38 protein-coding genes and 1 pseudogene are annotated in these 53,101 nt (G+C 70.0%); 13 read left to right on the forward strand and 26 right to left on the reverse strand.

Annotated elements, in window-relative coordinates:
- The 3 genes from NNI01S_RS30235 to NNI01S_RS30245 form a co-directional block, all read left to right on the forward strand.
- A partial coding sequence (locus NNI01S_RS30235; protein WP_157115101.1) for a non-ribosomal peptide synthase/polyketide synthase occupies positions 1 to 20,348 on the forward strand: 20,348 nt, incomplete at its 5' end.
- Positions 20,349 to 20,577: 229 nt separating this feature from the next.
- The gene (locus tag NNI01S_RS30240) at positions 20,578 to 20,781 is read left to right on the forward strand and encodes a PDDEXK family nuclease (protein ID WP_063024495.1); all 204 of its coding nucleotides are present in this window, start codon (positions 20,578 to 20,580) and stop codon (positions 20,779 to 20,781) included.
- 263 nt (positions 20,782 to 21,044) lie between these two features.
- Complete coding sequence (locus NNI01S_RS30245) at positions 21,045 to 22,661, forward strand: MFS transporter (protein ID WP_169813041.1); 1,617 nt, start codon at positions 21,045 to 21,047, stop codon at positions 22,659 to 22,661.
- Between the two features lie 109 nt (positions 22,662 to 22,770).
- Here NNI01S_RS30245 and NNI01S_RS30250 read toward each other — a convergent pair whose 3' ends face one another.
- Complete coding sequence (locus tag NNI01S_RS30250; protein ID WP_063024497.1) at positions 22,771 to 22,980, reverse strand: hypothetical protein; 210 nt, start codon at positions 22,978 to 22,980, stop codon at positions 22,771 to 22,773.
- Positions 22,977 to 23,534, reverse strand: coding sequence for a peroxiredoxin-like family protein (locus NNI01S_RS30255; protein ID WP_063024498.1), 558 nt, complete (start codon positions 23,532 to 23,534; stop codon positions 22,977 to 22,979). The genes NNI01S_RS30250 and NNI01S_RS30255 overlap by 4 nt, the downstream gene beginning before the upstream one ends.
- Before the next feature lie 71 nt (positions 23,535 to 23,605).
- Between NNI01S_RS30255 and NNI01S_RS30260 the strand changes: the two genes are divergently transcribed.
- Positions 23,606 to 24,217 carry a TetR/AcrR family transcriptional regulator C-terminal domain-containing protein gene (locus tag NNI01S_RS30260; RefSeq protein ID WP_063024500.1) on the forward strand — a complete coding sequence of 204 codons (612 nt, stop codon included), beginning with the start codon at positions 23,606 to 23,608 and terminating at the stop codon, positions 24,215 to 24,217.
- Positions 24,218 to 24,227: 10 nt separating this feature from the next.
- On the opposite strand, the gene NNI01S_RS30265 is transcribed toward NNI01S_RS30260, so the two are convergent.
- Complete coding sequence (locus tag NNI01S_RS30265; protein WP_063024502.1) at positions 24,228 to 25,364, reverse strand: GDSL-type esterase/lipase family protein; 1,137 nt, start codon at positions 25,362 to 25,364, stop codon at positions 24,228 to 24,230.
- A 111-nt stretch (positions 25,365 to 25,475) separates the two neighbouring features.
- On the opposite strand from NNI01S_RS30265, the gene NNI01S_RS30270 reads away from it, so the two are divergent.
- Positions 25,476 to 25,949 carry a MarR family winged helix-turn-helix transcriptional regulator gene (locus tag NNI01S_RS30270; protein ID WP_063024504.1) on the forward strand — a complete coding sequence of 158 codons (474 nt, stop codon included), beginning with the start codon at positions 25,476 to 25,478 and terminating at the stop codon, positions 25,947 to 25,949.
- 156 nt (positions 25,950 to 26,105) lie between these two features.
- Positions 26,106 to 26,711, forward strand: coding sequence for an NAD(P)-dependent alcohol dehydrogenase (locus tag NNI01S_RS30275; protein ID WP_084489411.1), 606 nt, complete (start codon positions 26,106 to 26,108; stop codon positions 26,709 to 26,711).
- On the opposite strand, the gene NNI01S_RS30280 is transcribed toward NNI01S_RS30275, so the two are convergent.
- Entirely contained in the window at positions 26,672 to 27,448 is a 777-nt protein-coding gene (locus tag NNI01S_RS30280) for an SDR family oxidoreductase (RefSeq protein WP_063024506.1), read from the reverse strand. The genes NNI01S_RS30275 and NNI01S_RS30280 overlap by 40 nt on opposite strands.
- A 96-nt stretch (positions 27,449 to 27,544) precedes the next feature.
- Complete coding sequence (locus NNI01S_RS30285; RefSeq protein WP_063024508.1) at positions 27,545 to 28,108, reverse strand: CGNR zinc finger domain-containing protein; 564 nt, start codon at positions 28,106 to 28,108, stop codon at positions 27,545 to 27,547.
- Positions 28,109 to 28,138: 30 nt separating this feature from the next.
- Between NNI01S_RS30285 and NNI01S_RS30290 the strand changes: the two genes are divergently transcribed.
- Positions 28,139 to 28,540 carry a RidA family protein gene (locus NNI01S_RS30290; RefSeq protein ID WP_063024511.1) on the forward strand — a complete coding sequence of 134 codons (402 nt, stop codon included), beginning with the start codon at positions 28,139 to 28,141 and terminating at the stop codon, positions 28,538 to 28,540.
- A gap of 119 nt (positions 28,541 to 28,659) precedes the next feature.
- On the opposite strand, the gene NNI01S_RS30295 is transcribed toward NNI01S_RS30290, so the two are convergent.
- From NNI01S_RS30295 to NNI01S_RS30310, 4 genes are all read right to left on the reverse strand, one after another.
- Positions 28,660 to 30,717 carry a 5-oxoprolinase/urea amidolyase family protein gene (locus tag NNI01S_RS30295; RefSeq protein WP_084489412.1) on the reverse strand — a complete coding sequence of 686 codons (2,058 nt, stop codon included), beginning with the start codon at positions 30,715 to 30,717 and terminating at the stop codon, positions 28,660 to 28,662.
- Positions 30,714 to 31,328, reverse strand: coding sequence for an urea amidolyase associated protein UAAP2 (locus NNI01S_RS30300; RefSeq protein ID WP_063024513.1), 615 nt, complete (start codon positions 31,326 to 31,328; stop codon positions 30,714 to 30,716). The genes NNI01S_RS30295 and NNI01S_RS30300 overlap by 4 nt, the downstream gene beginning before the upstream one ends.
- Positions 31,325 to 32,077: a DUF1989 domain-containing protein gene (locus NNI01S_RS30305; protein WP_063024515.1), complete on the reverse strand. Its 753-nt coding sequence runs from the start codon at positions 32,075 to 32,077 to the stop codon at positions 31,325 to 31,327. The genes NNI01S_RS30300 and NNI01S_RS30305 overlap by 4 nt, the downstream gene beginning before the upstream one ends.
- 70 nt (positions 32,078 to 32,147) lie before the next feature.
- Positions 32,148 to 33,683 (reverse strand): amino acid permease, encoded by a 1,536-nt coding sequence (locus tag NNI01S_RS30310; RefSeq protein ID WP_063024517.1) that lies wholly within the window; start codon positions 33,681 to 33,683, stop codon positions 32,148 to 32,150.
- A gap of 220 nt (positions 33,684 to 33,903) precedes the next feature.
- Between NNI01S_RS30310 and NNI01S_RS30315 the strand changes: the two genes are divergently transcribed.
- The gene (locus NNI01S_RS30315; RefSeq protein WP_063024519.1) at positions 33,904 to 34,578 is read left to right on the forward strand and encodes a TetR/AcrR family transcriptional regulator; all 675 of its coding nucleotides are present in this window, start codon (positions 33,904 to 33,906) and stop codon (positions 34,576 to 34,578) included.
- Positions 34,579 to 34,595: 17 nt separating this feature from the next.
- Here the strand turns inward: NNI01S_RS30315 and NNI01S_RS30320 are convergent, their stop codons facing one another.
- From NNI01S_RS30320 to NNI01S_RS34980, 4 genes are all read right to left on the reverse strand, one after another.
- Entirely contained in the window at positions 34,596 to 35,552 is a 957-nt protein-coding gene (locus NNI01S_RS30320) for a hypothetical protein (RefSeq protein WP_157115102.1), read from the reverse strand.
- Between the two features lie 50 nt (positions 35,553 to 35,602).
- Positions 35,603 to 36,124 carry a hypothetical protein gene (locus NNI01S_RS30325; RefSeq protein ID WP_157115103.1) on the reverse strand — a complete coding sequence of 174 codons (522 nt, stop codon included), beginning with the start codon at positions 36,122 to 36,124 and terminating at the stop codon, positions 35,603 to 35,605.
- A gap of 71 nt (positions 36,125 to 36,195) precedes the next feature.
- The gene (locus NNI01S_RS30330; protein ID WP_063024527.1) at positions 36,196 to 36,405 is read right to left on the reverse strand and encodes a hypothetical protein; all 210 of its coding nucleotides are present in this window, start codon (positions 36,403 to 36,405) and stop codon (positions 36,196 to 36,198) included.
- A gap of 483 nt (positions 36,406 to 36,888) precedes the next feature.
- On the reverse strand, positions 36,889 to 37,047 hold the full coding sequence (locus tag NNI01S_RS34980) for a hypothetical protein (protein WP_157115104.1): 159 nt from the start codon (positions 37,045 to 37,047) through the stop codon (positions 36,889 to 36,891).
- Between the two features lie 154 nt (positions 37,048 to 37,201).
- Between NNI01S_RS34980 and NNI01S_RS30335 the strand changes: the two genes are divergently transcribed.
- Together NNI01S_RS30335 and NNI01S_RS33975 are read left to right on the forward strand one after the other, a co-directional pair.
- A complete protein-coding gene (locus NNI01S_RS30335; protein ID WP_063024529.1) occupies positions 37,202 to 38,110 on the forward strand; it encodes a helix-turn-helix domain-containing protein in 909 nt (302 codons plus the stop codon).
- A 10-nt stretch (positions 38,111 to 38,120) separates the two neighbouring features.
- Positions 38,121 to 38,315, forward strand: coding sequence for a DUF397 domain-containing protein (locus NNI01S_RS33975; protein WP_084489416.1), 195 nt, complete (start codon positions 38,121 to 38,123; stop codon positions 38,313 to 38,315).
- A 257-nt stretch (positions 38,316 to 38,572) separates the two neighbouring features.
- Here the strand turns inward: NNI01S_RS33975 and NNI01S_RS30340 are convergent, their stop codons facing one another.
- From NNI01S_RS30340 to NNI01S_RS30365, 6 genes are all read right to left on the reverse strand, one after another.
- Entirely contained in the window at positions 38,573 to 39,103 is a 531-nt protein-coding gene (locus tag NNI01S_RS30340) for a hypothetical protein (RefSeq protein ID WP_063024530.1), read from the reverse strand.
- Between the two features lie 92 nt (positions 39,104 to 39,195).
- Positions 39,196 to 39,996 (reverse strand): family 1 encapsulin nanocompartment shell protein, encoded by an 801-nt coding sequence (locus tag NNI01S_RS30345; RefSeq protein WP_063024532.1) that lies wholly within the window; start codon positions 39,994 to 39,996, stop codon positions 39,196 to 39,198.
- Entirely contained in the window at positions 39,993 to 41,051 is a 1,059-nt protein-coding gene (locus NNI01S_RS30350; protein WP_063024534.1) for a Dyp-type peroxidase, read from the reverse strand. Before NNI01S_RS30350 ends, NNI01S_RS30345 begins: the two co-directional genes overlap by 4 nt.
- A gap of 57 nt (positions 41,052 to 41,108) precedes the next feature.
- Complete coding sequence (locus NNI01S_RS30355) at positions 41,109 to 41,435, reverse strand: cupin domain-containing protein (RefSeq protein ID WP_063024536.1); 327 nt, start codon at positions 41,433 to 41,435, stop codon at positions 41,109 to 41,111.
- A gap of 161 nt (positions 41,436 to 41,596) precedes the next feature.
- Positions 41,597 to 42,103, reverse strand: coding sequence for a dihydrofolate reductase (locus tag NNI01S_RS30360; RefSeq protein WP_063024538.1), 507 nt, complete (start codon positions 42,101 to 42,103; stop codon positions 41,597 to 41,599).
- On the reverse strand, positions 42,100 to 42,927 hold the full coding sequence (locus tag NNI01S_RS30365; RefSeq protein WP_063024540.1) for a thymidylate synthase: 828 nt from the start codon (positions 42,925 to 42,927) through the stop codon (positions 42,100 to 42,102). Before NNI01S_RS30365 ends, NNI01S_RS30360 begins: the two co-directional genes overlap by 4 nt.
- Positions 42,928 to 43,035: 108 nt before the next feature.
- On the opposite strand from NNI01S_RS30365, the gene cobF reads away from it, so the two are divergent.
- Both cobF and NNI01S_RS30375 read left to right on the forward strand, forming a co-directional pair.
- The gene (gene cobF, locus NNI01S_RS30370) at positions 43,036 to 43,779 is read left to right on the forward strand and encodes a precorrin-6A synthase (deacetylating) (protein ID WP_063024564.1); all 744 of its coding nucleotides are present in this window, start codon (positions 43,036 to 43,038) and stop codon (positions 43,777 to 43,779) included.
- A gap of 60 nt (positions 43,780 to 43,839) precedes the next feature.
- Positions 43,840 to 44,709 (forward strand): Fpg/Nei family DNA glycosylase, encoded by an 870-nt coding sequence (locus NNI01S_RS30375; RefSeq protein WP_063024542.1) that lies wholly within the window; start codon positions 43,840 to 43,842, stop codon positions 44,707 to 44,709.
- Between the two features lie 4 nt (positions 44,710 to 44,713).
- Here NNI01S_RS30375 and NNI01S_RS30380 read toward each other — a convergent pair whose 3' ends face one another.
- The 4 genes from NNI01S_RS30380 to pdxR all read right to left on the reverse strand — a co-directional run bounded on the left by NNI01S_RS30380 (position 44,714) and on the right by pdxR (position 49,454).
- A complete protein-coding gene (locus tag NNI01S_RS30380; RefSeq protein WP_063024544.1) occupies positions 44,714 to 46,222 on the reverse strand; it encodes a carboxylesterase/lipase family protein in 1,509 nt (502 codons plus the stop codon).
- Positions 46,223 to 46,235: 13 nt separating this feature from the next.
- Positions 46,236 to 47,672, reverse strand: coding sequence for a dihydrolipoyl dehydrogenase family protein (locus NNI01S_RS30385; RefSeq protein ID WP_063024546.1), 1,437 nt, complete (start codon positions 47,670 to 47,672; stop codon positions 46,236 to 46,238).
- 8 nt (positions 47,673 to 47,680) lie between these two features.
- Positions 47,681 to 47,926, reverse strand: a complete 246-nt coding sequence (locus NNI01S_RS30390; RefSeq protein ID WP_063024548.1) for a DUF2630 family protein — start codon at positions 47,924 to 47,926, stop codon at positions 47,681 to 47,683.
- A gap of 157 nt (positions 47,927 to 48,083) precedes the next feature.
- Positions 48,084 to 49,454, reverse strand: coding sequence for a MocR-like pyridoxine biosynthesis transcription factor PdxR (gene pdxR / locus NNI01S_RS30395; protein WP_063024550.1), 1,371 nt, complete (start codon positions 49,452 to 49,454; stop codon positions 48,084 to 48,086).
- An 80-nt stretch (positions 49,455 to 49,534) separates the two neighbouring features.
- On the opposite strand from pdxR, the gene NNI01S_RS30400 reads away from it, so the two are divergent.
- Entirely contained in the window at positions 49,535 to 50,209 is a 675-nt protein-coding gene (locus NNI01S_RS30400) for a pyridoxamine 5'-phosphate oxidase family protein (protein ID WP_063024552.1), read from the forward strand.
- Positions 50,210 to 50,453: 244 nt separating this feature from the next.
- On the opposite strand, the gene NNI01S_RS30405 is transcribed toward NNI01S_RS30400, so the two are convergent.
- The 3 genes and pseudogenes from NNI01S_RS30405 to NNI01S_RS35515 form a co-directional block, all read right to left on the reverse strand.
- On the reverse strand, positions 50,454 to 51,218 hold the full coding sequence (locus tag NNI01S_RS30405; protein ID WP_063024554.1) for an MspA family porin: 765 nt from the start codon (positions 51,216 to 51,218) through the stop codon (positions 50,454 to 50,456).
- Between the two features lie 425 nt (positions 51,219 to 51,643).
- Positions 51,644 to 52,885 carry a hypothetical protein gene (locus tag NNI01S_RS30410; RefSeq protein WP_063024556.1) on the reverse strand — a complete coding sequence of 414 codons (1,242 nt, stop codon included), beginning with the start codon at positions 52,883 to 52,885 and terminating at the stop codon, positions 51,644 to 51,646.
- Positions 52,886 to 52,890: 5 nt separating this feature from the next.
- Positions 52,891 to 53,101: pseudogene (locus NNI01S_RS35515) on the reverse strand (crotonase/enoyl-CoA hydratase family protein); the annotation flags it as partial.

Raw genomic sequence — 53,101 nt, forward strand, 5'->3', positions numbered from 1 at the left:
GTATCGAACTCGGAGAGATCGAGCAGGCGCTGACCGGCCTCGAGGAAGTCGCACAAGCGGTCGTGGTGGTGCGCTCGGACGCGCACGCGGGCGATCAGCTCGTCGCCTACGTCATCCCCGCACCGGACGCCGCGCTGGACACCGACCTGGTCCGCGAGGACCTGGGGCGGCAGCTGCCCGCCTACATGGTGCCGTCGGTCGTGCTGGTGCTCGACGAGTTCCCGCTCAACGCCTCCGGCAAGCTGGACCGCAAGGCGCTGCCCGCGCCGGTGTTCGAGGCCGCGGTGTTCCGGGCCCCGACCACGCCGGTGGAGGAGATCGTCGCCGCCACCTTCGCCGACGTGCTCGGTCTCGAGCGGGTCGGCCTGGACGACGACTTCTTCGCCCTCGGCGGTAACTCGCTGTCGGCCACCCAGGTCGCCGCGAGGCTGTCGGCCGCGCTGGACACCGACCTCGGCGTGCGCGAGCTGTTCGAGGCTTCCACCGTGGTCGCTTTGGCGGCGCGCGCGGAGACCAAGGCGGGCGCGGGCGGCCGCGCCCCGCTGGCGCCGCAGCAGCGGCCGGAGCTGGTGCCGCTGTCGCTGGCCCAGCAGCGCATGTGGTTCCTCAACCGCTTCGACCCCGACTCCGCGGTGGACAACATCCCGGCCGCGGTACGGCTGTCGGGCCTGCTGGACCGCCAAGCGTTGCAGATCGCCGTCGCCGACGTGCTGGCCCGCCACGAGTCGCTGCGCACCTTCTACCCCGAGGTGGACGGCGCCGCGCGGCAGCAGATCGTGGCCACCGCCAAGGTCATCCCGGACCTGACGCCGATCGACGTCACCGAAGCCGAACTGCCCGAACGGCTCTCGCAGCTGATCGGCACCGCCTTCGACGTCACCGCCGAGGTGCCCTTCCGCGCCCGGCTGTTCGAGATCAGCCCCACCGAGCACGTGCTGGCGCTGGTGGTGCACCACATCTCGGCCGACGGCTTCTCCATGGGCCCGCTGACCCGCGACGTGATGACCGCCTACGGCGCCCGGGTCGACGGCGGCGAGCCCGCCTGGCGTCCGCTGGAGGTCCAGTACGCCGACTTCGCGCTGTGGCAGCGCCAGGTGCTCGGCGCGGAGGACGATCCGGCCTCGGTGATCTCCGAGCAGATCTCGTTCTGGTCGGACACGCTGCGCGGGCTGCCCGAGCAGCTGGACCTGCCGTCGGATCGGCCGCGCCCCGCGGTCGCCTCCGGTCGCGGCGCGACCCACGTCTTCGAGATCGACGCCGAAACCCACGCCCAGCTCACCGAACTGGCCCGCACGCGGGGCGCGACGCTGTTCATGGTCGCGCACACCGCGCTGGCCGTGCTCCTGGCGCGGCTGTCGGGCGAGGACGACATCGCGATCGGCACCCCGGTCGCCGGCCGTGGCGAGCGCGCGCTCGATGATTTGATCGGCATGTTCGTCAACACCCTGGTGCTGCGGACCCCGATCGAGTCCGGCGCGACGTTCACCGAGCTGCTGCGCGCGGTGCGCGCCACCGACATCGCCGCGTTCGGGCGCGCCGACCTGCCGTTCGAGCGGCTGGTGGAGATCCTGAACCCGGCGCGTTCGCAGGCGCGGCATCCGTTGTTCCAGGTGATGCTGTCGTTCCAGAACACCGGCCACAACAGCCTGGAACTGCCCGGTCTGACGGTGAGCGGTGTCGAGCTGCCCATCGACGTCGCCAAGTTCGACCTGCAACTGGTGCTGTCCGAACGCGACGCCGACGGCGGCGCGAGCTCCCCCGCCGCGGGCATCGCCGCCGAGCTGATCTACGCCACCGACCTGTTCGACCCGGCCACCATGGCCGAGTTCGGCCGCCGCTTCGGCCGGTTGCTGAAGGCCGTCGCCGCCGAGCCGGACCGTCCGATCGGCGACCTCGCCTTGCTCGACGAGCAGGAGACCGCGCAGGCGCTGCGCGGCTGGAACGACACCGCCCGCGACCTCGGCCCGGCGAGCACGCTGGTCGAGGAGTTCGCCGCGCAGGCCGCGGCCACCCCGGACGCGGTCGCCGTGGTCGACCCGGCCACCGGAACCTCGATCACCTACGCCGAATTCGCCGCCCGCGTGCGGCGGTTGGCGCGCCGCCTCATCGAGGCGGGCGTGGGTCCGGAGACGCTGGTCGCCCTCGGCCTGCGCCGGTCGGTGGACCTGGTCGTGGCCGCCTACGCGGTGCAGGCGGCAGGCGGCGGTTATGTGCCGCTGGATCTGGACCAGCCCGCCGAACGCGTGCACTACGTGCTCGATTCGGCCGACCCGGTCTGTGTGCTGACCACCGCGCGCGACGCGTTCGACGGCGCGGGCCGTGCCACGCTGCGCATCGATGAGCTGGACCTGTCCGGTTACGCGGACGACCCGGTCACCGACGCCGAGCGCATCGCGCCGCTGCGCCCGCAGCATCCGGCGTACGTGATCTTCACCTCCGGTTCGACCGGACGCCCCAAGGGCGTCGCCGTGCCGCATGCGGCGGTGGTGAACCAGATCCGCTGGATCACCGGCGAATACGGCATCGGCTCGGGCGACGTGGTGCTGTTCAAGACCCCCGCCACCTTCGACGTGTCGGTGTGGGAGCTGTTCGGCCCGCTGAGCACCGGCGGCCGGATCGTGGTGGCGAGCCCGGATGGGCATCGCGACCCGCAGTACCTGGCCGAGGTGATCGCGGCCGAGCGGGTCACCATGACCTCGTTCGTGCCGTCCATGCTGACCGTCTTCGCGGGCGCCATCGACCCGGCCGGAGCAGACGCCCTCGCCTCCCTGCGCACGCTGTTCGTCGCCGGTGAGGCGTTCACCGCCGACGCGGTCGTGGCCATCCGCCGGGTGAGCGACGCGGCGCTGTACAACCTGTACGGTCCCACCGAGTTCACCGTGCACGCCACGCACGCACCCGTAGCCGAGCAGGTGGACGGGGCGGTGCCGATCGGTCTGCCGGTGTGGAACGCGCAGGCGTACGTTCTGGATTCGCGCCTGCACCCGGTGCAGGCGAACGTCGCGGGTGAGCTGTACCTCGCGGGTGATCAGCTGGCGCGCGGCTACTTCGGTCGCGCGGACCTGACCGCCGACCGGTTCGTGGCCAACCCGTACGGGGAGCCCGGCGCGCGGATGTACCGCACCGGTGACTTGGTGCGCCGCGACGCCACCGGCGCGATCGAGTACCTGGGCCGCACCGACTTCCAGGTGAAGCTGCGCGGTCTGCGCATCGAGCTCGGTGAGATCGAGACGGCGCTCACCGGCCACGAGTCGGTGGCGCAGTCGGTCGCGCTGGTGCGCTCCGGACCCGGGCGGGTGCAGGGTGGGATGGGACACAGCACCGGCGACCAGCTGGTGGGTTATGTGGTGCCCGCGAACGGTGCCACGGTGGACGTCGAGGCGTTGCGCGCGCACCTGTCCGCGCAGCTGCCGTCGTACATGGTGCCCGCCGCGATCGTGGTGCTCGACGCGATGCCGTTGAACCCGAACGGCAAGCTGGATCGGCGCGCGCTGCCCGAGCCCGTCTTCGAGGCGCGGGAGTTCCGCGCGCCCTCGACGCCGGTCGAGGAGATCGTCGCCGATGTCTTCGCCGAGGTGCTCGGCCTGGCGCAGGCCGAACGCGCGGTCGGCCTGGACGACGACTTCTTCGACCTGGGCGGCAACTCGCTGATCGCCACCCAGGTGGTGGCGCGGCTCGGAGCCGCGCTCGACACCCGGATCCCGGTCCGCACGCTGTTCGAAGCGCCGACCGTGGCCGCGCTGGCCGCGCGAGTCGAATCGCACCGGGGCACCGGTCGCCGCCGCGAGCTGGTGGCGGGCCCGCGTCCGCCCAAGATCCCGCTGTCGCTGGCGCAGCAGCGGATGTGGTTCCTGAACCGGTTCGACAACCAGACCGCGGTGAACAACATCCCGCTCGCGGTCCGGCTCACCGGCACCCTGGACACCGAGGCGCTGCGGCAAGCCGTGGCCGACGTGGTCGACCGGCACGAGGTGCTGCGCACCGTCTACCCGGAGACCGCCGACGGTCAGGGCGTCCAGGTGGTGCTGCCCGCCGGGCACAGCGCCATCGACCTCGCCCCGATCGAGGTGTCCGAGGCCGAGATCTCCGAGCGGGTCAGCGAACTGGTGCTGACCGGCTTCGACGTCACCGCCGAGGTCCCGGTGCGCGCCGCGCTGTTCCGCATCGCGGGCTCGATGGACGGCTCGCAGCCCGACACCCACGTGCTGGTGTTCGTGGTGCACCACATCTCCGGTGACGGCTGGTCGGTGCGTCCGCTGGCGCGCGACGTGATGGTGGCCTACTCGGCGCGTTCGCGCGGCGAGGCGCCCGCCTGGGCTCCGCTGCCGGTGCAGTACGCCGACTACGCGCTGTGGCAGCGCGAGACGCTGGGCGCCGAGGGCGACCCCGCCTCGTTGATCTCCCAGCAGGTCGCGTTCTGGTCCGACACCCTGGCCGGGCTTCCGGATCAGCTGGATCTGCCCTCGGACCGCTCGCGTCCGGCGGTGGCGTCCAACCGCGGCGGCGTGTACGAGTTCTCGCTCGACGCGCGGTTGCTGCGTGAGCTGAACGCGCTGGCCCGCGCGAACGGCGCCAGCCTGTTCATGGTGGTGCACGCGGCGTTCGCCGCGTTGCTGGCGCGGCTGTCCGGCAGTGACGACATCGCCGTCGGCACCGCGGTCGCGGGCCGTGGTGAGGCGGTGCTCGACGACGCGATCGGCATGTTCGTCAACACGCTGGTGCTGCGCAGCGCGGTCGATCCCGCGATGCCGTTCACCGATCTGCTTGCCCGCACCAAGGACACCGACCTCGCGGCGTTCGCGCACGCGGACCTGCCGTTCGAGCGGCTGGTGGAGATCCTGAACCCAGCGCGTTCGCAGGCGCGGCATCCGCTGTTCCAGGTGATGCTGTCGTTCCAGAACACCGGTGAGGCCACCTTCGAGCTGCCCGGCCTGGAAGTGGCCGGTGTGCCGCTGGACGTGGTGACCGCCAAGTTCGACCTGCACCTCAACCTGGCCGACCGGTTCGACGCCTCAGGTGCGGCCGACGGCATGACCGCCGAATTCGCCTACGCCACAGATATGTTCGATCCCGACACCATCGCGGGCGTCGCGTCCCGGCTGGTGCGGATGCTCAGCGCGATCGCCACGGACGCGTCCGTGGCCATCGGCGATGTCGAGCTGCTCGACAGCGTCGAGCGCACACAGGTGCTCGAGCGGTGGAACGACACCGCGCATCCGATGGCCCCGGCCGCCACCCTGGTGTCGATGTTCGCCGCGCAGCTCGCGCGGACCCCCGACGCGACCGCGGTGACGTTCGAGGGGACGAGTCTGTCCTACGCCGAGTTCGCTTCCCGGGTGAACCGCCTTGCCCGCCATCTGATCTCGCTGGGCGTCGGCCCCGATTCGATGGTGGCGCTGGGTATGCGCCGCTCGATCGACCTGGTGGTCGGCATGTACGCGGTGAGCGTCGCCGGTGGCGCGTACGTGCCGCTGGACCCGGACCACCCGGCCGACCGCACCCGCTACGTCCTCGACACCGCGCAGCCGGTGTGCGTGCTCACCACCTCGCGCGACGAGTTCGACGCGGGCGCGACTCAGGCGATCGAGATCGACGTGGTCTCGCTGGCGGGCTACTCCGACGAGCCGGTCACCGACGCCGAACGCCGAGTGCCGCTGCGTCCGTCGAACACGGCGTACGTGATCTTCACCTCCGGTTCTACCGGCCGCCCGAAGGGCGTGGCGGTCTCGCACGCCGCGATCGTCAACCGCCTGGTGTGGATGCAGGACGAGTACGGCCTCGACGACACCGACGTGGTGTTGCAGAAGACCCCGGCCACGTTCGACGTGTCGGTGTGGGAGTTCTTCTGGCCCTTGCAGGTCGGCGCGCGCCTGGTGGTGGCGAAGCCGGACGGTCATCGCGACCCGGCCTACCTCGTGCAGGTCATCACCGGCGAGCGGGTCACCACCGCGCACTTCGTGCCGTCGATGCTGTCGGTGTTCGTCGCCGAGGAACGTGCCGACGAATGCACCAGCCTCCGCAACGTCTTCGCCTCCGGTGAAGCGCTGCCCGCGCAGACGGCACAGAAGCTCGTCGAGCTGACCGGCGCCCGCCTGCACAACCTGTACGGCCCGACCGAGGCCGCCGTCGACGTCACCTATCACGAGGTGACCGAGGCCGACGCGGTATCGGTGCCGATCGGCGCCCCGGTGTTCAACACCCAGGTGTACGTGCTGGATTCGCGTCTGCACCCGGTGCCGGTGGGTGTCGCGGGTGAGCTGTACCTCGCGGGCGCGCAACTGGCCCGCGGTTACGTCGCGCGCCCGGATCTGACCTCCGACCGGTTCGTGGCCAACCCCTACGGCGCGCCGGGCGAGCGGATGTACCGCACCGGCGACCTGGTGACCTGGACCGACAAGGGCGAGCTGGAATACCTGGGCCGCACCGACTTCCAGGTGAAGCTGCGCGGTCTGCGCATCGAACTGGGCGAGATCGAGTCGGCGCTCACCGCGCTGGACTCGATCGCCCAGGCGGTGGTCGTGGTGCGCTCGGACGATCGGCTGGGCGACCAGCTGGTCGCGTACGTCATCGCGACCGCGGGACGTTCGGTGGACATCGAGAACGTGCGCGGTGAACTCGGCGGCGAGCTGCCCGCGTACATGGTGCCGTCGGCGTTCGTCGTGCTGGAGGCCTTCCCGCTGAACGCTTCCGGCAAGTTGGACCGCAAGGCGCTGCCCGCGCCGGTGTTCGAGGCCAAGGTGTTCCGCGCCCCGTCCACCCCGATCGAGGAGATCGTGGCGGGCACCTTCGCCGACGTGCTCGGCGTCGCCCGCGTCGGCCTGGACGACGACTTCTTCGAACTCGGCGGCAACTCGCTGCTGGCCACCCAGGTGACCGCGCGGCTGGGCGCTGCCCTCGACACCCGGCTCGCGGTGCGCGACCTGTTCGAGGCGTCCACCGTGGTGGCGCTGGCCGCCCGCGTGGAACACAACGCAGGCTCCGGTCGCGACCGGCCGCGTCTCGAGGCGGGGGAGCGCCCGGCGCGCATCCCGCTCTCGCCCGCGCAGCAGCGGTACTGGTTCCTCAACCAGTTCGACACGGCCACCTCCGCGGTGGACAACATCCCGCTGGCCGTCCGGCTGTCCGGCACGCTGGAAGTGGCCGCGCTGGAACAGGCCATCGGCGACGTGTTCGCCCGCCACGAAGTGCTGCGCACCACCTACCCGCGTTCGGCGGAGGGGCCGCACCAGGTGATCCGTCCCGCGGACCGGTCCGCGGCGGCGCTCACCCCGATCGACGTGGCCGAGGAGGACCTGCTCGGCGCCGTCATCGGCTTCGCGCTGACCACCTTCGATGTCACCGTGGAGGTGCCATTGGCGGTGGCGCTGTTCCGGATCGCCGACAACGACCATGTGCTGGCGTTCACCGTGCATCACGTCGCGGCCGACGGCTCGTCGATGGGCCCGCTGGCGCGTGACGTGATGGCCGCCTATGTGGCGCGGGTGCAGGGCGAGGCGCCGCAGTGGCAGCCGCTGCCGGTGCAGTACGCCGACTACGCGCTGTGGCAGCGCGCGGTGCTCGGGTCCGAGGACGATCCGGAATCGCTGGCCGCCCGTCAGGTGGCGTACTGGACGGCCACGCTGGCTGGTCTGCCCGATCAGCTGGAGCTGCCCGCCGACCGGCCGCGCCCGCCCGCGCAGTCGTTCCAGGGCAAGGCGATCCGCTTGGAGATCGACCCGCAGCGGCACGCCCGCCTGCACGAATTGGCCCGCGCGCACAACGCGTCGCTGTTCATGGTGGTGCACGCGGCGCTGGCGGTGTTGCTGTCGCGCCTGTCCGGCACCGACGACATCGCGGTCGGCACCCCGATCGCCGGTCGCGGTGAACGCGAACTCGACGACCTGATCGGCATGTTCGTCAACACCCTGGTGTTCCGCACCGAAGTGAACGCCGGTGACTCGTTCGCCGACCTGCTCGGCGACGTGAAGGAACGCGACCTGGAGGCGTTCGCCAACGCCGACGTGCCGTTCGAGCGCCTGGTCGAGGTGCTCAACCCGGTCCGCTCGACCGCGCGCAACCCGCTGTTCCAGGTGGGCCTGTCGTTCCAGAACCTGGCCGAGACCACGTTCGAGCTGCCCGGCCTGACGGTGAGCGCGGTCAACTTCGACTCACAGCTGGCCAAGACCGACCTGCACGTCACGCTGTACGACCGGTACGCCGAGGACGGCACGCCCGCCGAGATCATCACCGAATTCGGTTACGCCACGGACCTGTTCGACGAGAGCACGGTGCAGGGCTTCGCCGATCGGTTCCTGCGGGTGCTCGATGCCGTGCTGACCGACGCCACGGTGCGGGTGGGCGAGATCGATCTGCTCGCGGCCGAGGAGAGCGAGCGCATCCTCACCGCGTGGAACGACACCGCATACGATCTCGACGCTCTGCTCGCGGCGCGTTCCGCAGGCTCCACGCGCACCGCGACGCTGGTGTCGCTGCTGGACGCCACGGTGGCCGCGGCTCCGGACGCGGTGGCGCTGGTCGCCGACGAGCCGACCGGCCGCCGCGAGCTGACCTACGCCGCGCTGGACGCCCGGGTCAACCGCCTGTCCCGCTACCTGATCGGCCGCGGCGTCGGCCCGGAGGACCGGGTCGCGCTGGCGATCCGCCGCAGCAGCGATCTCGTGGTCGCGATGTACGCGGTCGCCAAGGCCGGAGCGGCCTACGTGCCGATCGACCCCGATCAGCCCGCCGAGCGGACCGACTACATCCTGGGCACCGCCGCGCCGGTATGCGTGCTGACCACCGGCCGGGACGGTTTCCACACCGCGGCGGCCGACGTCGTGCAGATCGACGCGCTCGACCTCGACGATTACGCGGCCACCACGGTGACCGCGGACGAGCGCACCGGTGCGCTGAGCCCGGCGAACACCGCGTACGTGATCTTCACCTCCGGTTCGACCGGTCAGCCGAAGGGCGTCGCCGTCCCGCACGGCGCGATCGTCAACCAGTTGCAGTGGGAGACGACCGTCTTCGAGCTGGGCGCGGACGACGCGGTGCTGCTGAAGACGGCGGCGACGTTCGACCTCTCGGTCTGGGAGTTCTGGTCGGCCGCGGTGTCCGGTGGCCGGCTGGTGATCTCCTCCGCCGACGGGCACCGCGACCCGGCCTACCTGAACGAGCTGATGCGCGCCACCGGCGTCACCACGCTGCATGTGGTGCCGTCCATGCTGGACGCGCTGCTCACCGAATCCGGTGGCCGTCTGTCGGACTCGCTGCGCCGGGTGCTGGCCATCGGTGAGGCGCTGCCCGCCGCGACCGCCCAGCGGTTGCGTCGCAACAACGCCGCCGAACTGCACAACCTCTACGGTCCGACCGAGGCGGCGGTGTCGATCACCAGCCACCTGGTCACCGACGCCGACGAGGCGTCGGTGTCGATCGGCGCGCCGGAGTGGAACAGCCGGGTCTACGTGCTCGACTCCCGCCTGCGGCCGGTGCCGGTCGGCGTGTCCGGCGAGCTCTACCTGGCCGGTGCGCAGCTGGCGCGCGGGTACTTCGGGCGTGCGGATCTGACGGCCGACCGGTTCGTCGCCGACCCGTTCGGCGCGGCGGGCGACCGGATGTACCGCACCGGCGACCTGGTGGCCTGGAGCGCCACCGGCGAGCTGGACTACCGCGGCCGCACCGACTTCCAGGTGAAGATCCGCGGCTTCCGCATCGAGCTCGGCGAGATCGAGGCCGCGCTGCTGCGGCAGGACGCGGTGAGCGCCGCCGCCGTCGTCGCGCACACCGATCCGAGCATCGGCGACCGGCTGGTCGCCTACGTGGTGACCCGCACGGGCACGCTGGACAAGCGCGCGCTGCAGTCCGCGCTGTCGGCCGAGCTGCCGTCGTACATGGTGCCGTCGATGCTGATCGGGCTGGAGGCGTTGCCGCTCAACGCCAACGGCAAGCTGGACCGCAAGGCGCTGCCGGAGCCCACCTTCGAGAAGGCGGTCTTCCGCGCGCCGGTCACGCCGATCGAGCAGATCGTGGCGAACACCTTCGCCGAGGTGCTGCGGCTGTCGGATCGCGAAGGGGGCGAGGCCAAGCGCCTCGGCCTGGACGACGACTTCTTCGCGTGGGGCGGCAACTCGCTGCTGGCCACGCAGGTCGCCGCCCGCCTGGGCGAGGCGCTCAACACCCGGGTGCCGGTGCGTCTGCTGTTCGAGGCGTCCACCGTGGCCGCGCTGGCGGTGCGGGTGGAGCAGCACGCCGACATGGGCGGCCGCCGCGCGCTGACGGCGGGTCCGCGTCCGGAGCACATTCCGCTGTCGCTGGCGCAGCAGCGGATGTGGTTCCTCAACCGGTTCGACACCCAGTCGGCGGCCTACAACGTGCCGATCGCGGTGCGGCTGTCGGGCGCGCTGGACGTGGCCGCGCTGCGCGCCGCGATCGCGGACCTGGTGAGCCGCCACGAGATCCTGCGGACGGTATACCCGCAGACCGAGGCGGGCCCGGTGCAGGTCATCCTGCCGCCCGCCCAAGCCGTGCCGCGCCTGGAGGTGCGGGTGGTCGCGCCGTCGCAGATCGAGTCCGCCGTGGTGGCGCTGACCTCGACGATCTTCGACGTCACCACCGAGGTGCCGGTGAAGGTCGCGCTGTTCCAGCTCGCCGGAGAGGGCGCGCAGACTCCGGCGGACGGGTCGGTGGACTACGTGCTGGCCATGGTCGTGCACCACATCTCCGGTGACGGCTCCTCGGTCGGCCCGCTGACCAGGGATCTGATGATCGCCTACGCCGCGCGGGCGGCGGGCGAGGCGCCGAACTGGGCGCCGCTGCAGGTCCAGTACGCGGACTACAGCATCTGGCAGCGCGAACTGCTCGGCGACGAGGACGATCCGGAATCGCTGGCGGCCAAGCAGGTCGCCTACTGGCGCCAAGCGCTGGCCGAGCTGCCCGACCAGCTCGATCTGCCCTCGGACCGGCCGCGCCCTGCGGTGCAGTCGTTCGCGGGCGGCAAGGTCGAGCTGCGGGTGGACGCGCAGACGCATCAGGCGCTGATCGAGCTGGCGCGTGCGGAGGGCGCGACGCTGTTCATGGTCGTGCACACCGCGCTGGCGGTGCTGCTGGCCCGGTTGTCGGGCACCGACGACATCGCGATCGGCACGCCGATGGCGGGTCGTGGCGAGGCCGCGCTCGACGACCTGATCGGCATGTTCGTCAACACCCTGGTGTTCCGCACCCGGGTGGAGGCGGGCGAGGCGTTCACCGACCTGCTTGCCCGTCAGCGCGAGACCGACATCCAGGCGTTCGCCAACGCCGACGTGCCGTTCGAGCGCCTGGTCGAGGTGCTCAACCCGGTGCGTTCGACCGCGCGGCACCCGCTGTTCCAGGTGGGTCTGTCGTTCCAGAACCTGGCGCAGTCCGCGCTGGAGCTGCCCGGCCTGAGCGTGTCCGGCCTGGACATCGACACCGAGCTGTCCCAGTTCGACCTGCACCTGATCGCGACCGACCGCTACGACGACGGCGGCGTGCCCGAGGGCATCACCGGGTTCTTCACCTACGCGACCGACATGTTCGATCACGCCACGGTGCAGGGCTTCACCGACCGGTTCGCGCGCCTGCTCGGCGAGATCGTCGCCGCCCCGCGCACTCCGGTCGGCGACCTCGAACTGCTCGAGGCCGCCGAGCGGACCCAGCTGCTCATCGCGCGCAACGCGACCGCGCAGCCGGTGGACACCTCCGCCACGCTGGTGTCGCTGCTCGACGCCACGGTCGCGGCCGGGCCGAAGGAAGTCGCGCTCGTGACCGAGGACGGCGAGTCGATCACCTACGCCGCGCTCGATGCTCGCGTGAATCGTCTTGCCCGGCATCTGATTGCGTTGGGTGTGGGTCCGGAGTCGCGGGTGGCGCTCGCGTTGCGCCGTTCGGTGGATCTGATCGTGGCGATGTATGCGGTGGCGAAGTCCGGCGGTGCGTATGTGCCGGTGGATCCGGATCAGGCTGCTGAGCGGACGAGCTACATTCTCGAGACGGCGGCGCCGGTCTGTGTGCTGACCAACGCCGACGCCGAATTCAGCACCGATGCGGCCGATGTGGTGCGTATCGATGAGCTGGATTTGTCGGGTGTTGCTGCGACCCCGATCGTTGATGCTGATCGGGTTGCGCCGTTGCGTCCGGATAACACGGCGTATGTGATCTTCACGTCGGGTTCGACGGGTCGCCCGAAGGGTGTGGCGGTGCCGCATGGTGCTATCGCCAACCAGTTGCAGTGGAAGAATATCGAGTTCGGTCTCGATGCTGCGGATGCGATTCTGTTGAAGACTGCGGCGACGTTCGACTTGTCGGTGTGGGAGTTCTGGTCCGCGGCGGTGTGTGGTGGTCGTCTGGTGATCGCCTCCCCGGATGGTCACCGGGATCCGGCGTACCTCAACGAGCTGATGGCTCGTGAGTGGGTAACCACGCTGCACGTCGTGCCGTCGATGCTCGATGCATTGTTGACCGCCGGTATGCCGAACTCGCTGTGGCGGGTGCTGGCGATCGGTGAGGCGTTGCCGGGTTCGGTGGCGCAGCGGTTCCTGCGGGAGAACCCGCGTACGGAACTGTTCAACCTCTACGGTCCGACCGAGGCCGCGGTGTCCATCACCAGCCACCGCGTCACCCTCGCCGACGAGACTTCGGTGTCCATCGGTGCGCCCGAATGGAACAGCCAGGTCTACGTGCTCGATTCCCGGCTGCGGCCGGTGCCGGACGGCGTCTCCGGTGAGCTGTACCTCGCCGGTGCGCAGTTGGCGCGCGGCTACTTCGGTCGCGCGGACCTGACCGCCGATCGGTTCGTGGCCAACCCGTTCGAGCCCGGTGAGCGGATGTACCGCACCGGTGACCTGGTCGCGTGGAACGGTAACGGCGAACTGGAATATCGCGGTCGTACGGACTTCCAGGTGAAGATCCGTGGTTTCCGTATCGAACTGGGTGAGATCGAAGCCGCCCTGCTGGCGTTGCCGGAGATCGCGCAGACAGCGGTGATCGCCAAGTCCGACCCGAAGACCGGTGACCGATTGGTGGCCTACCTGGTCGCGAGCGATACCGAAGCTGGTGTCGATGTGGCCCGGGTGAAGTCCGAGCTGACCGCTGGGTTGCCGTCGTACATGGTGCCGTCGGCGTTCGTGGTGCTGGATGCTTTGCCGTTGAACGTCAACGGGAAGTTGGATCGTAAGGCGTTGCCGGAGCCGGAGTTCGAGGTCCAGGCGTTCCGTGCGCCCTCGACCCCGATCGAAGAGATCGTGGCGACCGTGTTCGCCGAGGTGCTCGGTGCCGAGCGGGTCGGCGCGGACGACGATTTCTTCGCCCTCGGTGGTAACTCCCTGCTGGCGACGCAGGTGGCGGCGCGGATCGGCGCGGCGCTGGATGCGCGGGTTCCGGTGCGTGTGCTGTTCGAAGCGTCCACCGTCGCCGGGCTGGCCGCGAAGGTCGAGCAGCACGCGGGCGCTGGTGGCCGTCGCGAGCTGGTCGCCGGGCCGCGTCCGGAGCGCATCCCGCTGTCGCTGGCGCAGCAGCGCATGTGGTTCCTCAACCAGTTCGACACCGCGTCCGCGGTGAACAACATCCCGGTGGCCGTGCGCCTCACCGGCGAGCTGGATGTGGAAGCGCTGCAAGCGGCGGTCGGCGACGTCATCGCCAGGCACGAGACCCTGCGCACCGTCTACCCCGAGCAGGGTGGCGCGGCGCACCAGGTCATCGTGCCCGTCGAGCGGGCCCTGCCGGACCTGCGGCCGGAAGCGGTCGCGCCCGAGGACATCCGCCACCGGATCATCGAGGTGATCTCGGCCGGATTCGACGTGACCACCGAGGTTCCGCTGCGGGCCAAGCTGTTCCGCGTCGCCCCGACCGAATACGTGCTCGTGTTCGTCGCGCACCACATCAGCGCCGACGGCTGGTCGATGGGCCCGCTCACCCGCGACGTGATGCTCGCCTACGCGGCCCGTTCGGCCGGGGTGGAACCCGGCTGGGCCCCGCTGCCGGTGCAGTACGCCGACTTCAGCCTGTGGCAGCGTGACGTGCTCGGCTCCGAGGACGACCCCGACAGCCTGATCTCGCAGCAGGCCCAGTACTGGCGCACCGCGCTGGCCGGGCTGCCCGACGAGCTGAACCTGCCCGCCGACCGGCCGCGTCCGACGACGCAGTCGTTCGCCGGTGGACGCGTGGTGTTCCCGATCTCCGGCGAGCTGCACCGCACGCTCACCGAGATCGCCAGACAGCAGAACGCGACGTTGTTCATGGTCGTGCACGCCGCGCTGGCGCTGTTCCTGGCGCGCATGTCCGGCACCGACGACATCGCCGTCGGCACGCCCATCGCGGGCCGCGGAGAAGCCGAGCTCGACGACGTGATCGGCATGTTCGTCAACACGCTGGTGCTGCGCTCGCACGTGGACGGCGACTTGACCTTCGACCAGTTCCTGGCCCGCACCAAGGACGCCGACCTGCAGGCGTTCGCGCACGCGGACCTGCCGTTCGAGCGGCTGGTGGAACTGCTCAACCCGGAGCGTTCCACCGCGCGGCACCCGCTGTTCCAGGTGGCGCTGTCGTTCGAGAACCTGCCCGAGAGCAGCTTCGAGCTGCCCGGACTGCACGTGGGCGCGGTCGATTTCGACGTCGACACCGCGAAGTTCGACCTGTCGCTGACCATCCGCGAGGCCGGGGAGAACCCCGACGACGCGGGCATGTACGCGGAGTTCTCCTTCGCGCGCGACCTGTTCGACGACGAGACGGTGCGGGTGTTCGCCGAGCGCTTCACCAGGTTGCTCACCGCGATCACCACCGATCGGGAAACCCCGATCGGTGACCTGCCGCTGCTGGACGCGGCCGAGTACCACCTGCTCACGCACGTGGCGGGCGAGGACGTCATGGCCACCGGCCTGCTGCCGGACCTGCTGCAGTACGGCGCGCGGCTGGACCCGGAGCAGATCGCGGTGCGCTACCAGGGCCGTTCGATCACCTACCGCGAACTGGACGAGTACTCCTCGCGCCTGGCGCGGGTGCTCATCTCGCGCGGTGTGGGACCGGAGCGCATCGTGGCGCTGTCGTTCCCGCGGTCCTACGAGATGGTCGCCGCGTTCTGGGCCGTGGCGAAGGCAGGCGGCGCGCACGTGCCGGTCGACCCGACCTACCCCGAAGACCGCATGCGGCACATGGTCAACGACTCCGGCGCGGTCATCGGCATCACCGCGAGCGAGTACGTCGACCGGCTGCCGCGCGACGTGGAGTGGCTGCGGATCGACGATCCGGCGCTCGGTGAGCTGGTCGAGAGCCAGTCCGCCGAGCAGGTCACCGACGCCGACCGGATCTCCTCGCTGGCGATGCGCCACCCGGCGTACGTCATCTACACCTCCGGCTCGACCGGTATGCCCAAGGGCGTCACCGTGACCCACGCGGGCATGGGCGGCCTGGTCGGTGTCGCGGCGGATCTGTACCAGCTGGAATCGCACCACCGGTTCCTGCACATCTGCTCGCCGAGCTTCGACCCGTCGGTGCTGGAGTGGCTGTGCGCCGCCTACACCGGCGCGACGCTGGTGGTCGTGCCCTCGACCGTCATCGGCGGCCCGGATCTGGCGGAGCTGCTGCGCACCGAGCGGGTCAGCCACACGATCATCACCCCCGCGGTGCTGGGCACGGTCGATCCGGAAGGCATGGAGGCGCTGGAGGTGGCGTCGGTCGGCGGTGACGTCACCACGCCGGAGCTGCTGGCCAAGTGGTGGCCGGGCCGCAAGTACTTCAACGCCTACGGCCCGACCGAGACGACGATCATCTCGTCCTACGCGCAGCTCACCCCGGGCAGGCACATCACCATCGGCCGTCCGGTGCGCGGGATGTCCGCGCTGGTGCTGGACAACCGGCTCAACCCGGTGCCGCCGGGCGTCGCGGGCGAGCTGTACCTGGCCGGCGGCGCGCTGGCGCGCGGCTACCACAACCGCCCCGACCTCACCGCGGAACGGTTCATCGCCAACCCGTGGAGCGACGAGGGCGCGCGGATGTACCGCACCGGTGACGTGGTGCGCTGGTTCGCCGAACCCGGTGAGCGGGCGGGCAACGCCGCGGTGGCGTCGGTGCCGTGGCAGCTGGACTACGTGGGCCGCTCGGACTTCCAGGTGAAGATCCGCGGCTTCCGCATCGAGCTGGGCGAGATCGACACCGTGCTGGCGAGCCACGAAGACGTCGAGTACGCGATCACCATCGGCCGCAAGACCGAAGCGGGCGCGACGATTCTGGTGTCCTACGTGCTGGCCGCGCCGGGCCGGGAGATCGACACCGCGCGGCTGACCGAGTACGCCTCGCGCAGCCTGCCGCCGCACATGGTGCCGACGGCGATCGTGGTGATCGACGAGATCCCGCTGACCCCGGTCGGCAAGCTGGACCGCAAGGCGCTGCCCGAGCCCGAGCTGGCCCCGCGCGAGTTCCGTGCCCCGGCCAGCGAGGTCGAGGCCGTCATCGCCGAGGTGTTCGCCGAGGTGCTCGGCGTCGAGCAGATCGGTTTGGACGACTCGTTCTTCGCGCTCGGCGGCGACAGCATCCTGTCCATCCAGCTGGTCTCGCGGGCCAAGGCGCGCGGCGTGCTGTTCACTCCGCGTGACGTATTCGAGCGGCGCAGCGTGGCCTCGCTGGCCGAGATCGCCGCGCTCGGCACGGGCGCCGAGCAGGCGCGGCTGGAGGAGTTGCCGGGCGGCGGTGTCGGCGAGATCCCGCTGACCCCGATCATGCGGCAGATCCTCGCGAGCGGCTCGTCGTATCAGCGGTTCTCGCAGACCATGGCGCTGCGGCTGCCCGACGGCATCGACCGGGAGACCCTGGTCGCCACCATCGCGGCGGTGTTCGACCACCACGACGTGCTGCGGTCACGGCTGCGCCGCACCGGCACGGACTGGACGTTCGAGGCGCTGCCGCACGGCGCGGTGGACGTCGACGCCCTCGTGCACCGCGTGGACCTGGCCGCCGACGCCGACGAGGCGGAGCTGGCCCGGGTCGCCACCGAGGCGCTCGACGGGGCGATGGGCGGGCTCGATCCGGCGAATGCCGCTATGGCGCAGTTCGTCTGGTTCGCCTTCTCGGCGGGAGCGACGGGCCCGGAGGAGGCAGCGAGCGTAACCACGGAGGGACCCGCGGACGCCGTTATCGGGCACCGCCAGCGGCGGGACGTGCTGCTGATCGTCGCGCACCACTTCGTGGTGGACGGCGTGTCCTGGCGCATCCTGATCCCGGATCTGGCGGTGGCCTGGTCGCAGCTGGTCGCCGGTCAGCCGGTGGCGCTGCCCGCCAACGGCACGTCGATGCGGCGCTGGGCGCACAGCCTGGTCGAGGCGGCGAGCGCGCCGGAACGGGTCGCGGAGCTGCCGTTCTGGCAGCAGGTTTCGGCCACACCGGACCCGCTGCTGGGCGAGCGTGCGTTCGATCCGGCGGTGGACACGTTCGCCACCGTGGAACGGGTCGAGGTCACCGTGCCCGCCGAGGTCACCGACGCGGTGCTCACCGCGATCCCGGGCCTGTACCGAGGCGGTGTGAACGACGGCCTGCTCTCGGCGCTGGCCATGGCGGTCGCCCGCTGGCGCGGCGACGGTTCGGACGCGGCCCTGATCAAGCTGGAAGGCCACGGTCGTGAAGAGGACGTCGTGCCGGGCGCGGACCTGTCGCGCACGGTCGGCTGGTTCACTTCCGCCTACCCGGTCCGGCTGGACCTCGCCGGCGCCGACCTCACCGACGCGTTCGCCGGTGGCGCCGCGCTGGGCGAGATCGTGAAGTCGATCAAGGAACAGTTGCTCGCGGTGCCCGACAAGGGCCTCGGCTACGGCCTGCTGCGGCATCTGAATCCGGAGACCGCGCCCACCCTGGGTTCCTCCGGGCAGATCAGCTTCAACTACCTGGGCCGGATGTCGGCCGGGGAGATCCCCGAGCAGCTCGCCGAGATCGGATGGGTGCCGGTGGCCGACCTGGGGCAGCTGGATGTCGACATGGACCTCGACATGCCCGCGAACGCGACGATCGACATCAACGCGATCGTCACCGACTCCGACGAGGGTCCGCGCCTGGGGGCGTCCTTCGCCTTCCCGACCGGCTTGCTGCCCCGGGAACGGGTGCGGGAGTTCGCCGAGCTGTGGGTCGAGGCGCTCACCGCGCTGGCCACCCACGCGCAGCGGCCGGACGCGGGCGGTTTCACGCCGTCGGACATGCCGCTGGTGCGGGTCGGGCAGCCCGACATCGAGCAGTGGGAACGCGTCTATCCGGCGCTGTCGGAGGTGTGGCCGCTGTCGCCGCTGCAGTCGGGTCTGCTGTTCCACGCGATGATGACCCAGTCCACCGTGGACGTGTACACCATGCAGGCCGTGGTGGACCTGGGCGGCACGCTGGACGTGGCGCGGCTGCGGGCGGCGGCCCAGGGCATCGTCGACCGGTACCCGAACCTGCGCACCGCGTTCGTCACCGACGCCGACGGCCAAGCCGTGCAGGTGGTGCTGGAACGGGTCGAGGCGCCGTGGCGGGAGGTGGATCTCACCGAGCTGCCCGCGGGCGAGCGGACCGCGGAACTGCGCAGGCAGGTCGCGGCCGATCAGGCGACGCATTTCGACATGGCCACCCCGCCGCTGATCCGGTTCACGCTGCTGCGCACTGACGATGCGCAATGGCACCTGGCCATCACCACCCACCACATCCTGCTGGACGGCTGGTCGATGCCGCTGCTGATGCGGGACCTGCTGGTGCTGTACGCGGTGCGCGGCGACCAGACCGCGCTGCCGCGGGTGGCCTCCTACCGCAACTTCCTCGGCTGGCTGGCCGGGCGCGACCGCGACGCCTCGCTGCGCGCCTGGGCGGCGGCGCTGGAGGGCGTCAACGAACCGACCCAGCTCGCGCCGCAGCCGCGCGCTGCGGAGAACTACGAGATCGGCAAGGTCGTCACCGAACTCGACGCCGACCGCACCCGCCGGATCACCAAGCACGCCGCCGAACTCGGCGTCACGGTGAACACGCTGGTGCAGGCCGCGTGGGGCATCTTGCTCGGGCGTCTGACCGGACGCGGCGACGTGGTGTTCGGCGCGACGGTGTCCGGCCGCCCGGCCGAGCTGCCCGGCGTCGAGTCGATGGTGGGTCTGTTCATCAACACGCTGCCGGTGCGGCTGCGCATCGATGACCGCCAGACCATCGGCGAGCTGCTGGGCCGGTTGCAGGGCGATCAGGCCGGTCTGCTCGAGCACCACTACGTGGGGCTCACCGACATCCAGCGGGTGGCGGGCACCGGCGCGCTGTTCGACACGCTGCTGGTGTTCGAGTCGTATCCGATGGACAAGGAGGCGATCTCGGCCGCCAGTTCGATCGACGGCATGTCGGTGACCGGCGTCGGCGTCAACGACGCCACGCACTACCCGATGACGCTGCTGGTCATGTCGGAGGCCACCATCGAGCTGACCCTGAAGTACCTGGGCAGCCGGTTCACCGCCGAAGAGGTCGAGATCCTCGCCGAGCGGCTGGTGCGGGTGCTGGAGGCGCTGCTCGGCGATCCGGACGCCCTGGTCGGCGACATCGACATCCTCGACGAAGGCGAACGGGCCCGGCTGCTGGCCGAATCCGGCATCACGGCAGCCGCGTCCACGCCGGAGCCGGTCGGCCGGGTCGGGGCGCGCACGGTGGCCAAGGTGCTCGCCGAGGTCGTCGAAGAGGATCCGGAAGCGCCCGCGTTGCTGGCCGGTGACGACGAGGTCGCCTTCCACGTGCTGGATCGGCGTTCCTCGCAGCTGGCCCGGGTGCTCATCGACTGCGGCGCCGGACCGGGTGACGTGGTCGCGGTTCGGCTGCCGCGTTCGGTGGACGCGGTGGTCGCGGCCTGGGCGGTGCAGAAGGCCGGTGCGGCATGCCTGTTCGCGGGCGACCTCACCGCCGAGGAACTGACCGCGGCCGGCGCCGGGTTCGGCATCAGCTCGGAGTCGGTGACCGACAGCGACATTCGCTGGCTGGCGCTCGACGATGCCCAGGTGAACCACGACATCGCCGCGGCCGCCGCGCACCCGGTCTCCTACGCCGACCGGGTCCGCCCGCTCGGCGAGGACCACCCGGCGTTCGTCGTCGCCACGGCCGACGGGGTCGTCTCGATCACCCAGTCCGAGGCGCTCGACGAGGCCGAACGGGTGCGCGAGGAATACGAGATCGACTTCGAGTCGACCACGTACACCACCGCGACCTCCGGCCGTCCCGCCGTCCTGGAGTTCCTCACCTCCGCCACCGCGGGCGCCCTGTCCGTCGTGCCCACCGGCGACCTGGAAACCGACCTCACCGAGGGCGAGGTCACCCACTGGTTCGCGGCACCAGGCGAAGCGACCGACGCGGCGGACGACGCCATCACGATCGTCAGCTGATCGGAACAGACGAGCCCCTCCCAGCACGGGAGGGGCTCGTCTGTAGCGGGGACGCACCGATACCGAGCGCCGCCACGGGTGATCCTCAGCCGGGTCCGTGTCCACTGGAGCCCGAGCCCTTCGAAGTCGGTTGCCGACGAGTGGCCGTCCGGCTTCGGTTCATTTGACTACACTCGAGGTCTATCGGCAGCGACCCTCGCCACTGTCATATGAGGTTGGAGGTGGTTTCATGGCGATGCCAGTTCCGCATGACGACGGCTGGACGGCTGCCGCCCTCGACCACATGCCCGAAGACGGATTGCGTTACGAGGTGTTGAATGGTCAGCTAGTCGTGAACGCCGCCCCCAAGCCTCGCCATCAGTTGTTGATCAGGTGGCTGGGGCAGGCCCTCGGTGCTGCGACCATCCCATTCGACGTACTGGAACAGCCCTGACGATTGCCACTCGAGGAATAGCTCGGCGTAGCACGCCTCACCCCGTGAACCGGGAAACAACCTCCGTCCGGTGGGCGCTACCACGGTAGCGAGCGCGCTCGAATTGTCCGCCCCGCGCGATTGTCTGGCTTGATATGTCATTTACGCCGTGCTTGACCATCGATAGGGTCGGGGACGCGGCTTCGGTCGCGGTCTCTCTCCGTCCGCAATGGACTCGCTCGCAGCGCATTACGCGGGCGGTGCGCGAACTTCACAAGGAAGACATGTCGACGATCGCAACCTCGTCCGGCGGCAAGCCGGACGGCTCTTCCGCAAGTCCGCTGCGCGCGGGGCTGGTGCTGTTCCTGGTCAGCGGGGCCATCTTCATGATGATGCTCGACCTGACCGTGGTCTCCGCCGCACTGGCCGACATCCGCCGAGACTTCGACACGTCCATCGACGGACTGCAGTGGGTCATCGACGCGTACGCCATTCCGATGGCGGGACTGCTGCTGACCTTCGCCACTCTCGGTGACCGGTTCGGCCGGAAGCGGCTGTTCCTGGCGGGCATGACGGTCTTCACGGCGTCGTCGCTGGCCCTGGCGCTGGCCGGCACCATCCTGCAGCTGAACATCCTGCGCGCCGTGCAGAGCGTCGGCGCGGCGATGATCTTCGCGACGGCTTTGCCGCTGTTGGCGGTGGCCTACCCCGACGCGGCCAAGCGCGCGAAGGCCATCGGCGTCTACGGCGCCGTCATGGCGAGCGCGACCGTGGCGGGGCCGGTGCTCGGCGGCGCGCTGGTCACCCAGTTCGGCTGGCGCTCGATCTTCACCGTCAACGTCCCGATCGGCATCGTCCTCGGCGTGCTCGCCCTGCTCCGGATGCCCGAGTCGGCGCGGATGGCCGGGCGCAAGGCCGACTGGCCGGGTTCGCTGTTGCTCACCGGTGGCTTGGTGACGGGTGTCTTCGGGCTGACCCGCGGCAACGCGCTGGGCTGGAGTTCGGGCACGGTGCTTGGGCTCGGCGCCGCGGCCGCGGTGCTGCTGACCGGGTTCGTGGCCTGGCAGTTCAAGGCCGAGCATCCGCTGCTCGACGTGTCGATGGTGCGCAAACGCGGCTTCACCGGCACGGCCGTCGTCTCGATCGGCCATATGGCGACGCTCATGGCCGCGAGCAACTACCTGGCGGTGTTCATGATCAACACGCTCGGCTACACGCCGCTGCAGATGGGACTGCGGTTGCTGCCGGTGAGCGGGGCCGCCCTGATCAGCGCGCCGCTGGCGATGGTGTTCGCGAAGCGGATTCCGTTCGCGGTCTCGCTGCCGGTCACGATGGCCGCGGTCGCGCTGGGCACCTGGCTGATCGGCGATTTCGATGCGGGCGACTCCTGGACGCATTTCCTGCCGGGACTGGTGATCGGCGGCCTCGGCCTCGGCGCGATCACGGCCGTCAACCAGGCGGCCTCGCTCACCTTCGCCTCCGACGAGAACGCGGGCATGGCCAGCGCGACCTTCGGCACCCTCCGGCAGGTTGGTCTCGCGGTCGGGGTGGCCGGGCTGGGCGCGATGTTCAACCACGCGGCCCGCGGTTCCGCGGCCGACGGGCTCGATGCGCTACCCGGCGCTGTCCCACCGGGACCGCGTGAGCAGTTCCTGGAGGCGGCGAGCTCCGGAGCCGGTCGCTCGGTGGCCGACGGGCTGCCCGTGCAGTTCCAGCCGATCGCGTCGGACCTGTCGCACATCGCGGCCTCCGCGTCGATCGACGGGCTCAATTCCATGATCGGCCTGGCAGCTGCGATCGGCGGCGTCGCGGTCCTCGTTTCCGCGCTCGCCTTCACCGTGGACCACCTGCGCGGCAGGAGAACTCCGGCCGAGCCCGCGCGGCGCACGCAACAGCTCTGATCCGTCAACCTCGCACCGCTTCGCCGACGGAACGGGACCCGCGAATGGCACATGGTCGAGGCAGAGTGCGAGAGAGCTCTCCACCATGTGCCACTCGCGGTGGCCGCGCTCAGCGGGGGACGGTGAAGACTTTGCGGCAGGCCGGGGCGCAGAAGGCGTAATCGATGCCGTCGTGGGTGAGGGTGAAGCGGACGTCCGAAGGCACTCTGCGGAACGCGTAGAGCACGTTGACTGCCCCATAGCCGAACGCTCCGGCGAGCAATCCGGCGGGAACGAGCGCGAATGCCTGTGCCGCGCAGGGCTTTCCGGCAATCCTCATGCGTGCCGCTCCGCGGGCACGAGTGCGAGCAGTTCGTCGACCGACCACTGGTCGTAGACGTGCGCGCCGTGCTTGGCGGCGAGCATGCGTCCGTCGGGCGCGATCAGGAAATCGGCGGGCAGTCCGAGACTGCCGCCCTCGGGCGCGGTGGGCGGGGCCGCCTGCCTGCGGCGCAGCGCCGTGTAGGCGTCGTGGGCGACGCCGCGCAGAATGGCCGGCCAACCGCGCGGGTCGAGCAACGCGCGGGGCGAGCTCTCGACGCCGAATTCGCGGTAGAGCTTCCGCTCCGGATCGGCGATCACGTCCAGCGGCAGTTCGGCGGTGTATTTGCGCAATTCCGCCACGCTGGAATGGAACACGACGACTTCGCGGATGCCCGCGGCGGCGATCTCCGCGTGACGCGTGACGATCGAGCGCAGGTGCAGGTTGCACACCGGGCATCCGGCGAACCGCCGGAATTGCAGGTGGGTCAGGCGATCCGGGTCCGGTACCGGGATCTGCGCACCGGAGACGGTGACCAGCGTCCGGTCCGGGACAGCGGTGGGAAGCGACATCGGGGCTCCTTTCGTAGGTGTACCTCGTACGCCTACGACCAGTATGCGCGTAACGCGTACGCTGTCAATCCGTGCCCCGCCCCCGTTCGCTGACCACCGCCGATCTCGCCGCGGCGGCCCTCGCCGTGCTCGATCGCGAAGGGTTGCCCGCCCTGACCATGCGTGCGGTGGCCAAGGAACTGGGCATGTCCACGATGGCCCTGTACCGCTACGTCCGCGACCGCGACGAATTGGAGGTCCTGGTGGCGGATCAGGTGTTCGCCGCGATCGACACGTCGCTGCCGGAGGGAAGCGACTGGCGGGAGCGGGCGACGGCACTGATGGCGAACATCCGGGACGGGTTCTCGGCCCATCCGGCCGCCGTGCCGATCGTGCTGCGGCGTCGGCAGTCATCGGTGGAATCGCTGCGCGTCATGGAAACGATGCTCGCGGTGCTCACCGAGGGCGGTTTCACCGGCCGCGCCCGTGTGATAGCCCAGCGCACGCTGGTCGCCTTCCTGATCGGCTACCTCCAGAACAAGCACTACGCCCCGCTGCGCGGACAGGGGACGATCGTGCTGGCCGACCTGCCCGCGGAGCAGTACCCGCATCTTGCGCAGACGGCGGGGCAGGCCAAGACCATGTCGGCTGCCGACGAATTCCGTGGCGGCGTCGAGATCGTGCTGCGCGGGCTCCGGCCCTAGCTCGCGGTAGTCAGCCGAACAGCGCTGCCACATCGACGGTTTCGGCCATCGCCCTGGCCCCGGCGTCGTTGATGTGCATGCCGTCTCCGCTGTCGAACTCGGGGCGGATGAAGCCGGGGCGCTGTGGGTCCTCCACCGCCCGGGCCACGTCGAACACCGAGTCGAAGACATCGGTGCCGCGCAGCCACTCGTTCACCTGATTGCGGGCGGGCTGCGCCACGTCGACGTGCAGACCTTCGTAGATGACGCCGGCGTAGGGGCCGATCGTGGCGGCGTGGACGGTGAGCCCCGCGGCGTGCGCCCGCCGGGCCAGAGTGGTGAAGCCCGCGATCAGTTCGTCGGCGGTCGCCGGCGGCTGCCCGAGCATGCCGCCGAGGCTCAGATCGTTGATGCCGAAGTTGATCAGCACGCTGGTGACGCCGGGAACATCCAGTGCGTCGCGGTCGAAGCGCGCCAAGCCCGATTCGCCCACCCGGTCGAGCAGCAGCCGGTTTCCCGCGATACCCCGGTTGACCACCCAGCCGCGGTCCAGGCGCGCGTTGAGGACGTCCACCGACCGGCGATTGGCGCCGAGTGTGGTGCCGACGCCTTCGAACCACGAATCGCCGAACGCGACGGCCACCGGCGTGTCCGCGGGCGCGAGCACGTCGACGCCGGCCACGTAGAACCGGCCGGTGATCTCCTCGGCAGTGGCGAGCGCGGGCTCGGAGACGGCGTTGCCGTCCGTGATGTACGCGGTTTCGGCGGGCTGGTGCGAGAAGGTCGCCAGGTCGGTGGGCCCGGGCAGGTAGAGGCTCAACACCAGATCAGTGCCTGCGGCGACGGCCAGGTCCACCGGGTCGCTGAACACTTCGCCGCCGGCCGGGACGACGACCTGCTCGGCGCCGCCGAACCGCAGCGCGGAATCGGTCTCGGCGACGATCTCGTCGCCCGTCTTGCGCAGGGCGACTCGGGCCGCGCCGACGGTCAGCGGCGCCGTCCCGAAGCGGTTGGTCAGCCCGACGCGCAGTTGCGAACCGCCGCCGGCCAGGTGCAGAACCTGGCGCACTGTCTGGTCGCGGAACGCGCGCGACTCGGCGAATTTGATCTGCTCGTCCGGGCGGATCACGGCGGTGCGGAATCCGGCGATCCAGGCAGTCGACGACATGGGGGGCCTCCACTAGTTGCCACGAGGAATAATGCGTATGCATATTTTCTACGCCGCAATCTTCCTCGTGTCAACTATCCGCGCGGCAACAATCCGGGGTAGGTTTGCGCCATGGACGTGCACAAGCTGTTCGACGACCCGCGTCTGACGACGCTGGGCCTGTTCTTCGAGGCGTACGGCGGCGTGGTCGCCAAGCTGGAGCCGGTGTGGAAGGCGCACGGCCTGTCCGGACTGGATGTCAACGCCCTGATGCGGCTGAGTCGTTCACCGGGGCGGCGGCTGCGCATGACGGAGCTCGCGGCGCAGACCGAACTGTCCACCAGTGGCGTCACCCGGCTGATCGACCGCCTGGCGCGCAGCGAGCTGGTGGTGCGCGAGCTGGATCCGGGGGATCGGCGTGGCGCCTTCGCCGTGCTCACCGAGGCGGGTGCGGCGCGGCTGGCGCAGGTGCTGCCGGACTATCTCGCCGCCGTGGACCGCTGGTTCGTCGGGTTGCTCACGCCAGAGCAGCTCGCGGCGTTGTCCGAAGCGCTGCGCATCATCCGGGACAAGTCCAACCCGGAGGCCACGTTCCGGATGGACTGAGCGTCAGTCCGGGTTCTCGGCGAGCAGTCGCTCCAGACCGTCCAGGATCAGTTCCAGGCCGAACCGGAAATCCGCGATCCCCGAGTGCTTCCCGTCGTTCACCAGCTGAGCGAGCGCGTTCATGTGGGGATAGTTCTCAGGTGGGATGAGTGGTAGGTGCTGCTGTGTCATCCGTGGGCGACCGCCGGGCAGGCGGTACTGATCAACGGCGCCTCCGGCGGCGTCGGGACCAGCGCGGTGCAGATCGCCAAGGCGCTCGGCGCCGAAGTGACGGCGGTGTGCAGCACGCGTCACGCCGAGAGGGTGCGCGCGCTGGGCGCCGATCGGGTGATCGACTACACCACTGCGGATTTCACGTGCGAACCGGGCCGATACGACGTGCTGCTCGATTTGGTGGGCAATCGATCGCTGACCGCCTGCCGCCGGGTACTCGCGCCGGAAGGCGTCTTCGTCTCCTCGGCAGGGGCGCCCGGCGGGAACTGGCTCGGACCGCTGATGTGGATCGCCAAGGTGGTGGTGACCGGCCTGGTGGTGAGCCAGACCATGCGGCCGCTACTGATGCGGCCGCGCCGCGCGGACCTCGAGTTCCTGGCCGGGCTCGCCGCCGAGGGAAAGCTGCGCCCGGTGATCGAACGGTGTCATCCGCTGACCGCGGCCGCCGCGGCGGTGGGCCACGTCGCCGACGGACACGCCCAGGGAAAGACGGTGATCATCGTCCGCGATCATCCCGCCCGGACCGCACCCGTTCGCTCGGCGAGGTAATCGGCCCAGGTCAGCTCGCCGACGTCGGCGCCGTCGGTGACCAGGTTCTCGCCCGCCCGGTACACCCGGCCCGCCTTGCCCGGCAACGGCATGGTCAGCAGCGCGCGCTTCTTTCCCAGCATCGCGAGGTAGTCCCGGACCAGCTCGCGCATGCCGAGTACCTCGGGTCCGACCAGATCCGGCACTCGCCCGGCCGGCGCGCCCAGGGTCAGCTCCGCCAGCCGCGCCGCCACCTCGCGCACGTGCACCGGCTGCAGGCGCACACCGCCCAGGATCGGCAGCACCGGCGATTTCAGCATCGTGTCCACCAGCTTCGGCACGAAGTCGTGGAACTGCGCCGCCCGCAGCGTGGTGTGGGGGATGCCCGACGCGGCCACGGCCTGCTCGGCGGCGAACTTCGCGCGGAAGTAGGTCAGCGGAAGCAGCTCGGCGGCGGTCACCGAGATGTAGACGATGTGCCCGACACCGGCGGCCGCCGCTGCCCGCAGCAGATTCGCGGTGGCCACGTCGTCGCCCTTCGCGTCGCCCGCCAGATGCAGGATGGCGCCGACGCCGGCCACCGCCGCATCGATGCCCTTGTCGCGCAGCAGATCTCCCGCGACGAACTCGACGCCCTCCTGTGCGGGGCGTTCGGTGCGGCTCAGCACGCGCACGCCGGCGCCCGCCTCGCGCAGCAGGGGCAGCGCCGCCCGGCCCAGGGTGCCGGTGCCGCCGGTGACCAGGACTTCGGTGGTCATGACTGTCTCCGATCTCGTCGGTGCCCGATGGGGCGTTCCCATCGCTTCATCGAGACGACGACGTGCGGGCACGGGCTGTGACAGCCGTTGCGTGGGTCACTCCTGGCCGCGGTGGCGGCGAACCTTGCTGAGGTTGCCGCAGCGGTCCATCGAGCACCAGCGGCGGCGGCCGGGACGTGAGGCATCGACGAAGAGCAGGCCGCAATCGTCGGCGGCGCAGACACGGATGCGACCGGACAGGGGACCGCTGAACAGGTCGACGGCGTCTCGGGCGAGCGTGGACAAGGCCGCGGCCGCCGTCGGGCGGGCATATTCCGCGCTGCCGTCGATCCGCAGTTCAGGGATCAGCGGCGGTTGCGCGGCGACGGCGTTGATCGCCGCGACGTCCGCCGGGCGCAATTGTTCTCCGGCTGCGCGGCCGTACGCCGCGCCGGTGATCGCCGCCCGCAGGGTCCGCATCGCCGGCAGGTCCGATTCGGCGGCGTCCAGCTCCTCCAGGTCGAGGATCACAGCCAGGAACCGGCGCAGGTCCGCGACAGTGTGCACGATCTCCCACACCGCGAGTTCGCCCTCGCCGCCGGTGTGCACGAGGTCGAGGGCGGCGCGTCCGGTGCGGAAGCGGCGGCGCAGATCGGGGGGTAGGTCGGCGCGGGATTGCATGACACCAGTTTAACTGGTTACAGTGCTCGCATGACGATCACCACGCACATCAATCCCGAAACCCTGCACAGCAACCCCGCTTTCACCCAGGTCGTCCGGGTGTCCTCCGCGGCGGACACCATCTACGTGGGCGGACAGAACGGCGTCGACGCCACCGGCCGCGTGGTCGGCCCCGGCGTCGCCGAACAGGCCCGCCAAGCCCTGGCCAACCTGCGGACCTGTCTGGCCGCCGCGGGTGCGTCGATCGAGCACGTGGTGAAGTGGACGATCCTGGTCCGCGAAGGCGAGTCGATGCAGGACGGATTCGCCGCGTTCGGCGAGGTTTGGGGCGGACGTCCGAACCCGCCCGCGATCACCGTCGCGCAGGTGGCGGGGTTCGCGGTGCCGGGCGCCGTGTGCGAGATCGAAGCCGTCGCCGCGGTTCCGGCCTGAACCGGGTCGGCCGCAGCGCCGAGCGCGTGGCGAGGTTCGTCGCGGTCAGGACCCGCGCCGAAAACTCACGCCGACAGGACCCGCGCTGCGATCCCGCGCCGGAAGTACCTGCGCTGGTCTCACCCCGGCAACTCACCCGCCGAGCGCCAGGAATGCCGTTCGGCGGTGAAGGCTTCGGCCTGCTGCGCACGGAACTCCTCGATGGATGCGGCGTTCTCGGCGAGGAAGGCCCGGTAGTCCGCCAGACGGAATTCGCCGTCCTCGGCCCGCACCCGGACGTCGCCGGCGGCGAAGTCGGCGCGCAGGTCGAGCAGTTCCTCCGCCTCGACGGGATACCAGCGAATGCGGTCGAAATAGCGCAGCAGCCATGGTGTTTCATCTCCGGACGCGGCGCGGTCGGCTCCGGGGGAGACCACGGGCGCCGCACCGGCTCGGTGATTCCACACCTGTGTGGTGCGTCCGACGAATTGATAGCCGCCCGGCCCTTCCATCCCGTAGATACACAGGTACGCGCCCCCGATGCCGACCGCGTTCTCCGGCGTCCAGGTGCGGGCGGGGTTGTACTTCGTGGTCACCAGCCGATGCCGCGGATCGGTGGGGGTGGCGACCGGCGCGCCGAGGTAGACGTCACCCAGACCGAGCACCAGGTACTCGGCCCCGAACACGGTGTCGTAGACGTCGGACACGGAAGCCAAGCCGTTCATGCGGCGGATGAACTCGATGTTCCACGGGCACCACGGCGCGTCGGCGCGCACGCCGTGCATGTAGCGGGTGATCGCCTCGCGGGTGGACGGATCATCCCAGGACAGCGGTAGATGGACCACCCGGCTCGGCACGACCAGCTGATCGGAGGCGGGCAACCGCGCCTCGGTCTCGGCGAGCAGGCCGAGCAGGGCGGACACGGACAGCACATGCGGGTCGACCCGGATCTGCAACGAGCGGATGCCGGGGGTCAGCTCCGTCACGCCACGCACTCCGGCGGCGAGCAGGTGCTGGTGCAGCGCGTGCACCCGGGCGCGCAGGCCGAGATCCAGCGTCATCGCGCCGTATTCGACGAGCACGCCGTCGTCGCCCGCCCGCCGGTAGGTCACCGCCGTCTCGTCATCGACCTCGGTGCGGCGCAGCACCCCGTCGTCACCGTCACCGCCGGTGGACAGCACCGTCGGCCACCCGGCGCGGCGCGCGGGACCGAACTCCCGGATCGAGGCCGCGCGGTCACCGCGCACCGGCACGAACCGCACGCTGTCACCGGGGGACAGCTGGCCGAGTTTCCAGCGGTCGGCCGCCACGACGGTGACCGGGCAGACGAAACCGCCGAGGCTCGGCCCGTCCGGACCGAGCAGGATCGGCGTGTCGCCGGTGAAGTCCAGCGCGCCCACCGAATACGGGGTGTCGTGGATGTTGGACGGGTGCAGTCCCGCCTCGCCGCCGTCGGTGCGGGCCCATTCCGGCTTCGGCCCGATCAGCCGGACGCCGGTGCGATCGGAGTTGAAATGCACCTCGTAGTCGGTGCCGAGGACGGTCTCGAAGTCGGCGCGGGTGAAGAACTCCGGCGCGCCGTGCGGGCCCTCGGTGACCGCGAGCTCCCAGCGGTGGGTGAGCACGGGTTGCTCGTCCATCGGCACGGCGGTGGCGACCCGGCCGTGGTGCGCGGCCAGCGCCAGCGAGGCGCCCGCGCGCAGCGCGCCGCCGGTGCCGCCGCCGAACCGGCCGAGCGTGAAGGTGGCTGCGCTGCCGAGGTATTCGGGCACGTCGATGCCACCCGCGATGAGCACATAGCAGCGCATGCCGGGTCCGCGCACCGCGCCGACGTCCAGCACCCCGCCCGCGGGCACCCGCACCGTCCGCCACTGCGGCACCGCGATACCGTCGACGGTCACCTCCGTCGGCGCGCCGGTGACGCAAACGTGGGCGGGCGCGGTGAACCGCAGCGCGGGACCGCCGAGCGTGCACTCCAGTCCGGCGGCGCTCTCCTCGTTGCCGAGCGCGCGATTGCCCAGACGGAAGGACAGATCGTCCATCGGTCCCGACGGCGGCACGCCGACGTGCCAGTACCCGACCCGGCCGGGCCAGTCCTGCACCGTGGTGAGCATGCCGGGACGAACCACCTCGACCCGGCCGGGTCGCGCCGGTTCGGCCTGTGCTGTCCCGGCGACCGGTAGTTCGGCGACGGTCATCGCGACACCACCATGCGCACCGGGGTCGGGTCGAAGCCGTTGCAGGGGTTGTTGATCTGCGGGCAGTTCGAGACCAGCACCAGCGTGTCGATCTCGGCCCGCAGCATGACCCGCTTGCCCGGCGCGGACAAGCCGTCCACGATGCCCAGCGTGCCGTCCGCCTCGACCGGAACGTTCATGAACCAGTTGATGTTCGACACCAGGTCGCGTTTGCCCAGGCCCCAGCGCAGGGCCTCGGTGAGGAAGTTCTCCACGCACGCGTGCTGATGGCGGGTGTGGTGGCCGTAGCGCAGCGTGTTGGACTCCTGCGAGCAGGCGCCCGCGATGGTGTCGTGGTTGCCCACCTCGTCGGCCACCACGGTCATCAGCGCGGTGCCCGCGTCGGTCAGCAGCACGCTGCCGGTGGTGAGGAAGATGTTGCGCTGCGCGGTGACCGTGGCCTGCGCGCTGTAGCGGTCGGCGTGGTCGGCCGCCGAGTACAGCAGGCAGTCCACCGCCTGGTTACCGTGCAGATCGATGATCTCCAGGTACTCGCCCGCGCGGACCACCGCCGACCACGGTGAGCGGGCGGGAACGATCTCGTCGAGCACGATGACGCGGGCCGTGGTCATGCGATTGCCTCCAGGGTCAGGGCGGCCGCCCAGGCTTGTTCGGTGTTCCGCACGGCCCGCTGGTACTCCGGGTCGTCGTTGCCGGGCGCGGCGAGGTCTTCCGGCGCGGCCCACGCGACGACGTCGAGGTCGGTCGCGGGCCGGTCGTCGAGCGGGTGCGCGGAGTTGGCGATCAGCACGGTGAGCGGCAGGTGTACGAGCAGGTCGACAGAGGAGCCCGCGGCGGCGCTGCCGGTCGAGACGAGGGCGCCGTCGCGCTCCACCCGCACACCGCGGAAGAACGAGACCGTCGGCCCGATGTCACGGGGTTCCAGGCCGTGCTTGGCGCCCGCGAGGCGCAGCGAGTGGCGGGCCTGGTCGGTCGGCCCGCAGAGCGCGTCATGGTGGCCTGAGGTGTCGGCGAACACGGTGGCCAGCACACGGCCCTGATCCGACAGCAAGGGGTGACCGCTGCTCAGATATGCCTGCCACGGCACCTTGACCGTGTCGGCGACGTTCAGGCGCTCCCACGGTGCGCCGGTGCGCACCAGGAGCAGGTGCGCGCAGGCCGCGCCGTCCGGGTCGGACAGGCGGACGCGGGCGCCGCGCCCCAGCGCGATGTTCGCGTATCCGCCCGCTGGAATCCGCTGCGCGAAAGAGATTCGCGCGGCGTCGATATCGGCGGGCAGCGCGGGCGTCGCGATCGTCGCCGCCGCGGCCTGCGCTCGTGCGTGCGCTCGCGCACCGGAGGTGTCGGCAGTACTTGTCACGTTGTTCCCTTCGGATGCTGGTTCGTCGGCGTATGCGGCGGCGCGGGCAGCGCACCGCCGCATCGGGCGTTCAAGCCGGTTGCGGTGCGGGCTCGGCGCTCGCGACGGTGCGCGACCAGCCGACCACGAAGCGGTGCACCAGGACGCCGACGGCGAGCACCAGCAGCACGAAAAGCGGTGCGGCCCAAAGCATCCACCAGCCGCCACCGTCCGGGGCGTAGACCTCGGCCCGGGGCCAGGCCAGATTCACCACCATCGCGACGCCCCAGATCACGGCGAGTGCGTTGACCGGGATGCCGAACCGCCCCAGACCGAACAGCCGCGCGTCGGTGCCCGCGTCGGGCAGACCGGTGAACCTGCGAACCAGCAGCGGCACCGTCACCAGGAGATAGGCCAGATACAGCGTGACGATGCAGACGCTCGCCAGCGTCGCGAAGATCGCGGCGTTGCCGAGATTGAGCACCAGTAGCGCGATGCCGAGCGCGCCGATCACCACGGCGGGCAGCACCGGTGTGCCGTAACGCGGATGCACGGCGGCGAGCCGGGCGGCGAACGGGAGTTTCCCGTCCCGCGCCATGGAGAACATCAGCCGCGATCCCGCGGTCTGGATCGCCAAGGTGCACACGGTGATCGCGACCGCGACGCAGCCCAGCAGCACCTTGCCCGCCGGGCTGTCCAGCTTCGCGGTGAGCACGTAGGCGAGGCCGTCGGAGGCCAGGGCGCCGTCGGACAGGCTCGGCGCGGCCATCAGCGCGCCCAGCAGCATCAGCCCGCCGCCCAGCGCCGAGACCGACAGCGCGGTGAGAATGGTGCGCGGCGCGACCCGGCGCGGGTTCTTCGTCTCCTCGGAAAGCTCGCCCGCGGAATCGAATCCGACCATGACGTAGGCCGCCATGAGCCCGGACACCAGGAACGCGGCCCAGTAGGGGCCCGGCGCGGCCTGGTCGGTCCGCAGCACCACGTCCGGCCCGCGCTCGGCGGTGGTGAAGAACAGCGCGATGATCGCGAGCACGCCGACGATCTCGACGGTGACGCCGATCGAGTTGATCCGCGCCATCAGGTCGATGCCCAGGACGTTGATCAGCGTGGTGACCATGAGCAGGATGCTGCCCAGCAGTACGGCGTTGGTCGCGCCGGACGGCGACGTCAGCGCGGTATCCGTGCCGACGAGCTGGAATCCGCTCCAGATCGAGGGCAGCACCACCTGCAGCGCAATCGCCGCCGCGGCGGCCGTGACGATCTGCGCGATGATCATCATCCAGCCCGCGAACCAGCCGACGAGTTCACCGCCCAGTCGTCGCGACCACTGGTAGATGCAGCCCGAGATCGGGTAGCGCGCGGCCAGTTCGGCGAAGTTGAGCGCCACGAGGAACTGTCCGGCGAACACGATCGGCCAGGTCCAGAAGAAGGCGGCTCCACCGAACGAATAGCCGAAGCCGAAGAACTGGAAGATCGTGGTCAGGATGGAGACGAAGGAGAAGCCTGCCGCAAAGGAGGCGTAGCGGCCGAGCTTGCGGTGCAGGACGGGCTGGTAGCCGAACCCCGCGAGGTCGGCGTTGTCGCCGGTGAGATCCGGGGGCGGTGTCGGAGCGAGCGTGGTGGCCATGGGCGGTCCTTCGGCGTACGACCAATAACTATCAGACGACAGTTTTGCGGCCGTGATCGCGCTTTCGGTGACCTGCGTGTATCGCTTTCGAGACCTTCGGTAACTTCTGTGTTGCGGCTATTTCTATCAAGTGACAGAAAACGCACCGCGCGCCGTCGGCAACCTGAGCGCTCGTCCACCGCGCCGGAGCATCCCCACGCCGACCTGCCAGAATGAACCCGTGGCAAACCTCGGGCCCGGACGGCCGCGTCTCGAACAGCGACGCAGGCGCGGATCGACGCCGCGCGCCGAGATCCTCGACGCCGCAGGCGAACTGTTCACCACCAACGGGTACGCCAACACCTCCACCCGCGCGATCGCCGACGCCGTCGGCATCCGGCAGGCCTCGCTTTACCACCACTTCGCCGCCAAGGACGACATCCTCGACGCGCTGCTCGCCGAAACCGTCGCCGCCCCGATCGAACTGGCCGAGCGGCTGCGCGCGGCGTCCGGACCGGTGCCGGTCCGGCTGTACGCGCTGGCGCTGTTCGACGTGCGGCAGTTGTGCGCGTCGCGCTGGAATCTGGGTGCGCTGTACCTGCTTCCGGAACTGCGCACCGAGCGCTTCGCCGCGTTCCGCCTGCGCCGCGACGAATTACGTGGGCATTACGAGGCTTTGGCCGCGCAGGTGCTGGCCGAGGTCGGCGCGGTGAGTGTGCCGGGTACGCAGTTGCTGCCGTTCCGGTTGGTGGAGACGGTGATCAGCATCCGCTCCGACGAAGGAGCCGCGCCCAGGTACGCCGTGCGCACGATCCCCGGGGCGGTATTGCGCACGCTCGGCTGGTCCGGTGATCTCGACCCGATCCGGGCCGAGGCGGTCGTGCTGCTGGACCGCCTGGCGATGCCCACCCCATGACCCCGGACCTGGCGCGGCTACCGGTTGCGCTCGATCCCCCGGCTCCGATCCTGGCTGTGCCAATGTCCCCGCGTAATCGGCGGAGCATGACCCGGCGGCTTCCGCACCGCCGCCGATGGTGGTTCCGCTTGACCGAGCCCCAGGATCTTCACCACCTCCGGTGGCATTCCCTGCGCTCGCAGCCGCGCCAGCTGTTCGGCGCGTTCCTGCTCTGCTGCCGCGCGTTCCTTCTCGACCGTCGCGCGTTGCTTCTCGGCTGCCGCACGTGCCTCGGCCGCCTGTCGGGCCGCCCGTTCTCCGGTGTCGGCGGTTGGTCGTTCTCGGGGCTCTTGAACTTGTCTGGCGTGTTCGGCTCGCTGCGGGGCTTCCGCCCGGCCACGCTCAGCGGCCTCGCGGAACTGCTGCACCTTCCGAAATCCTGCGACTCGCTCTCGCGCCCGAATAATTTCACGTATCTTCGGTAGCCGTTGGCGGGCGCGGTTGGCACGGTTCAGCTCGTATCTTGTCTTCAATTCGAGCTGGCGAGCGTTCTTTTCGCGGCCCAACCCTTTGGCGAATGCCGCACGGGCCTGTTCCCGCGTCAACTCCTGGTGAATCACCCTGTTGCCGAATTCCTGCTTCAGCGCGCTCAGCAACTTCTGGTATATCGGCGACATCTGCTCACCCGCGACGGTCCGAATCAAGAGCGATTCGATCTCACGTTTCGCGAGCAGCTCGCGATCCTTTTGCAGCTCCCGGAGATCGTTCTTGCTGCCGGTCCGACCCGATTTGTCTTCGATGGCGTGAATCCGGCCTTGCTCGTCGGCCCTGGCTTTGTCGTAATGCCGTGGACCCAGCGATGTGTTGTACCGGTCCGGTTGCTGCACATAACCGTTTTGTCGGTCATGGAATAGGTGTTCTATACCGTTCTCGAAAATCCGCCCGCGAGCTGGATTATCGAACTGCTCTCGGATCCTGTCGTACTCATCTGGCATGACAGCACCCACCCCCGAATTCTTGAATTAGTCAGGTAACAGGTTCTCGACTACGTGTCGTTACGTGACGACGAGTATTCTTCGGCGAATTCGCGCAGCATCTCCGCCATACCGGAGAACATCCCGTCATCGGCCGGGTCGTAGTCCTCGATCATGAGCTTCATCAATCCGTATGCGGTGTCACCGTCGGTGTCGAACCCGTATTCGAGCAGTGGATTGATGTGGTCGTAGAATGAATTCTCGCGACCAAACCATTGGTAATCTTCCCAGCGTGCGCCTGCGAACCTGATGAAAAGTTCGCCCAGGAAACATATGAAGGCGTCAGCCATGTCAGCGTTCTCGGGGGCCATCGCGGTAGCCAGGTCCGGAAAGAGCTCGGCAACGATCGAATCGAGCCGCTCGACCTCCGCTGAGCCTTCCGGCCACGGCTCCGAAGGAATCTCGCGTATGCCCGCATAGTCCATGAATTTCTGGACCTGCGCCGCGCGGCGGTCCGGGTCGACCCATTTCCCCCATTCGGTCTGCTCGACGGGTACGCCGAGATCCATGGTCAACTGCTCGTCATTCCCCACGCCCAGCTCCTTCTCGTCATGGTCCGAACAGGTCAGTGTCGCGCGTACCCAGGTCACCGGGCAAGGAGCCCTCACCGCTCCAAGTACAACTTCTCGTTCGGCAACCTGGGCCACCCCTCGGCACTATCAGGAAGTATGTGCACCGCGTCGACATAGTGGCGTTTCCGGTGCTCTTCGAGGAACGTCAACGCGGCAGTGCGGCACGCCGCGAAGTCGAGCCGGATGCCGTGCAGGAACACCGACAGATGCACATCGGGATCGTTCGGCAGCGGGGAAGTCATCGCGCTCTGCCTCCGGTCACCGGCTACCCGGACCGCTACACGCGCGGATGTAGTCGACCACAACCATTCCGGATGGACGAAACCGGTCGCGCGGTGCCTCTATCCAATGTCTGACAGCGCCGGATTCAGCTGTGGGCGACGGCAGTGCCACCGTGCCACCCTCCCGGACAATCGACACGTCGAGCCGGAACATCGCCGCGAAAAGCTTCGTGTCGTCCGGAAGATCCGGCCGCACGATGTAGGTCCACCTGTTCGAGCGAGGATGCGCCACGATCGGACCTACCGCATCTTTGCGGCGCTGCATGACTTGCCTGACGGCTCGCCCTAGCGGAGCGGGCATGGTCAACGCTCCAACGTGCGACGCGCGCATGATGATTCGTCCCAGCTCGGGCGGGTCGATCACAGCGGGTAAATCACACACGCGCCGGTAGAAGTGGCAGCGGGACAGGGGTGTGTCCCCGAAAGGTATGGTTTCCATCCGTTTCAGACTTCTTGGTCAGGTTGGTCGGTGTGGGTCTGCTCGAATTGCCACTCATGCAGAGCGTTCAGGAACCGATCGACAACATCGGCAGGGACATCGACCGCCGCTGCGGCAGGTGGACCGACGAACGGATTCCGATGTGGAAGAGCGTTATTCGCCATGCGAACAGGATGTTGTCGAGGGTCGACGTTCGGTGCGCGACGCGATCCGTCCGTGAAACTCACGCGAAAGCGCAGAAAGCCTTCCGCCGACCGAGTTACGCTCCTTCCGTTGCGAAACGAAGCTGCATCGCAGAGCGGAAGGGGGTCGCAAGGGGTGAACGAAGAAGCTGACCGGCCGGAGGACGCCGAAACCAGTCTGCCGCGTAGGCAGTTGGGCCGTTTGCTGCGAGAGGCGCGGACGGCGGCGGGCCTGAGCCTGGAGGTGGCGGCGCGGACACTCGGCTGGGGTAACGCAACCATCAGCAGACTGGAGAACGGCCGCAACAAGAAGGTCAGAGCGACGGACCTTGACGCCCTGGGCGCGCTGTACGGGGTCGATGAGGAAGACCTTGTGGCGTGGAAGGAACTCGCGGGACAAGCCCCGGTCCGTTCCTGGCTGCGAACATACAGTGACGTGCTCGAGCCGAAGTTCAACACCTACATCGAACTGGAATCTGCCGCAGATGAATTGGCCATATTTCAGCCACTCATTATTCCCGGACTGCTCCAGACTCGCGCCTACGCCGAGGCCATGAACCGAGCCAGGCAACCTCAAGTTTCGGAGGCGGACTTGGAACGGCTGGCAGCAGTTCGGGCGCGGCGTCAGCATCTACTCACTCGGCCACGGAACCCGTGCAAACTCACGGCCGTAATACACGAGAACGCACTGCGGACGATCGTGGGCAACCGACAGGTGATGTCTGATCAGTGCCGGCATGCGGCGGACATGAGCACGCTCGACAACATCGAGATACGGATACTCAGGCAAGAAGTCGGCTTGCCCACCGGCAGGCTCGTCACTCCCTTCATTGTGATGACCTTCCCGAAGGACTCACAAGGCAAACCGGTTGAACCGTCTGTTATCTACGCAGAGAGCTACACGGGGGATGCGTATCTCGAGAAGCGCGAGGACATCCAGCGCTGTAGGAACACGTTCCGTACGCTGGCCGGAGCGACTATGGATGCCCGCTCGAGCCGCACCCTGTTGAGAGAGATAGCAAGGAGTTACGACAGTGAACGCTGAACTCGACCTGATGGGGGCGAAGTGGTTCAAGTCATGCCACAGTTCGGGGGGCAGCGGCGAATGCGTGGAGGTGGCACACCTCGACGGAGGCATGGTTGGCGTTCGTGACTCCAAGAACCCGACCGGCCCGGCGCTAGTGTTCACCCCAGGCGAATGGGACGCGTTCACCGCTGGCGTTGTCGATGGCGAGTTCACGCGCCTATAGACGAAACGGATAGGCCGCCCCTTTGCTGAGGCACAGCCCGTCGACTGACGAACTCACGGAACTACCGCAACTCGGTTGGATCCCGGTCCGATCTATGGTCCGGTGATTCGGCAGGGCCCAGCCGGTCTCTACGCTTCCGGGTGCGGAGACGGCTGATCTCAGGCCCCGGCGAGGCCGAAGGGAACGAATTGGGCTCGGACGGTGGGGTGTGAAGGGCGATGCGCCGGAGTATCGGATGTCCCGGACCTATCGACCGCTCAGTGCGTCGGCGGCGCGATCTGCCAGTGTTCCTGCAGCGCCCCCGCGATCTGCGGAAGCACGGTCACCGGAACGCGCTTGTGCCGCAGGATCGCTCGGATCTCCGTAACCTGATCACGTTTACGCAGGTCGTAAGCGCCCGCGACGGGGCGGACCACCGGCGGGATGGACAACAGGACCAGTTCGCCGTGTGGTTCGTCGCCACCGGACAGATCCAGCGCCAGCGACCAGCGGGCGCGCTCGTCGAGGGTGAACCGCCCGGCCACCACCCGGTCCCACGGGATGCTGGAGACCGTCCACGGCTTGCGCCGGTAGATGGCGTGATCGGTGAGCACGACGGCGTCCCTGGTGAACAGCGCGGCCAGCACCGCGATGCCGACGACGGCGCCGGCCAGCAGGCCGGTGAACACCCGATTCACCCCGAACGCGACGATGAACGAGCCGCAGATCGTGACGGTCGCCAGGATGCCGAGCACGCTGTAGAGGGCTGCGCGCTGCGTCGGAACGACACCCGCCCGCACCGTTGTCATCTCACCTACCTGTCCCTGCCGCATTTCCGGCTCACGGTACCGCCTCCGCGCACCGGCGCACACCTGGCGTTTCCCAGATGTGGCCGGAGCGCTCAGAGGGTCAGCGGGACCGCGGCCTCGGCGGTGTACACCAGGAACGTCAGGCTCTGCTGGAAGTACAGCTGCACCGACGTGCTGTCGTGCGACAGGTAGCCGATGGACAGGTCCTGGCCGATGCGCAGATCGAAGTCGCCGCCGCGGGTGGTGAGCACGATCGCGCCGTCGATGGCGGGCGCCCAGATGATCTCGCCCTCCGGGATCAGGCGCTCGATGTGGGTGCGGATCATGTGCCCGTGATCGGAGGTCTCACTGACCGCCGTGTACAGCTCGGCGCTGAGCAGCACCGAGTACGGTCCATCGACGCCGGCCAGCCGCAGGGCGCTCAACGCCTGCGCGATCGTCTCGGGTACCAGCCGGGTGTCGCTGGGCAGCGTGATCGGCTCGTTGGACGAGCCCGCCCGGATACCGGTGATCTGCGCGGCCGGGTACCCCTCGAAGATCGCCCGGTCCTCGGCGAACGCGATCTTCTTCGCGGCGTCCTTCACCGGGTCCAGGTCGGCGTCCTGCGCCCCGCGCTCCACGTTGTCGAGTTCCTCGCGGGAGAGCGTGAACGGCACGCGCAGTTCCACCAGCGGCGCGACCACGCGCTGACGGGCGAACACCCCGGCGTCGGGCGAGTCGATCGGTGTGGTGTGTCCGGTGCCCACCGCGGAGTAGTCGATGCCGTGCGGGCCGGACAGGTCGACGACGCGACGGCCGGCGATGTGCCGCTTGAACGTGCGCGTCGCCTCCTCCTCGATGACCGCCCACGCCTCGGCGGTGATCGGCGCCAGTTCGCGATGGAGGTTGTTCATGACCGGGTGCTCCTTTTCAACGAGCCGATACCGAGGGCGCCGTCACCGGAGGGCGCGGCGGTGCCGGGCGGACTTGCGGGACCGGCGCCGTCGGCGTCCACGGACACCGCGGCGTCCGCCGTCTCCCACGGCGCAGGCGGCAGATCGTCGAGGAAATCGACAGTGGGTGCGAAGAACGACGTGCCGGTGTGGGCGACGGAGAAGTCCAGGATGCGGTCGTAGGCGGCGTCGCCGGTGCCGAGGAACATGCGGGTGAGCATGCGTTCGGTGACGCTCGGCGTGGCCGCGTAGGCGATGTAGTAGGTGCCGAACACGCCGTCGCGCACGCTGCCGAAGGGCATGTTGCCGCGCAGGATCTGGCGCTCGGTGCCGTCCGGATCGATCAGCGTGTTCACCTCGACGTGCGAGTCGGCGGGTTTGATCTCGTCGGGGAGTTCGAAGTCGTCCAGTTTGGTGCGGCCGATCACCCGCTCCTGCTCCTCGACCGACAGCGCCCGCCAGTCCGCCAGCGGATGGGTGTACTTCTGCACGATCACGTAGCTGCCGCCGGTGAACTCGGGATCCTCATCGCCCACCAGCGCGGCCGCGGCCGCCGCACGGCCCTCCGGGTTCTCGGTGCCGTCCACGAAACCGAGCAGGTCGCGCTGCTCGAAGTAGCGGAAGCCGACGGTCTCGTCCACGATCGTCCCCGCGCCCGCCAGCCGGTCGGCAATGGCCATGGCCAGTTCGAAGCAGGCGTCCTGCACCTCGGATTTGAGGTGGAACAGCAGGTCGCCCGGTGTCGCCGGGGCGGTGTGACGGGCGCCGACATATCCGGGGAACGGGTGCAGCTCCGCGGGCTTCGGACCCGCGAAGAGGCGATCCCAGGCGTCGGAGCCGATCGAGGCGACGCAGGTCAGGTTTGCGCCCGGCAGCCGGAAGCCCACCGAGCGGCGCAGGCCGGTGATGTCGGCGAGCAGGTCGCGGACCGCCGCTTCGCCGCCCTCGTCGATCGTGGCGACCAAGAAGATCGCCGACGGCGTGAGCGGTTCGAGGATCGGCTGCGGCTCACCCATGATCGACACCCTAATGCCCGGCCGGTCCGGCCGAAGTGCGGACCCGCGCGGAGGCGGCTACATCGCGACGGTGAGCAGGAACGCGACGTCGTCGATGGCCTTGACGCTGTGGCGCGCCTTGGGCACCACGATGAGGTCGCCTTCCGAGCCTTTCCATTCGTTGGCGCCGCTGAGCAGAACCAGTGTGCCGCTGAGCACCAGCAGGGTGGCCTCACCCGTGTTGTCGTGCTCGGCCAGGCTGTGCCCGGCCGTCAGGCCCACCACCGTCTGCCGCAGCGTATGCGTATGGCCGCCATAGAGTGTCTGAGAACTGCGCCCGCTCGTGGCGAGGGTCGCCAGCTTCAGTTGCTGGCGCGCTACCGCAGTCAGCGATTTCTTTTCCATGGGCCGCCTTTCGCAGATCACCACAGCCGATGCCGGGCTGGTGGCAACGGCTCGAGGCGTCCGGCCGGACACGTCCGGCCGCCGCATATCGAGGAGTATGCCCGAGTCGGCTGCGGCGCGGGCCGGGTTTGACCGGCCCCGCCCCTCGGCGTGGCGTTCCGCTAGGCCGTCGGCTGCCGCGTGTAGCGCCGGATGCGGTAGCGCAGACCGGTGGCCGAGGTGCGCCAGGGCTCCGGCTCGTCGGGCTGCCATTCGGGTCCGATCGTCGGCGCGAAGGCATCGCCCTCCACCGCGGTGTCGATCTCGGTGACGCGCAGGTCGGTCGCGAACTCCAGCGCGGCGCGATAGATCTCGCCGCCCCCGGCGACCCAGACCGCGTCCGGAGCGCAGGTGGCCAGCGCCTCCGGCACCGAGGACACGCGCTCGGCGCCGTCGGCCGACCAGTCGGGCTGCCTGGTCACCACGATGTTGCGCCGTCCGGCCAGCGGCCGGAACCGCGGCGGCAGCGAATCCCAGGTCCGCCTGCCCATGATCACGGGATGTCCCCAGGTGACGTCCTTGAAGTGCGCCATGTCCTCGGGCAGTCGCCAGGGGATGGTGTTGCGGAGCCCGATCACCCCGTCGAGGGTCTGCGCCCAGATCAGACCGATCGTGCGGCTCGCGCTCACACCGCCACCGGGGCCTTGATGGCCGGGTGGGGCTCGTAGCCGACCACTTCCACGTCCTCGTAGCGGTAGTCGAACAGCGTCGGGGCGGGGTGCAGCCGCAGCGTGGGGAAGGGGCGGGGATCGCGGCTCAGCTGCTCGGTGACCTGGTCGAGGTGGTTGTCGTAGATGTGGCAGTCCCCGCCGGTCCAGATGAAGTCACCCGGCATGAGTTCGGTCTGCTGGGCGACCATGTGGGTCAGCAGCGCGTAGCTGGCGATGTTGAACGGCACGCCCAGGAACAGGTCGGCGCTGCGCTGGTAGAGCTGGCAGGACAGTTTGCCGTCGGCCACATGGAACTGGAAGAACGCGTGGCAGGGCGCCAGCGCCATCTTGTCCAGGTCGGCGACGTTCCACGCCGAGACGATGATGCGGCGGGAGTCCGGGTCGGTGCGCAGGGTCTGCAGCACCTGGGAGATCTGGTCGATGTGGGTGCCGTCCGGGGTGGGCCACGACCGCCACTGCACGCCGTAGACGGGGCCGAGCTCGCCGTCGGCGTCGGCCCACTCGTCCCAGATGGAGACGCCGTGTTCGCGCAGCCAGCCGACGTTGGAGTCGCCGCGCAGGAACCACAACAGCTCGTAGACGATCGACTTCAGATGAACTTTCTTCGTGGTGACCAGCGGAAACCCGGCCGAGAGGTCGTAGCGCAACTGGTGGCCGAAGATGCTGCGCGTCCCGGTGCCGGTGCGATCGGCTTTCTTCGTGCCGGATTCCAGCACCAGCCGGAGCAGGTCTTCGTACTGGGTGTCGGGAGCCGAGGCCGGATCGAGCGCGTCATGAGCCACGCCTGGCAACTCTAGTCGTCGTTCTCCGGCGGCCGGTGAGCCGATCGGGCGCGTCCCGGGCGCCGCCTGGCCACCGTGGTCGTGCGCGGGCCTGGCAAGCTCGAGCGCATGCGCAAGCTCTACGTGATCGGCATCGGCGCCGGCGATCCGGACCAGGTCACCGTGCAGGCGGTCAAAGCCATGCGTCAGGTCGAGACGTTCTTCGTCATCGGCAAGGGCGAGGCGAAGCAGGAGCTGGTCGACGTGCGCACGGCGATCCTGGAAGCGCACCTGGACCGGCCGTACCGGATCGTCCCCATCGCCGATCCGCCCCGGGACCGGACGCCGGCGGACTACCTGGACGTGGTCGACGACTGGCACGATCGCCGCTCGGCGCTGCTGGAATCGGCGTTCGCCGGGGCCGACGGCGTCGGCGGCATCCTGGTCTGGGGTGACCCCGCGCTGTACGACAGCACCCTGCGGATGGTCGAGCGGGTGCTCGCCCGCGGGGTGGTGAACTTCGAGTACGAGGTCGTGCCCGGTATCACCAGCGCGCAGGCGCTGGCCGCGCGGCATCGGGTGGTGCTGCACGGCATCGGCGAGCCGGTGCGCATCACCACCGGCCGCCGCCTGCGCGAGGAGGGCCTCGGCGCGGAGAACACGTTGGTGATGCTGGACGGCGACTGCTCGTTCACCGCGATCGAGGACCCGGACATGCACATCTGGTGGGGTGCCTACCTCGGCATGCCGGACGAGACCCTGATCGAGGGACCGCTGCCCGCGGTGCGGGAGGAGATCGTCCGCCGCCGCGCCGAGCTGCGCGAGCGCAAGGGCTGGATCATGGACATCTACCTGCTGCGGCGCGGCGCGTGAGCCGCCCGCCGCCGCGCGCGAACCGGCCGGTTGTCGGTGGGGCTGGGTAGTCTGGACTGCGTGCCAGAGCTACCGGAAGTGGAGGCGTTGGCTCAGTTCCTCCGGGAGCATGCGGTCGGCGCCGTGGTCGGCCGTGTCGACGTGGCCGCACTGAGTGCCGTCAAGACCTTCGAGCCCCCCGTCACCGCGCTGTCCGGCCGAGACGTTACCGGCGCTGGGCGCTGGGGCAAATTCCTCGGCATGGAATGTGACGGGCTGTGGCTGATCACGCATCTGTCGCGCGGCGGATGGCTGCGCTGGATCGATGAGCCGAGCCCGGCGCCGCCCAAACCGGGCGGTAAGAGCCCGCTCGCGCTGCGCGTGCATTTCTTCACCCCCGAGGGGGCGACGCCCGCGTTCGATCTGACGGAGGCGGGCACGAAGAAGCGGCTCGCGGTGTACGTCGTGGCGGACCCGAAGGCGGTGCCCGGCATCGCCCGGCTCGGCCCCGACGCGCTGGAGGTGACCGAGGCGCAGTTCGCAGACATCTTGCAGGGCACCTCGCAGCGGATCAAGACCGCGCTCGTGGACCAGGCGCTGCTGGCGGGCATCGGCAACGCCTACTCCGACGAGATCCTGCACACCGCGCGGATCTCGCCGTTCGCGAACACGAAAGCCCTCCCGGCCGACAAGGTGGCCGAGCTGTACACCGCCCTGCGCACGGTGCTCACCGACGCGGTGCGCCGCTCGGTCGGCCAGGACGCCGCCCGCCTCAAAGGCGAGAAGCGCTCCGGCATGCGGGTGCACGCCCGGACCGGGCAACCGTGCCCGGTCTGCGGCGACACGGTCCGCGAGGTGGCCTATGCCGAGCGGTCCTTCCAGTACTGCCCCACCTGTCAGACCGGCGGCAAGGGCCTCGCGGACCGGCGGATGTCGCGCTTGCTGAAATAGCGGGTCAGGTCAGCGTCGGCACCCGCACGCCCTGCCACGCGAGTCGTTTCGCCCGGTCCGGGTCGTGTTCCACGCGCGTGGGGTAGTCGATGATCAACGTGGACCTACGGGCCTCGGTATAAGCGGGCCAGGAGGGCAGCGGAGCTCCGGTGCGGGCGAAGGCCAGCCAGTTGTCCTGGAACTGATCGGTCACCGCCCGCAGTCCGCGCCTGCCGCCCGCCGCGGTGAAAGCCCGCCCGACCGGAGAGTCGCCGATGCCGAAGACCGGAATGAGATCGGTCGCGTGGGTGGCGCCGAGCCCGGCCAGCTGCAGGGCGCGCGGCGCGAAGTCGTAGCGGTAGGCGTAGGTCGGCGCGTGCCTGCTGTGCCCTTCCATGACGGCGACCGAAGGACGCCAGAACGTGTAGTCGCCGCCCGCTCGCACCGCCGCCTTCGGCTGGGGGTACCCGGGATAGGCCGCGGCGATCCGGGATTCGGCCTCGGCGGAGTTCCCGAGCGCGGAGCGCAGCCGGTCGGCCGTGGTGGGCAGTTCGTCGGCGAACCTGGCGAACAGCGTGCCCTCGTCTCGGTTCGTCCCGATGATCAGCGGCACCTGGTGCGCGGAGCCGTCGGTGATGGCGTCGACCGGGCAGAGCGGCAGGAAATCGCCGTCCACGACCGGACACACCGGGAAGGCGCCCGGCTGTTCCCGGACCACCTGCCCGATCAGGCGATCGACGGCGCGGCGGATGTCGTTGGCGCCCGCCGTGCGCAGCGCGGTATGCGCGGTGTCCGGTGTGGCGCCCAGGGCGGCGACACAGCGGCGCGCGAAGCCGCGGGCCTCCTCGGCGGTGATCGCCCAATCGGCCGGGGGGCTCTGCGAGATGGCCCGGTGGAACAATCCTTCGGCCGCCGGGGTGGCCAGCAGACCGAGCACGGCGTGCGCGCCGGCCGACTCACCGAAGATCGTCACGTTGTCCGGGTCGCCGCCGAAGGCCGCGATATTGGTGCGCACCCACTCGAGTGCGGCCAGCTGATCCCGCAATCCGAGGTTCGAGTCGAAGGGATGCTCCGCGGTGCCGAATTCGCTGAAGTCGACATAGCCGAACGCGCCCAGCCGGTAGTTCAGCGAAACCACCACCACGTCGCCGCGCACCGCCAGTCGCGCGCCGGAATACATCCCCAGCGCGGAGGTCCCGATGAGGTACCCGCCGCCGTGGATGAAGACCAGCACGGGCCGCGGGCCCGCCGCCGCCGTCGCGGGCGCGGTGACATTCAGTGTCAGCGCGTCCTCGCTGGTCGGCTGGTAGGCGCGCGGCCCGATCCGCGCTCCGGAGCGGTGCTGCATCGCCGCCGAGGTGAATTCCGTCGCGGTCCGCACGCCCGACCATGGCCGGACCGGCTGCGGAGCGCGAAATCGCAGGTCCCCGATCGGAGGAGCCGCGTAGGGAATGGACCGCCAGCGCAGGACGCGGCGGCCACGGCGACCGCGGACGACTCCGTCGGCGGTCGCGATATCGGTTGTTGCCACCATTTTCAAATGGTAGCTATGCGCGCCGCGCCTCCAACAGGCGCAGCCAGAACTCGCTGACCGCCGGGAAGGCTGGCACGGCGTGCCAGAGGGTGGACAGCGGCACCCGGCCGACCACCGCGATGGTCGCCGCGTGCAGTTGCTCGCCCACCTCGGGGCCGACGAACGTGGCCCCGAGCAGCGTGTCGGTGGCGCTGTCGACGACCAATTTCGCGTGACCGGCGTAGTCGTCGCGCGACAGCGCCGATCCGGCCACCTCGATGTCCAGTTCGACGGTCTCGACCGGGTGACCCGCCTCCCTGGCCGCGGCTTCGGTGAGACCCACGGAGGCCACCTCGGGCGCGGTGAACACCACCTGCGGGACCTTGTCGTGATCGGAACTCGCGACGAAGCGCGGGTCGTCCAGCGGCCTGCCCTCGGCCCGCGCGGCGATCACGTCACCGCAGACCCGGCCCTGGTACTTGCCCATGTGCGTGAGGGCGGCGCGCCGATTGAGGTCGCCGACCACGTACAGCCACTCGCCTTCGACGTCGCGTGCGGCGAGGTGGTCGTCCACCGCGACGTATCCGCCGGTCAGCCCGACCGCGTCCAGGCCGAGCCCTTCGGTGGCGGGTGCGCGTCCGGCCGCCACCACGATCTCGTCCACCTCGAGCACGGATTCCTCTTCCGGGCCGCGCAGCCGGATCGTCACCGGACCGCCGTGGATCCGGCCTTCTCCGGTGTCCTTCGCGGCCGGACGCTCGACGGCGGTGGGCTCGGTCCGGAAGCGCACTCGCAGGCCCGCCTCGGTCAACGCCGCCGTCACCCGCTCGCCTGCGAACGGCTCGGTCGCGGCCAGCAGCGCCGAACCGCGCACCAGCAGGGTGACCTCGGCCCCGAGCGCGGCCAGCCAGGTCGCGGCCTCGCTCGCCACCACGCCGCCGCCGACGACGGCGACCCGGCGCGGCACCTCGTGCAGATTGGTGGCGTCGCGCGAGGTCCACGGCAGCGCGTCGCGCAGACCCGGCACGCCGGGAACGTTCGCGGTGGTGCCGGTAGCCAGCACCACGGCATGCCGGGCGCGCAACTGCCGCCCGCCGACCTCGACCGAGCGCACACCGGTCAGGCGGCCGCTGCCGCGCACGACGTCGATGCGGTTGCTGCGCGCCCAGTCGGCCTGCGACGAATCGTCGTGGTCGTGCACGAAGGCGTCGCGCCGCCGCAGCACCGCCTCGACGTCGAGACCGGTGGCCGAGACACCCGGCATCGCTCGCGCCGCCGCGAGGACGTGGCCCGGCCGCAACAGCGCCTTGCTCGGAATGCAGGCCCAGTACGAGCATTCGCCGCCGACGAGTTCACGCTCGACGATGGCGGCCGTGCGGTCACTGCCCGCGACGGCGTAGGCGGCGGCGTTCTCGCCCGCGGGCCCGCCACCGATCACGATGACGTCGTAGTCGGCTGCTGTGCTCGACATCGCCGCGCCTACTGCAGGTATCCCTCGACCTGCGAGACCGTGTTGGCCCGCACGGTGTCCGGCGACTCGCCCTGGTCGATCCGCGCCCGGCGGTGGCGCAGCAGGTCCCAGGCCTGATCCAGCATCACTTCGAGTTCGGCGAGGCGCTGGCGCTCGGTCTTCGGGTCCAATTCACCGCGGGTGGCCTGCGAGCGCAGCTGGTGCTCCTGGTCGACCAGTTCCTTGATGCGCGCCAAGATGTCCTGTTCGCTCATGCTCCGTCCTTTCCGGCCTGAGCGGGACCGTGCGGGGTCACGCTGCGCTGCCGTCTCTGGCCTGACCGCTCATGCCCTGTCGCTTCGGGCCTGACCGGGGCTCTGCGTGGTCACGCTACGCTGCCGCGTCCGGGTCTGACCGCTCGTGCCGCCCATGCTACGGCCGGGCGAGGCACTCGGCGGCTCTCGGTACGGCCGCGGCGAGTTCCGGCAAGGGCAGCGCCGTGTAGCCGAGCGCGACGCCGAAGTGGTCCCGGCGGGCTCCCAGGTAGTACCTGGAAAGCCCGTCGAGCGCGACGCCCCGCGCCGGGCCCGCCGCCACGACACGCCGCTCGGCCTCGGCCGATTCCACCGGCACGACGACGTGCGAGCCCGCGTCGTCGCCGAGCACCCCGAGTCCGCGGCGGCGCAATTCGGTCACCACCAGAGCCCGCCGCGGCGGCAGCGCGCGACGCAGCCTGCGCAGGTGCCGGGCGAGATCACCGTGCGCGGCGAAGGCGACCAGCACGCGCTGACCCGCCGGGCTCGGGCCGGTGCCGGTGCGTTCGCGGTGGGCGAGCACCGCGGCGGCGACCTCAGGCGCGGCGAGCAGCCAGCCGACGCCGAGGCTGGGGGACAGGATCTTGCTCGTCGTGCCCAAGTGGACGACCACGTCGGGGGCCATGGTGGCCAGCAGCGGCAGCGGCGCGGTGTCGTAGCGCAATTCGCCGTCGTAGTCGTCTTCGATGACGAAGATCCCGGACCGGCGCGCATGCTCCACCAGCTCCACCCGCCGCGCCGCCGGCATCCGCGCGCCGAGCGGGAACTGGTGCGCCGGAGTGCAGTACACCGCTTTGATTCCGGGCGGCAGCAGATCGACGCGCAAGCCGTGCGCGTCCACGGGCACCGGAACGACCTTCAGTCCGGCCGCCGCGAAAGCTCCCGCGGCGCGCTGGTAGCCCGGGTCCTCCATGGCGACGGCGTCGCCCGGCCGCAGCAGCGCCGCGGCCAGCTCGCTCACGGCGGAACTGGTTCCGGCGGTGGCGAGCAGCGTGGTGTCGCTGCCCGCGCCGATCCCGCGGTGCCGCAGCAGGTGCTCGGTGACCGCCGTGCGGAACTCCGGTTCGCCCGCGCGGTCCTTGCGGACGAGCGGCGAGTGATCCGCCGCGGCGCGCCACGCGCGGCGCCACGCGGCCGGGTCGATCGCGTCGGTGCACGGCGCCCCCGGGGCCAGGTCGAACAGCTGCGGGACGGTGTCCGTGCCCGGCGCGGATTCGGTGCGCTCCGGCGCGGCGGCCGGTGCGGTCGTCAGATAGGTGCCGGACCCGCGTTTGCCGCTGATCCAGCCTTCCGCGTGCAGTTGGTCGTAGGCGGCCGCGACCACCGTGCGGCTCACGCCGAGCCGCCCGGCCAGTGCGCGAGTGGACGGCAGCCGGTCGCCGCCGCGCAGCGGCCCGCCGGTCGCGGCCCGGCGCAGCTGGTCGGCGATCTGCACCGACAATGGCTGCGCCAGCTCGCGATCGAGGTCGAGGGGAAGGTCCTCGAGCATGGATACCTCGCAAAGTGGACTGATGAAAATCATCCGAATTGGCGCTTTGATAATGCCACTAGCGGCCGGATGCTGGGTGCATGATCGAAACCGCCAGCACGCGCACTCCACTCTCGCCCACGCCGCGCAGCACGCCGACCCGGTTGACCGACCGCGCCCGTACCGACCGCGCCGACTTGGACGCGGTGCTCGACGCCGGGCTGATCTGCCACCTCGGGGTGCTGCTCGGCGGTACGCCGGTCGTGCTGCCCACCGCCTACGGCCGCGACGGTGACACGCTCTATCTGCACGGCTCCACCGGTGCGGGGAACATGCGCGCGGCCGTCGCCGCCGACATCTCGGTGGCGGTGACCATGGTCGACGGCGTCGTCTACGCGCGTTCGGCCATGCATTTCTCGATGAATTACCGCTCCGCGGTCGTGCTCGGACGGGCTCGCGAGGTGACCGATCACGACGAGCGCCTGCACGGGCTGCGCGTGATCGTCGAGCACGCGGCGCCCGGCGCGTGGTCGCGCGTGCGTCCCCCGAGCAAGAAGGAACTCGCCGCCACGAAAGTGCTCGCCCTCGACCTCACCGAGGCCTCGGTGAAGGTCCGTGCGGGAGGCCCGAAGGACGACCCGGCGGACATCGACAACGGGGGAGTGTGGGCGGGCGTCCTCCCGCTGCGCCAGACCTGGGACAACCCGATCGACTCCGCGGACCTGGACCCCGGCGTTCGAGTTCCCTCGGATGTCCTGGAGCGCGCGGCCGGCTGATCCGGCGCGTGTCGCTCACACGACCACTCGCCGTTTCACATCAGTCACAAGGGGACGCGGGAAAAACTTCCGCTGGCACTGGAATCCGAGCGGATCGCCGGGCGCGCGGGCACGTTCGACACCGTCAACGGTGACCGTTGACCGCGCACCCGGGCGAGTGCCGCCACTCTCGCGCAGTGGATCTCGGACGCGCAGTTCGACTGGTGCCTGCGCGCGCTGCTGGTCGGATCGGCGCGTGTGCCGGTCAGAACCAGAACGCTGCGCCGTAACCCGTCGTTTGCGCTGTGGCCCTTCTCGAATCGGCCCGTACGGTGACAAACGGCATGGCCGAGGCCGGTGAAAGGCAGCCGCTGATATTCAACGGGGTATTGGTGTGAGCGAAGGTGTAAGGGAATTCGGAATCCTCGTCGATTTCCGCCGCGCCGATCACCGCCGCCGTGACCGAACCGGGGGCCAGATTCACCGCGAGTTCGACGGCGAGGCCCCCCTCGACCTCGAAGCTGGGCTGGATGGCGACGCCGGCGCCGACAGTGACGCTCGGTGGCGCCAGCAGTTGCAGAGAGGGGATCATATGCTGGTCGGGCATGCCCATCTCCACGGAGGGCCCCTCGAAGGTGAGGGAGCCCTCCAGGCCGAAGGAGGGCGCGATCCCGACGCCGGCGCCGACACTCGGTGAGATGCCGATCGAGATGCCGTTGGAGATGTCGACCGCGCAGCCGACCAGATATCCGACGGCGATTTCTCCACCGCGCAGCGCCGAGGGTCCATCGAGCGATACCGAGAAGTCTCCGGACACCTTCACCGCGTGCACGAACGGAACTCCCGGCGCGAACTCACCCGCGGGCACGACATTGTTGGCGTTCGCCGACGCGATCAGATGCAGTCCACCGGCGTTGATCTCTCCTGGCGCGGCGCCCGCCACGGAATCGGAAACAGCGAAAGCGCCGGTGGCGGCCACAACCACCGCGATGATCGCGGCGAGAGTACGCGAATGCTTTCGGTTCATCATGCTCCAGTCGAGTATCGATGGAATCGGAACTTCATGCGCGAAAGGACTGCACGGCAAATGGGTCGTCGCGGCGGCCCCCACTCGGCCTACGCCGCAGACTTTATCGGGCGGTACGGCCGACGCCGGTGATCACGCCGACACGGCGAGTCGGCCGACCCGACCGATCGCGGTCGTCGTCGGCATTCGCGCGAACCGCCGATGACCGGCGGGCGAAACCATCCGATTTCATACCAGGTCGCCGAAACTCCCTGCTGTTCGCCGAAATATTGCGCGTGTCGCCGAAACCATCACGGAGACCCGCGAGCCGGGTGCGTGCCCGTGGATATGCCTGCGGCTGTGGATATGCCTGCGGCTGGGGATATGCCTGCGGCTCGGCGGGCGCGCGAGTGCCGACGACCGCGGCTCGGCGCGTCAGCCCGCGGGTATCACCACGCGTCGGCGTGCAAGCCCGCGCAGTGCGCCGCGCGCAACGCGAGTTCGCGCAACGCACCGGCGGAAGCGATCCGCGCCGGGTCCAGGCCGACCAGGCTCAGCACATAGTCGTCGCCGACGCGGCAGAGGTAGCCCGAGAGACGGGTGCGCGGCAGTCGCGCGGCGGCCAGGCCGGGGTGGATGGCGCGCGCCGCGACGCCGGTGCAGCGGTGCGGGCCGAGCCGGAGCAGCGAGGTGGGGAGCGTTCCGATGTTGGAGCACAGGATGTCCCGTTCGCCCGCGCCCTCGGACAGCGCGTAGGCCCAGCGGTCCGGGATCACTTGGAGGAGTTGTTCGGGCATTCCGCCCGGCGCGGACATGCGGTGCTCGTAGGCGGAACGGGCCAGTGCGCGGATCGTCGCCGGGGTGTCGGCGCGGGTGATCGCGATGCGCGTCATGGCGAGGTCGTTGTCGACCCGGGGTTCGTCGCGGGTGTCGACGGGCAGGCTGGCTTCGATCGTGTCGCCGGGAAATCCGCTGCCCCACAGCACGGTCGCGACGAGATGGATGAACAGGCTGTTCGCCGTGCCGCCCGCGCGCGCCGCCACGCGATCCCACTCGGCGGCCGGGCATTGCAGGATCGCGCCGCGCGTCGCGTTGCCCGCCACGCGCGGCTGCTCGTCCCGTCGCGGCGCGGCGGGTTGCCGCGGTATCCCGTGCCGCAGCGCAGCCGCGGTGCCGCGCAGGACGATCGACCACTGGCGCCGGGCGTCGGCCCAATCCGATTCCCGCGCGGACGGATCCGCCGGACGCACCCGAGCGCCGCCCAGCGCGTCGTCCACCGCGAGCACCAGCGCGCGCCCGTCGGCCAGCGCGTGCGAACAGGTGAGGGAGACGACCGAACCACCGTCGTCCAGCGGCGCGGTCGAAAGCCGCCAGCCGGGGCCGTATTCCGGATCGAGCCCGGCGCCCTGCGCATCGGCCCAGTCGAGCAGTTCCGCGACCGGGAGGACACTCTCGGCGCGGTCGATCGGGTACGCGCGGACATTCGGTCGCCATGCCCGGCGGGCGCCCGGCACACGTGGTCGAACCACCCTGCGCCCCAACGGCCCCGACCCCAAGGCCGCGTGCACCCGCGTCAGCAACGCGGGGTCGACCCGGTCGGCTGTCCGCCACACGCCCTGCAACGCGATCGGCGTGCCGAGCCCGCGGTGGCTGCGCAGGAAGATCTCGTCGACGACGCTCAGCCTGCCCATGGGCCTCAGGCGCGAGCGCCGTGCCGGCCCGCGCCCGACGCGAAGCGCTGCGCGCCGTCCAGCGCGCCGTCGGCCAGGGCGGTCAGCCCGTGGCGGAACTCGTTGCGCAGCGCGGACTCCTCGGTCATCCCCTCCTGCTCCAGCATCGACATGCGGTCCGAGCGCAGGCAGGTCTGCGGCAGCGCGGCCAGTTCCGCCGCGAGCGCCTCCGCCGCG

Source organism: Nocardia niwae NBRC 108934 = DSM 45340 (assembly GCF_001613465.1).
Classification (GTDB): domain Bacteria; phylum Actinomycetota; class Actinomycetes; order Mycobacteriales; family Mycobacteriaceae; genus Nocardia; species Nocardia niwae.

Excerpts from the sequence above, each read along its gene's own strand:
- NNI01S_RS30330 (WP_063024527.1), bottom strand. The coding sequence starts at position 36,405 with ATGACTTCCCCGCTGCCGAACGATCCCGATGTGCATCTGTCGGTGTTC.
- NNI01S_RS30290 (WP_063024511.1), top strand. The coding sequence starts at position 28,139 with ATGACGATCACCACGCACATCAATCCCGAAACCCTGCACAGCAACCCC.
- NNI01S_RS30350 (WP_063024534.1), bottom strand. The coding sequence starts at position 41,051 with ATGGGTGAGCCGCAGCCGATCCTCGAACCGCTCACGCCGTCGGCGATC.
- NNI01S_RS30385 (WP_063024546.1), bottom strand. The coding sequence starts at position 47,672 with ATGTCGAGCACAGCAGCCGACTACGACGTCATCGTGATCGGTGGCGGG.
- NNI01S_RS30345 (WP_063024532.1), bottom strand. The coding sequence starts at position 39,996 with ATGAACAACCTCCATCGCGAACTGGCGCCGATCACCGCCGAGGCGTGG.
- NNI01S_RS30265 (WP_063024502.1), bottom strand. The coding sequence starts at position 25,364 with ATGTCGTCGACTGCCTGGATCGCCGGATTCCGCACCGCCGTGATCCGC.
- NNI01S_RS30255 (WP_063024498.1), bottom strand. The coding sequence starts at position 23,534 with ATGTCGCTTCCCACCGCTGTCCCGGACCGGACGCTGGTCACCGTCTCC.
- NNI01S_RS33975 (WP_084489416.1), top strand. The coding sequence starts at position 38,121 with ATGGGGGCGAAGTGGTTCAAGTCATGCCACAGTTCGGGGGGCAGCGGC.
- cobF (WP_063024564.1), top strand. The coding sequence starts at position 43,036 with ATGCGCAAGCTCTACGTGATCGGCATCGGCGCCGGCGATCCGGACCAG.
- NNI01S_RS30400 (WP_063024552.1), top strand. The coding sequence starts at position 49,535 with ATGATCGAAACCGCCAGCACGCGCACTCCACTCTCGCCCACGCCGCGC.
- NNI01S_RS30280 (WP_063024506.1), bottom strand. The coding sequence starts at position 27,448 with ATGACCACCGAAGTCCTGGTCACCGGCGGCACCGGCACCCTGGGCCGG.
- NNI01S_RS30390 (WP_063024548.1), bottom strand. The coding sequence starts at position 47,926 with ATGAGCGAACAGGACATCTTGGCGCGCATCAAGGAACTGGTCGACCAG.
- NNI01S_RS30355 (WP_063024536.1), bottom strand. The coding sequence starts at position 41,435 with ATGGAAAAGAAATCGCTGACTGCGGTAGCGCGCCAGCAACTGAAGCTG.
- NNI01S_RS30340 (WP_063024530.1), bottom strand. The coding sequence starts at position 39,103 with ATGACAACGGTGCGGGCGGGTGTCGTTCCGACGCAGCGCGCAGCCCTC.
- NNI01S_RS30310 (WP_063024517.1), bottom strand. The coding sequence starts at position 33,683 with ATGGCCACCACGCTCGCTCCGACACCGCCCCCGGATCTCACCGGCGAC.
- NNI01S_RS30250 (WP_063024497.1), bottom strand. The coding sequence starts at position 22,980 with ATGAGGATTGCCGGAAAGCCCTGCGCGGCACAGGCATTCGCGCTCGTT.
- NNI01S_RS30245 (WP_169813041.1), top strand. The coding sequence starts at position 21,045 with ATGTCGACGATCGCAACCTCGTCCGGCGGCAAGCCGGACGGCTCTTCC.
- NNI01S_RS30320 (WP_157115102.1), bottom strand. The coding sequence starts at position 35,552 with ATGCCAGATGAGTACGACAGGATCCGAGAGCAGTTCGATAATCCAGCT.
- NNI01S_RS30270 (WP_063024504.1), top strand. The coding sequence starts at position 25,476 with ATGGACGTGCACAAGCTGTTCGACGACCCGCGTCTGACGACGCTGGGC.
- NNI01S_RS30295 (WP_084489412.1), bottom strand. The coding sequence starts at position 30,717 with ATGACCGTCGCCGAACTACCGGTCGCCGGGACAGCACAGGCCGAACCG.
- NNI01S_RS30405 (WP_063024554.1), bottom strand. The coding sequence starts at position 51,218 with ATGATGAACCGAAAGCATTCGCGTACTCTCGCCGCGATCATCGCGGTG.
- NNI01S_RS30300 (WP_063024513.1), bottom strand. The coding sequence starts at position 31,328 with ATGACCACGGCCCGCGTCATCGTGCTCGACGAGATCGTTCCCGCCCGC.
- NNI01S_RS30410 (WP_063024556.1), bottom strand. The coding sequence starts at position 52,885 with ATGGGCAGGCTGAGCGTCGTCGACGAGATCTTCCTGCGCAGCCACCGC.
- NNI01S_RS30240 (WP_063024495.1), top strand. The coding sequence starts at position 20,578 with ATGGCGATGCCAGTTCCGCATGACGACGGCTGGACGGCTGCCGCCCTC.
- NNI01S_RS30380 (WP_063024544.1), bottom strand. The coding sequence starts at position 46,222 with ATGGTGGCAACAACCGATATCGCGACCGCCGACGGAGTCGTCCGCGGT.
- pdxR (WP_063024550.1), bottom strand. The coding sequence starts at position 49,454 with ATGCTCGAGGACCTTCCCCTCGACCTCGATCGCGAGCTGGCGCAGCCA.
- NNI01S_RS34980 (WP_157115104.1), bottom strand. The coding sequence starts at position 37,047 with ATGGCGAATAACGCTCTTCCACATCGGAATCCGTTCGTCGGTCCACCT.
- NNI01S_RS30285 (WP_063024508.1), bottom strand. The coding sequence starts at position 28,108 with ATGCAATCCCGCGCCGACCTACCCCCCGATCTGCGCCGCCGCTTCCGC.